This window comes from Streptomyces sp. NPDC088387 (genome assembly GCF_044753385.1).
Taxonomy (GTDB): Bacteria; Actinomycetota; Actinomycetes; order Streptomycetales; family Streptomycetaceae; genus Streptomyces.
In genome coordinates this window covers 1-57,671 of record NZ_JBIVNC010000023.1, presented here as the reverse complement: position 1 = coordinate 57,671, position 57,671 = coordinate 1, and the positions used below count along the sequence as shown (strand labels likewise).

The 57,671-nt window shown below is 72.0% G+C and carries 44 protein-coding genes and 1 pseudogene (1 of these 45 running past the window's edge); 29 read left to right on the top strand and 16 right to left on the bottom strand.

Annotation, left to right across the window (positions count from 1 at the left end; all coding sequences use genetic code 11):
- Positions 1-637 carry the 5' portion of a hypothetical protein gene (locus tag ACIQAC_RS38530; protein WP_402199959.1) on the bottom strand. The gene continues 143 nt to the left of window position 1, outside the view, so only the first 637 of its 780 coding nucleotides appear in the window; the start codon lies at positions 635-637; the stop codon falls past the left edge of the window.
- Positions 638-788: 151 nt separating this feature from the next.
- Here ACIQAC_RS38530 and ggt point away from each other — a divergent pair, with 151 nt between their 5' ends.
- Complete coding sequence (gene ggt / locus ACIQAC_RS38525) at positions 789-2,588, top strand: gamma-glutamyltransferase (protein WP_402199957.1); 1,800 nt, start codon at positions 789-791, stop codon at positions 2,586-2,588.
- 153 nt (positions 2,589-2,741) lie between these two features.
- Here the strand turns inward: ggt and ACIQAC_RS38520 are convergent, their stop codons facing one another.
- The gene (locus ACIQAC_RS38520) at positions 2,742-5,285 is read right to left on the bottom strand and encodes an ATP-dependent Clp protease ATP-binding subunit (RefSeq protein WP_402199955.1); all 2,544 of its coding nucleotides are present in this window, start codon (positions 5,283-5,285) and stop codon (positions 2,742-2,744) included.
- Positions 5,286-5,524: 239 nt separating this feature from the next.
- Positions 5,525-6,301, bottom strand: a complete 777-nt coding sequence (gene map / locus ACIQAC_RS38515; RefSeq protein ID WP_402199953.1) for a type I methionyl aminopeptidase — start codon at positions 6,299-6,301, stop codon at positions 5,525-5,527.
- Between the two features lie 32 nt (positions 6,302-6,333).
- Between map and ACIQAC_RS38510 the strand changes: the two genes are divergently transcribed.
- The 9 genes from ACIQAC_RS38510 to ACIQAC_RS38470 all read left to right on the top strand — a co-directional run bounded on the left by ACIQAC_RS38510 (position 6,334) and on the right by ACIQAC_RS38470 (position 17,138).
- Positions 6,334-6,597, top strand: coding sequence for a helix-turn-helix domain-containing protein (locus ACIQAC_RS38510; RefSeq protein ID WP_402199952.1), 264 nt, complete (start codon positions 6,334-6,336; stop codon positions 6,595-6,597).
- A gap of 120 nt (positions 6,598-6,717) precedes the next feature.
- A complete protein-coding gene (locus ACIQAC_RS38505) occupies positions 6,718-8,070 on the top strand; it encodes a hypothetical protein (RefSeq protein WP_402199950.1) in 1,353 nt (450 codons plus the stop codon).
- Between the two features lie 231 nt (positions 8,071-8,301).
- Positions 8,302-9,144: a nitrilase-related carbon-nitrogen hydrolase gene (locus ACIQAC_RS38500; RefSeq protein ID WP_402199948.1), complete on the top strand. Its 843-nt coding sequence runs from the start codon at positions 8,302-8,304 to the stop codon at positions 9,142-9,144.
- Entirely contained in the window at positions 9,141-10,427 is a 1,287-nt protein-coding gene (locus tag ACIQAC_RS38495; protein WP_402199946.1) for an aspartate aminotransferase family protein, read from the top strand. The genes ACIQAC_RS38500 and ACIQAC_RS38495 overlap by 4 nt, the downstream gene beginning before the upstream one ends.
- A 22-nt stretch (positions 10,428-10,449) precedes the next feature.
- The gene (locus ACIQAC_RS38490) at positions 10,450-12,012 is read left to right on the top strand and encodes a PucR family transcriptional regulator (RefSeq protein ID WP_402199945.1); all 1,563 of its coding nucleotides are present in this window, start codon (positions 10,450-10,452) and stop codon (positions 12,010-12,012) included.
- 155 nt (positions 12,013-12,167) lie between these two features.
- A complete protein-coding gene (locus ACIQAC_RS38485; protein WP_402199942.1) occupies positions 12,168-13,010 on the top strand; it encodes a nitrilase-related carbon-nitrogen hydrolase in 843 nt (280 codons plus the stop codon).
- 82 nt (positions 13,011-13,092) lie between these two features.
- Positions 13,093-14,496, top strand: coding sequence for a dihydropyrimidinase (gene hydA / locus ACIQAC_RS38480; RefSeq protein ID WP_402199940.1), 1,404 nt, complete (start codon positions 13,093-13,095; stop codon positions 14,494-14,496).
- Between the two features lie 11 nt (positions 14,497-14,507).
- On the top strand, positions 14,508-15,527 hold the full coding sequence (locus ACIQAC_RS38475; RefSeq protein ID WP_402199937.1) for a TIGR03842 family LLM class F420-dependent oxidoreductase: 1,020 nt from the start codon (positions 14,508-14,510) through the stop codon (positions 15,525-15,527).
- A gap of 66 nt (positions 15,528-15,593) precedes the next feature.
- Complete coding sequence (locus tag ACIQAC_RS38470; protein WP_402199935.1) at positions 15,594-17,138, top strand: NCS1 family nucleobase:cation symporter-1; 1,545 nt, start codon at positions 15,594-15,596, stop codon at positions 17,136-17,138.
- 65 nt (positions 17,139-17,203) lie between these two features.
- On the opposite strand, the gene ACIQAC_RS38465 is transcribed toward ACIQAC_RS38470, so the two are convergent.
- Positions 17,204-17,866: a hypothetical protein gene (locus tag ACIQAC_RS38465; RefSeq protein WP_402199933.1), complete on the bottom strand. Its 663-nt coding sequence runs from the start codon at positions 17,864-17,866 to the stop codon at positions 17,204-17,206.
- A gap of 181 nt (positions 17,867-18,047) precedes the next feature.
- Positions 18,048-20,717 (bottom strand): ATP-binding protein, encoded by a 2,670-nt coding sequence (locus ACIQAC_RS38460; protein WP_402199930.1) that lies wholly within the window; start codon positions 20,715-20,717, stop codon positions 18,048-18,050.
- A gap of 172 nt (positions 20,718-20,889) precedes the next feature.
- Between ACIQAC_RS38460 and ACIQAC_RS38455 the strand changes: the two genes are divergently transcribed.
- The 3 genes from ACIQAC_RS38455 to ACIQAC_RS38445 all read left to right on the top strand — a co-directional run bounded on the left by ACIQAC_RS38455 (position 20,890) and on the right by ACIQAC_RS38445 (position 24,598).
- On the top strand, positions 20,890-21,963 hold the full coding sequence (locus ACIQAC_RS38455; protein ID WP_402199929.1) for an alkene reductase: 1,074 nt from the start codon (positions 20,890-20,892) through the stop codon (positions 21,961-21,963).
- Between the two features lie 86 nt (positions 21,964-22,049).
- Positions 22,050-23,279, top strand: coding sequence for an MFS transporter (locus tag ACIQAC_RS38450; RefSeq protein WP_402199926.1), 1,230 nt, complete (start codon positions 22,050-22,052; stop codon positions 23,277-23,279).
- A 110-nt stretch (positions 23,280-23,389) separates the two neighbouring features.
- Positions 23,390-24,598, top strand: a complete 1,209-nt coding sequence (locus ACIQAC_RS38445) for a hypothetical protein (protein WP_402199924.1) — start codon at positions 23,390-23,392, stop codon at positions 24,596-24,598.
- 64 nt (positions 24,599-24,662) lie between these two features.
- Here the strand turns inward: ACIQAC_RS38445 and ACIQAC_RS38440 are convergent, their stop codons facing one another.
- The 5 genes from ACIQAC_RS38440 to ACIQAC_RS38420 are packed head-to-tail and all read right to left on the bottom strand — an operon-like array spanning position 24,663 to position 29,977.
- Positions 24,663-25,385 carry a DsbA family protein gene (locus ACIQAC_RS38440; protein WP_402199921.1) on the bottom strand — a complete coding sequence of 241 codons (723 nt, stop codon included), beginning with the start codon at positions 25,383-25,385 and terminating at the stop codon, positions 24,663-24,665.
- A gap of 3 nt (positions 25,386-25,388) precedes the next feature.
- Complete coding sequence (locus ACIQAC_RS38435) at positions 25,389-27,308, bottom strand: anthranilate synthase family protein (protein ID WP_402199920.1); 1,920 nt, start codon at positions 27,306-27,308, stop codon at positions 25,389-25,391.
- Positions 27,305-27,931, bottom strand: coding sequence for an isochorismatase family protein (locus ACIQAC_RS38430; protein WP_402199917.1), 627 nt, complete (start codon positions 27,929-27,931; stop codon positions 27,305-27,307). Before ACIQAC_RS38430 ends, ACIQAC_RS38435 begins: the two co-directional genes overlap by 4 nt.
- 47 nt (positions 27,932-27,978) lie before the next feature.
- Positions 27,979-28,749, bottom strand: coding sequence for a 2,3-dihydro-2,3-dihydroxybenzoate dehydrogenase (locus tag ACIQAC_RS38425; protein ID WP_402199915.1), 771 nt, complete (start codon positions 28,747-28,749; stop codon positions 27,979-27,981).
- 55 nt (positions 28,750-28,804) lie between these two features.
- Entirely contained in the window at positions 28,805-29,977 is a 1,173-nt protein-coding gene (locus tag ACIQAC_RS38420) for a 3-deoxy-7-phosphoheptulonate synthase (protein ID WP_402199912.1), read from the bottom strand.
- Positions 29,978-30,441: 464 nt separating this feature from the next.
- On the opposite strand from ACIQAC_RS38420, the gene ACIQAC_RS38415 reads away from it, so the two are divergent.
- The 4 genes from ACIQAC_RS38415 to ACIQAC_RS38400 all read left to right on the top strand — a co-directional run bounded on the left by ACIQAC_RS38415 (position 30,442) and on the right by ACIQAC_RS38400 (position 36,364).
- Complete coding sequence (locus ACIQAC_RS38415; RefSeq protein WP_402199910.1) at positions 30,442-32,064, top strand: carboxylesterase/lipase family protein; 1,623 nt, start codon at positions 30,442-30,444, stop codon at positions 32,062-32,064.
- 70 nt (positions 32,065-32,134) lie between these two features.
- Complete coding sequence (asnB, locus tag ACIQAC_RS38410) at positions 32,135-33,985, top strand: asparagine synthase (glutamine-hydrolyzing) (protein WP_402199908.1); 1,851 nt, start codon at positions 32,135-32,137, stop codon at positions 33,983-33,985.
- A gap of 40 nt (positions 33,986-34,025) precedes the next feature.
- On the top strand, positions 34,026-34,904 hold the full coding sequence (locus ACIQAC_RS38405; RefSeq protein WP_402199906.1) for an arylamine N-acetyltransferase: 879 nt from the start codon (positions 34,026-34,028) through the stop codon (positions 34,902-34,904).
- 305 nt (positions 34,905-35,209) lie between these two features.
- Positions 35,210-36,364, top strand: a complete 1,155-nt coding sequence (locus tag ACIQAC_RS38400; RefSeq protein ID WP_402199904.1) for an IS701 family transposase — start codon at positions 35,210-35,212, stop codon at positions 36,362-36,364.
- A 195-nt stretch (positions 36,365-36,559) separates the two neighbouring features.
- Here the strand turns inward: ACIQAC_RS38400 and ACIQAC_RS38395 are convergent, their stop codons facing one another.
- Positions 36,560-37,000 carry a GNAT family N-acetyltransferase gene (locus tag ACIQAC_RS38395; RefSeq protein WP_402199902.1) on the bottom strand — a complete coding sequence of 147 codons (441 nt, stop codon included), beginning with the start codon at positions 36,998-37,000 and terminating at the stop codon, positions 36,560-36,562.
- A 102-nt stretch (positions 37,001-37,102) separates the two neighbouring features.
- Here ACIQAC_RS38395 and ACIQAC_RS38390 point away from each other — a divergent pair, with 102 nt between their 5' ends.
- From ACIQAC_RS38390 to ACIQAC_RS38355, 8 genes are all read left to right on the top strand, one after another.
- Entirely contained in the window at positions 37,103-38,095 is a 993-nt protein-coding gene (locus ACIQAC_RS38390; protein WP_402199899.1) for an NADPH:quinone reductase, read from the top strand.
- A 64-nt stretch (positions 38,096-38,159) separates the two neighbouring features.
- Positions 38,160-38,747, top strand: coding sequence for an SRPBCC family protein (locus ACIQAC_RS38385; protein WP_402199898.1), 588 nt, complete (start codon positions 38,160-38,162; stop codon positions 38,745-38,747).
- Between the two features lie 37 nt (positions 38,748-38,784).
- The gene (locus ACIQAC_RS38380) at positions 38,785-40,383 is read left to right on the top strand and encodes a class I adenylate-forming enzyme family protein (RefSeq protein WP_402199895.1); all 1,599 of its coding nucleotides are present in this window, start codon (positions 38,785-38,787) and stop codon (positions 40,381-40,383) included.
- A gap of 85 nt (positions 40,384-40,468) precedes the next feature.
- Positions 40,469-41,830, top strand: coding sequence for an MFS transporter (locus ACIQAC_RS38375; RefSeq protein ID WP_402199894.1), 1,362 nt, complete (start codon positions 40,469-40,471; stop codon positions 41,828-41,830).
- Positions 41,831-41,846: 16 nt separating this feature from the next.
- Positions 41,847-43,958: a molybdopterin oxidoreductase family protein gene (locus ACIQAC_RS38370; RefSeq protein ID WP_402199893.1), complete on the top strand. Its 2,112-nt coding sequence runs from the start codon at positions 41,847-41,849 to the stop codon at positions 43,956-43,958.
- Positions 43,955-45,283 (top strand): FAD-dependent oxidoreductase, encoded by a 1,329-nt coding sequence (locus tag ACIQAC_RS38365; RefSeq protein WP_402199890.1) that lies wholly within the window; start codon positions 43,955-43,957, stop codon positions 45,281-45,283. The genes ACIQAC_RS38370 and ACIQAC_RS38365 overlap by 4 nt, the downstream gene beginning before the upstream one ends.
- Positions 45,280-46,533, top strand: a complete 1,254-nt coding sequence (locus ACIQAC_RS38360; RefSeq protein WP_402199888.1) for an NAD(P)/FAD-dependent oxidoreductase — start codon at positions 45,280-45,282, stop codon at positions 46,531-46,533. Before ACIQAC_RS38365 ends, ACIQAC_RS38360 begins: the two co-directional genes overlap by 4 nt.
- A gap of 219 nt (positions 46,534-46,752) precedes the next feature.
- Positions 46,753-48,648: a helix-turn-helix domain-containing protein gene (locus tag ACIQAC_RS38355; RefSeq protein WP_402199887.1), complete on the top strand. Its 1,896-nt coding sequence runs from the start codon at positions 46,753-46,755 to the stop codon at positions 48,646-48,648.
- A gap of 104 nt (positions 48,649-48,752) precedes the next feature.
- On the opposite strand, the gene ACIQAC_RS38350 is transcribed toward ACIQAC_RS38355, so the two are convergent.
- Positions 48,753-49,586 carry a helix-turn-helix transcriptional regulator gene (locus tag ACIQAC_RS38350; RefSeq protein WP_402199885.1) on the bottom strand — a complete coding sequence of 278 codons (834 nt, stop codon included), beginning with the start codon at positions 49,584-49,586 and terminating at the stop codon, positions 48,753-48,755.
- Between the two features lie 210 nt (positions 49,587-49,796).
- On the opposite strand from ACIQAC_RS38350, the gene ACIQAC_RS38345 reads away from it, so the two are divergent.
- Complete coding sequence (locus ACIQAC_RS38345; protein WP_402199884.1) at positions 49,797-51,230, top strand: aldehyde dehydrogenase family protein; 1,434 nt, start codon at positions 49,797-49,799, stop codon at positions 51,228-51,230.
- Positions 51,231-51,543: 313 nt separating this feature from the next.
- Here ACIQAC_RS38345 and ACIQAC_RS38340 read toward each other — a convergent pair whose 3' ends face one another.
- Positions 51,544-52,440, bottom strand: a complete 897-nt coding sequence (locus ACIQAC_RS38340) for an NmrA family NAD(P)-binding protein (RefSeq protein ID WP_402199881.1) — start codon at positions 52,438-52,440, stop codon at positions 51,544-51,546.
- A 99-nt stretch (positions 52,441-52,539) separates the two neighbouring features.
- Here ACIQAC_RS38340 and ACIQAC_RS38335 point away from each other — a divergent pair, with 99 nt between their 5' ends.
- Positions 52,540-53,172: a TetR/AcrR family transcriptional regulator gene (locus ACIQAC_RS38335; RefSeq protein WP_402199880.1), complete on the top strand. Its 633-nt coding sequence runs from the start codon at positions 52,540-52,542 to the stop codon at positions 53,170-53,172.
- 72 nt (positions 53,173-53,244) lie between these two features.
- Here the strand turns inward: ACIQAC_RS38335 and ACIQAC_RS38330 are convergent, their stop codons facing one another.
- The 3 genes from ACIQAC_RS38330 to ACIQAC_RS38320 all read right to left on the bottom strand — a co-directional run bounded on the left by ACIQAC_RS38330 (position 53,245) and on the right by ACIQAC_RS38320 (position 56,125).
- The gene (locus ACIQAC_RS38330; RefSeq protein ID WP_402199877.1) at positions 53,245-54,078 is read right to left on the bottom strand and encodes a helix-turn-helix transcriptional regulator; all 834 of its coding nucleotides are present in this window, start codon (positions 54,076-54,078) and stop codon (positions 53,245-53,247) included.
- A gap of 7 nt (positions 54,079-54,085) precedes the next feature.
- A complete protein-coding gene (locus ACIQAC_RS38325; protein ID WP_402199875.1) occupies positions 54,086-55,075 on the bottom strand; it encodes an aldo/keto reductase in 990 nt (329 codons plus the stop codon).
- Between the two features lie 156 nt (positions 55,076-55,231).
- Positions 55,232-56,125, bottom strand: coding sequence for an NmrA family NAD(P)-binding protein (locus ACIQAC_RS38320; protein ID WP_402199872.1), 894 nt, complete (start codon positions 56,123-56,125; stop codon positions 55,232-55,234).
- Between the two features lie 230 nt (positions 56,126-56,355).
- Between ACIQAC_RS38320 and ACIQAC_RS38315 the strand changes: the two genes are divergently transcribed.
- Complete coding sequence (locus ACIQAC_RS38315) at positions 56,356-56,793, top strand: MarR family winged helix-turn-helix transcriptional regulator (protein WP_402199870.1); 438 nt, start codon at positions 56,356-56,358, stop codon at positions 56,791-56,793.
- 541 nt (positions 56,794-57,334) lie between these two features.
- Positions 57,335-57,436: pseudogene (locus ACIQAC_RS38310) on the top strand (IS5/IS1182 family transposase); the annotation flags it as partial.
- Between the last annotated feature and the right edge of the window lie 235 nt (positions 57,437-57,671).

Below are 57,671 nucleotides of genomic sequence, written 5' to 3'. Positions count from 1 at the left end.
TCAGCAGCAGTACGAAGGAACTGCCGCTGTGCTTGCGGGTGAGCCGTTCGTGGTTGCGGGCCAGGTAGCGGGTCGCGGCCTGGTTGGTGATCGCGCGCTGACCGCAGAAGAGGAACACCGGCCGCACGTCACCGCGCTGACCCGCCGTCAGCCGCGCGAGTATCACGTACTCGCTGCGCCCCGGCTCCAGCCGGTAGCGCTCGCTGCCGATCTGGAACGCGCCCCGGTCCGGGCCCGGCTCCGCGTCCACGTTGACCCGCACCCCCGGCAGCAGGGACGCCAGATGGGCGGTCATACGGCGATTCGACGCCGGCCCGCCGACGCAGAACTCCGTGCGCTCCCCGAACCCCTGCTGCGCCGCGTCGTGCGCGACGATCTGCGCGGACGCGTTGCAGTCCTTGATCAGCGCCGAGAGTTCCAGCAGCGCGAAGACGTCGTGCCGGGTCACCGTCAGCTCGGGCCCGCCCGCGTCCCGGTTCACCACCAGCAGCGACTCGGAGTTGGCGGGCAGCCCGAAGAAGGCCTGCTTGCGGCGGAGCCTGCGCTTCCAGAGATAGCTGCGGACCAGCCAGCCGAGCGCCGCGCCCAGGGCGACCGCCAGCACGGCGAGAACGATGTTGCGCACGTCGTCAGTCATGGGCGCGCATGGTAGCGGGCCGAGGGAAATCGTGTTCGAAGCCCGTGCGTGCGTCGGGCGGGGGTCCGGAGAGGCAGGACCGGGGTGTGTGGTCCTGACGCGAGCATGTCCGTCTACTAGGCTGCGCGGACGGTCCCTGACTGGAGGTCGCATGCGTCGCCCTGTCGTGCGGAAACTGTCGGTCCTGGCGGTCTCGGCCGCCGTCGTCACGGTGGGCGCCGCCGCGCCGCCCGGCGCGCGGACCGAGCCGGCCGAGAAGGTCCCCGTCGCCGTCGGCCACGGCGGTGCCGTGTCCAGCGTCGACGCGGACGCCTCGGCCGCCGGCATCGAGGTGCTGAAGAACGGCGGCAACGCCGTGGACGCCGCCGTCGCCACGGCCGCCGCGCTCGGCGTCACCGAGCCCTACTCCGCGGGCATCGGCGGAGGCGGCTACTTCGTCTACTACGACGCCAGGTCCCGTACGGTGCACACCGTCGACGGCCGCGAGACCGCACCGCTGAGCGCCGGCTCCGACCTGTTCCTGGAGAACGGCAAACCGATCCCGTTCAACGACGCGGTCACCAGCGGCCTCTCCGTCGGGACCCCCGGTACCCCCGCCACCTGGCAGACCGCCCTCGACAAGTGGGGCACCAAGCGGCTCGGCACCGTACTGCGGCCCGCCGAGCGGATCGCCCGCGACGGCTTCACCGTCGACGAGACCTTCCGCTCCCAGACCGCCGCCAACGAGTCCCGCTTCCGCCACTTCCCCGACACCGTCGACCTGTTCCTGCCCGGCGGCGAGCTCCCCGTCGTCGGCACCACGCTCAAGAACCCCGACCTCGCCCGCACCTACGCCGAACTCGCCCGCAAGGGCGTCGGCGAGCTCTACCGCGGCGACCTCGCCGACGACATCGTCGACACCGTCAACGAGCCGCCCGTCGACCCCGCCTCCGGCTGGAACGCCCGCCCCGGCGACCTCACCGGTAAGGACCTGAAGAGCTACCGCGCCAAGCTCCAGGCGCCCACGAAGACGTCCTACCGCGGCCTCGACGTGTACGGCATGGCACCGTCCTCCTCCGGCGGCACCACCGTCGCCGAGGCCCTCAACATCCTTGAGCGGACCGACCTTTCCAAGGCGAGCGACGTCGAGTACCTGCACCGGTACATCGAGGCCGGCCGGATCGCGTTCGCGGACCGCGGGCGCTGGGTCGGCGACCCCGCCTTCGAGGACGTACCGACGAGGGAACTGCTCTCGCAGCGGTACGCCGACTCGCGTGAATGCCTGATCAAGGACGACGCGGTGCTCACCAGCCCGCTGGCGCCCGGGGATCCCCGTCGTCCCGCCGGGTGCGCGGGCGGCGGGACGGCCGCGCCGACGACGTACGAGGGCGAGGACACCACGCATCTGACGGTGGCCGACAAGTGGGGCAACGTCGTCGCCTACACGCTCACCATCGAGCAGACCGGCGGCAGCGGGATCACCGTGCCGGGGCGCGGGTTCCTCCTCAACAACGAGCTGACCGACTTCTCCTTCGCGCCGGCCAACCCGGCCGTCCACGACCCGAACCTGCCGGGGCCGGGCAAGCGGCCCCGCTCGTCGATGTCGCCGACGATCGTGCTCGACGGGCACGACAAGCCCGTGGTGGCGCTGGGGTCGCCGGGTGGCGCGACCATCATCACCACCGTGCTTCAGACGCTCACCGGGTTCCTGGACCGGGGGCTGCCGCTGGTCGACGCGATCGCCGCGCCGCGGGCGAGTCAGCGGAACGCCGCGGTGACGGAGCTTGAGCCCGGGCTGTACGACGGGTCCCTGCGGGGGGCGTTGGAGGGGATCGGGCATTCGTTCCGGGTGAATCCCGAGATCGGGGCGGCGACTGCCGTGCAGCGGCTGTCGGGGGGCAAGTGGGTTGCCGCGGCGGAGACCGTGCGGAGGGGTGGAGGGTCGGCGATGGTGGTGCGGCCGTCGCGGTGAGTCTCCGGGTGCGGGTGGGTTGAGGCAGTTCGCGCAGTTCCCCGCGCCCCTGAAGAGGTCGTCGTTCGGCCGCGGGCCGGTGGGGGCTCGTCGCGCAGTTCCCCGCGCCCCTCAAAGCCTCTTCAGCTAGCCGCGGGCAATCGTGCCCCGTTGTTACGGGTGTTCCGGGTGGAAGGTGAGGGTGGTGGGTGTTGCGTCCACCCTCACCCGGGTGCCGGGGGGCAGGCGGCCGTCCAGGAGGAGGCGGGAGAGGTGGTTGTCGACCTCGCGCTGGATCGTGCGGCGCAACGGCCGCGCCCCGTACTCCGGCTGATAGCCCTGCCGTGACAGCCAGTCCACCGCCGCCGGCGTGAACTCCACCGCGATGTCCTGCGCGTGCATCAGCCGCCGGGTGCGCTCGAGCAGCAGGTCCGTGATGCGGTGCAGCTGCTCGGGGGTCAGCTGCCGGAAGACCACGATCTCGTCGATCCGGTTGAGGAACTCCGGCCGGAAGTGCTCCCGCAGCGGCCGCATGACCTGCTCCCGCCGCGCCTCCTCGTCCGCCTCGGCCCCACCCGTACCGAACCCGATCCCCGCGCCCCGCCGCGTGATCGCCTCCGACCCGAGGTTGCTGGTCATCACGATCACCGTGTTGGTGAAGTCGACCGTCCGCCCCTGCGCGTCCGTCAGCCGCCCGTCGTCCAGCACCTGGAGCAGGATGTTGAAGACGTCCGGATGCGCCTTCTCCACCTCGTCGAGGAGCAGCAGGGAGTACGGGTACCTGCGGACCGTCTCCGTGAGCTGGCCCGCCTCCTCGTGGCCGACGTACCCGGGCGGCGCGCCCACCAGGCGGCTGACGGTGTGCCGTTCCTGGTACTCGCTCATGTCGAGCCGCACCATCCGGTCCTCGCTGCCGAACAGCGCCTCCGCGAGCGCCCGCGCCAGCTCCGTCTTGCCGACCCCGGTCGGGCCGAGGAACAGGAAGCTGCCGATCGGCCGGTCCGGACTGGCCAGCCCGGCGCGCGAACGCAGCACCGCGTCGGAGACGACCCGTACCGCCTCGTCCTGGCCCACCACCCGCTGGTGCAGATGGTCCGCGAGGCCGAGCAGCCGGTCCTTCTCCTCCTCGGTGAGGCGGCTCACCGGGACGCCGGTCAGCCGGGACACCACCTCCGCGACGGCCTCCGCGGTCACCTCCAGATGCTGTCCCTCGTCGACCTCGCCGTCGCCGCCGGCCCGCGCGATCCGCGCCTTCAGCTCGCCGAGCCGGTCGCGCAGCCGGGTGGCCTCCTCGTACCTCTCGTCCGTGACCGCCTGGTCCTTGTCCCGGGTCAGCTGCTCGGCCTCGCGCTCCATGGCCCGTACGTCCGAGCCCTTGGTGCGCGAGCGCAGCCGTACCCGCGCGCCCGCCTGGTCGATGAGGTCGATCGCCTTGTCGGGGAGCCGGCGGTCGGTGACGTAGCGGTCGGACAGTTCGACGGCGGCGTCGAGCGCCTCGTCCGTGTAGCGGACCTGGTGGTGGGCCTCGTAGCGGTCCCGCAGGCCGCGCAGGATCTCCAGCGCGTCGGCGGTGGTCGGCTCGGGCACCAGGATCGGCTGGAACCGGCGGGCCAGCGCCGCGTCCTTCTCGATCCTGCGGTACTCCTCCAGCGTGGTCGCGCCCACGATGTGCAACTCGCCGCGGGCCAGGGCCGGTTTGAGGATGTTGCCGGCGTCCATCGCGCCGCCGCCCTCGCCGCCCGAGCCCGCGCCGACGACGGTGTGCAGCTCGTCGATGAAGACGATCAACTCGTCGGAGTGCGCGGTGATCTCGCCGACGATGCTGGTGAGGCGCTCCTCGAAGTCGCCGCGGAAACGGGTGCCCGCGACCACACCCGTCAGATCGAGCGCCACGACCCGGCGCCCGGCCAGGATGTCCGGCACGTCACCGTCCGCGATCCGCTGGGCCAGCCCCTCCACGATCGCCGTCTTGCCGACACCCGCGTCCCCGATGAGCACCGGGTTGTTCTTGCCGCGCCGGGACAGCACCTCGATGGTCTGCTCGATCTCCTCGTCCCGGCCGATCACCGGGTCGATACGGCCCTGCCGGGCCAGCTCGGTGAGATCGCGGCCGTACTTGTCGAGGGTCGGCGTCGAGGTCGCCCGGGGCCGGTCCGTACGGGACGGGGCGGTCTCCGGCAGCTCGGGCGCGAAACCGTCCGGGGCGTAGCGGGCCGCGTTCAGGATGTGCCCGGCCGCGGAGTCCGGGTTGGCGGCGAGGGCGGTGAGCACGTGCTCCGGGCGGATGTTGCCGGCGCCGCTCGCCCGCGCCAGGTCGTGGGCGTCCAGCAGGGCGCGTTTCACGGCCGGCGTGAGCGAGAGCGAGGTCGGCGACGGGGCGGCGGTGCCCTGCGGGAGCTGGGCGGGGCCCGACCGCTCGTCGATCTCCGAGGCGAGGGAGTCGGGGTCGGCGCCGGAGCGGCTGAGCAGACTGCGGGTCGGCTCCGCCGAGAGGGCCGCCCTGAGGAGGTGCTCGGTGTCGAGGTCCCGGCTGCCGTGTTCGGCGGCGTACTGGGCGGCGCCGCGTACGAGGTCCCTGGCCGGTTGGCTGAGGAGGCGGCCTATGTCGATTCGGCGGGGGCCGGGGCGGGGGCCGCCGAAGAAGCGGGCCAGGAATTCTCCGAACGGGTCGCCGTCCTGGGGGAAGCCGTTGCCCTCCGGGGGGTAGCCGCTGGTCATGGCAGGTCCCTTCCACGATGGGGCGCGTGCCTTTTGTTACTTTCGCACGGTTCCTGGGGGTACGCCCGTTCGGGGGAGGGGCTTGCCGTCGGCGGTGGGTGCGGGTGCGTTGTGGCTGTTCGCGCAGTTCCCCGCGCCCCTGGAAAGGCCGTCGTTCGGGCGCGGGCCGGTGGGGGCTCGTCGCGCAGTTCCCCGCGCCCCTTCTCGGCGTTGCCCGGCCGTTTCTCAGCGGCGCACCCTCACACGGCTTGCCTTGCTGTCAGGATTCTTGGGCCCGCGTCCGTGATGGCGATGGTGTGTTCCGCGTGGGCCGCCCGGGAGGCGTCGTTGGTTTTGAGGGTCCAGCCGTCGGGGGCCGTGTGCCAGTCGTCGCGGCCGGAGGCGATCAGCATGGGCTCGATCGCCAGGGCCATCCCGCGGCGGAGTTTCATACCGCGGCCGGGGCGGCCCTCGTTCGGGACCCCCGGGTCCTCGTGCATACGGCGGCCGATGCCGTGGCCGCCGAAGCCGTCCGGGATGCCGTACCCGGCCTCGCGGCACACCGTGCCGATCGCGTGGGCGATGTCGCCGATCCGGTTGCCGACCACCGCCGCCTCGATCCCCGCCGCCAGCGCCCGCTCGGCCGTCTCGACCAGCCGCAGATCCTCCGGGCTGCCCCGGCCCACCACAAAACTGAGCGCCGAGTCGCCCACCCAGCCGTCCAGTTCCGCCCCGAAGTCCAGGGAGACCAGGTCGCCCTCGCGCAGCCGGTAGGGGGTCGGGACGCCGTGCACGATCGCGTCGTTCACCGAGGTGCACAGGACCGCCGGGAACGGGGTCGGCGCGAACGCCGGCCGGTAGCCCAGGAACGGCGAGTCCGCGCCCGCGTCGCGCAGTACCCCGCGCGCCACCTCGTCCAGCTCCAGCAGGGAAACGCCCACGTGGGCGGCCTCGCGGGCGGCCGTCAGGGCACGCCCGACGACCTGGCCGGCGGCGTACATGGCGTCGATCGATGTGTCTGTCTTCAGCTCAACCATGCCAATTACTATACCGGTATTAGTATGGGGTCATGGTGCGCACCCCCTTGACCCCAGAAGAGCGCGAACGCGGCGAGCGGCTCGGCCGGCTGCTGCGTACGGCGCGCGGCGACCGCAGCATGGCGGAGATCGCGGCGAGCGCCGGTATCTCCCCGGAGACGCTGCGCAAGATCGAGACGGGCCGGGCGCCGACGCCGGCGTTCTTCACCGTGGCGGCCCTCGCCGGCGCCCTCGGGCTGTCCATGGACGACGTGGCGGTCCGGTGCGCGATCGCCCCGGTCCCGGCGGTGGCGTAGGAGACGTCCGGGCGCCCCCGGGAGGTTTCCGCGTTCGCATCGCAAACTCCCCGTAGCCGCCCCGTAACACGGCTGGTGTTTGCTACGGCCTGAGTGCTTCGATCCTTCGGGGGTTGCGCGATGGCCGTGGAACAACTCCCGGGGCAGGTGCGGGAGTTCGGGAACCACCTCAGCGGACTGCTGGCGCGCCTCGATCAGCGCGCCGGGTGGTGCGGTGTGTTCTGGCAGCGCGACCCGGACGGCATGCGGGCCTGTCTCGACGGGCGTGAGGTGCCGCCCTGGGACGTGGTCGAGGCCGTCCTCCAGGACCTGACCGCCGCCTACGGTCCCGAGGCCGCCGCCCGTGAGCGCGACCGGGCCCGGCCGCTGCACGCCGCCGCCCTCACCGCGTACGACGCCCTGCCCGGCGCCCGCGACGCCCTCGTCCGGCGGCTGGACGCCATGCTCCGCGAGCAGCGGTACGCCGCCGAGCGCCTCGCCGAACTGGGCCGGGTCCTCGGCACCGCCACGACCCGCGACCAGGCCGACGCCCTCCGGCTCGACCTCGCCTGGGCCCGCGACGACCACGAACGCGCCACCGCCCGCACCGCGGAACTCCGCCGTCGGATCGATGAGTTGAGGCGGTCCGCGGAGGCCGAGGCAGCGGCGGAGGCGGAAGCGGCGGAGGCGGAGGCGGAAGCGGCGGACCTTGCGGCACGCGTGGCCGACGCCGTCCCCGACCCGCGCCACCGCACCCCGAAGCAGCGCAAGCGCCGCCGGGGCAGTGCCCGGTTCGCCGGGATGCCCGACGCCGACGCCGCCCCCGAAGCCGTACCGGAGAGCGTGGTGCCCACCGTCCCCGCGCCCCGGACCGGCGGGTCCGGCACCCCGCGTGGCGCGCGGTTCGCCGGGGCCGCGCAAGAGCCCGCGCCGGTGGCGGAGCCGCAGGGGGAGCAGACGGACGGCGACGCGCGGCGGGAGGTCGTGGCGACCGTGGGAGCGCTGGTGCGGCTGCGGCGCGAGGGGCGCACCGGCGAGGCGCACGCGCTGCTCGTCGAGGTGGCGTACTGGCCCGCCGCACGGTTCCCGGCGCTCGCCGGTGAGCTGGAGCGGGCCGGGCTCGGCGCGGACTGGGCGACCCTGCTGTGGGAGGCCGCCTCGCTGCCCGCCGACCGGCTGGTGGCCGCGTCCGACGCGCTGGTCGCGGCCGGGCGGACCGCCGACGGGCAGCGGATCCTGCGGGAGGGCGTCGCCCGGCCCGCCGGTGAGATAGGAGAGGCCGTACGGGCACTGGCCGCCGACGGCCGCGCACGCGAGGTCACCGCGCTGCTCGACGCGTACGTCCGCGTCCGCACCCCCGAAGAGGCCGCCCGCAGTGTCGCGGCGGACCCGCCGACACTCGTACCGTTGCTGCTGGAGGCCGCGCGAGACGTCTCCGAGGAGCGGTACTGGGACCTGGTCCACGCCCTGAGAGTGGCCGGTTTCAGCGCGTGACCGCGGCTAGGCCGCGTCCGCGAAGTCCCGCCTGCTCCGCCCTCCGGCGGACGACGGGACTTCGCGGACACGACCTCGACCGGCGTCGATCACCCACCGGAGTGCGAAACACCGCCGACACCGCGGGTTGACGACAATGGTCTTGGCAAGGCCCTCACGGGGGCATACGTTCGTGCCCCTACCGCCCGCTCTACGGGCGTAGAGGCTGACGTCCCGTCGAAGGAGCAGCTCATGGCGAACGTCGTCCGCGCAGCTCTGGTCCAGGCGACCTGGACCGGCGACACCGAGTCCATGCTGGCGAAACACGAGGAACACGCCCGTGCGGCCGCCGGGCAGGGCGCCCGGGTGATCGGGTTCCAGGAAGTCTTCAACGCGCCCTACTTCTGCCAGGTGCAGGAGCCGGAGCACTACCGGTGGGCCGAGCCGGTGCCCGACGGGCCCACCGTGCGCCGGATGCGGGAACTCGCCCGGGAGACCGGCATGGTGATCGTCGTCCCGGTCTTCGAGGTCGAGCAGTCCGGGTTCTACTACAACACCGCGGCCGTGATCGACGCCGACGGCTCCTACCTCGGCAAGTACCGCAAGCACCACATCCCGCAGGTCAGGGGCTTCTGGGAGAAGTACTACTTCAAGCCCGGCAACGCCGGCTGGCCGGTCTTCGACACCGCCGTCGGCAGGATCGGCGTCTACATCTGCTACGACCGGCACTTCCCCGAGGGCTGGCGGCAACTCGGACTCAACGGCGCCCAGTTGGTCTACAACCCGTCCGCGACCTCGCGCGGGCTCTCGTCGTACCTGTGGAAACTTGAACAGCCGGCCGCCGCCGTCGCCAACGAGTACTTCGTCGCCGCCATCAACAGGGTCGGCCAGGAGGAGTACGGCGACAACGACTTCTACGGCACAAGCTATTTCGTGGACCCGCGTGGGCAGTTCGTGGGTGAGGCCGCAAGCGACACGAAGGAGGAACTCGTCGTCCGCGACCTCGACTTCGACCTGATCGAAGAGGTGCGGCAGCAGTGGGCCTTCTACCGCGACCGCCGCCCCGACGCCTACGAAGGGCTGGTACAACCGTGACCAAGGACCTGCTCGGCCGCCACCGCGCGGTGCTTCCCGACTGGCTCACCCTCTACTACGAAGACCCGCTGGAGATCACCCATGGCGAGGGCCGCCACGTCTTCGACGCGCAGGGCAACCGCTACCTCGACTTCTTCGGCGGCATCCTCACCACCATGACCGCGCACGCGCTGCCCGAGGTCACCAAGGCGGTGAGCGAACAGGCCGGGCGGATCCTGCACTCCTCGACCCTCTACCTCAACCGGCCGATGGTCGAACTCGCCGAGCGCGTCGCCCAGTTGAGCGGCATCCCCGACGCCCGCGTCTTCTTCACCACCTCCGGCACCGAGGCCAACGACACCGCGCTGCTGCTCGCCACCACCTACCGGCGCGCGAACACGATCCTGGCCATGCGCAACAGCTACCACGGCCGCTCCTTCAGCTCCGTCTCCATCACCGGCAACCGCGGCTGGTCACCGACCTCGCTGTCCCCGCTCCAGACGCTCTACGTCCACGGCGGCGTCCGCACCCGCGGCCCCTACGCGGCGCTCAGTGACGACGAGTTCATCGCGGCCTGTGTCGACGACCTCAAGGACCTGCTCGGCCACACCCGGCCGCCCGCCGCGCTGATCGCCGAGCCGATCCAGGGCGTCGGCGGCTTCACCTCCCCGCCCGACGGCCTCTACGCCGCCTTCCGCGAGGTACTGCACGAGCGCGGCATCCTGTGGATCTCCGACGAGGTGCAGACCGGCTGGGGCCGCACCGGCGAGCACTTCTGGGGCTGGCAGGCACACGCCCGCAGCGGCCCGCCGGACATCGTCACCTTCGCCAAGGGCCTCGGCAACGGCTCGTCCGTCGGCGGGGTGATCGCCCGCGGCGAGATCATGAACTGCCTCGACGCCAACAGCATCTCCACCTTCGGCGGCACCCAGATCACCATGGCCGCGGGCCTCGCCAACCTCACCCACCTGCTGGAACACGACCTCCAGGGCAACGCCCGCCGGGTCGGCGGCCTGCTCATCGAACGGCTGCGGGCCATCACCGCCCAGCACCCGGGCGTACGGGAGGTACGTGGGCGCGGGCTGATGATCGGCATCGAACTGGTCAGGCCCGGCACCGACGAGGCCGACCCCGAGGCCGCGGTGGCCGTCCTTGAGGCGGCCCGCGCCGACGGGCTGCTGATCGGCAAGGGCGGCGGCCACAACACCAGCGCCCTGCGGATCGCGCCACCGCTGTCGCTGACGGTCGCGGAGGCCGAGGAGGGCGCCGCCATCCTCGAACGCGCTCTGCGGAGCGGCCGGTAACGCCACAGCAAGGGGACGCGCCATGACCACCGCCCTGGACTCCTGGGAGCCGCCGGAGCCGGCCCTGTCCGTCCGACAGGTCCTCGCCCTGGAACGGGTCCTCGCCGGGGAGCCCGAGGTGGTGGCGGGCGCGGCCCGCCTCGACCGGCCGGTGCGCTGGGTGCACGTCGCCGAGGCCGCCGACGTCGGAGTGATGCTCACCGGCGGCGAGATGGTCCTCACCACGGGCGTGCTGCTCGCCGGCGACGAGGACAAACAGGCCGAGTACGTACGGTCGTTGCACCGCGCGGAGGCGGCGGCCGTGGTCCTCGGCCTCGGCCGCGCCTTCCCGGCCACCCCGGACGCGATGCGCCGGGTCGCCGAGCGGTGCGGGCTGCCCATGGTCGTCCTGCACCGGCCCTTCCCCTTCGCCCAGCTCACCGAAGAGGTCCAGTCCCGGCTGGTGCGGCGGAAGTTCGCCGCCGTCAGCCTCTCCGAGTCCGTACGCACCGAACTCACCGCTCTCATCACCGCGGGCGCCCCGCTGCAACGGCTCCTCGACGAGGTGGCCCGGCACAGCGCCTGCCCCGTCGTCGTCACCAACCTCGCGCACCGCGTCCTCGCCACGGCGGGGGAGCGCCCTGCCGTCGACGACGTGCTGCGCGACTGGGAACGCATCTCCCGGCAGGCCGGCGGCAGCGAGGGCACCGGCTGGATCCGCGCCGAACTCGGCGGCCGCGGTGAGCGCTGGGGCCGGATCGTGCTCTGCGGACACCGCGGCGACACCGCCACCGGACGGCTGCTCGCCGACCGCGCCGCCGAGGCCATCGTCCTGCACCGCATGCTGGGCGGCACGGCGGGCAGTTGGGAGGAGCAGTCGGCGCAGGGCCTGCTGACGGACCTGGTGAGCGGAGTCGTCCCGGCCAGGCAGCTGCTGCCCCGGGCCCGCGCCGCCGGGCTGCCGGTCAACCGGCGCACCTTCGTCCCGCTCGTCGTCCGCGACCGGACCCCCGGCCAACTCGACCGCGTGCTGCGCCTGTTGGGGCTGCCCGGGATCGCCGCCGAACTCGTCGACGGGGCCACCGCCGTGCTGCTCAGCCTGCCCCGCGACCAGGACGCCGTGGCGCTCACCGCCCACTTCGCGTCCCGGGTGCGGGCCGGCTCGGGGACCGTCGTCGCCGCCGCGGACGCGCGCACCGACTGGGACGACGTCCCCGCGGGCCTGCGCGAGGCCCAGCACGTGGCGGACGCCGTGGCCGACTCGTCCACGGTCCTGGACCTGCCCGACGTGGTCCGGCTCAGGGACGTCCATCTGCGCGGCCTGATCCGGCTGCTTCGCGACGACCCGTACGTCCAGTCCTTCGCGGAACGGGAGTTGGACGGGCTGCTGCGCGCGAGCGACGACGACCTGCTCGCCGTACTGCGCACCTATCTCGCCACCGGCCGCAACAAGTCGCGCACCGCCCAGCTCCACCATGTCTCCCGGCCCGCCCTCTACCGCCGTCTGGAGGCGATACAGACCAGGCTCGGCGTCGACCTCGACGACTTCGAGCAGGCGGCCTCGGTGCACATCGCACTCCTCGCGCACGACGCGCAACAGGGGTGAAACATGCGACGACCTGGGAGAACGGCGGTGAAACATGGCGCGGGCGCAGGGTGACACGGTGGCACGCAGGTGCCCCTCAGGCGTGACACCGTGCCACTCAACGACGACTCCCCGGCTTCCTAGGCTCACCGGACACCGAGCTACCGGAGGTCCCGATGAGCCGAGTGATCCGTGCCGCCGTCTTCCAGACCGCGTGGACCGGCGACAAGGAATCGATGATCCAGGCCCACGAGCAGGCGGCCCGCGACGCCGCCGCGCAGGGCGCCCAAGTCCTCTGCTTCCAGGAGCTGTTCTACGGACCGTACTTCTGCCAGGTCCAGGACAAGGCCTTCTACGAGTACGCCGAACAGATCCCGGAAGGCCCGATCGTCCGCCGGTTCCAGGAACTGGCCCGGGAGTTGGGCCTCGTCCTCGTCCTGCCGATGTACGAGGAGGAGCAGCCCGGGGTCCTCTACAACACCGCCGCCGTCATCGACGCGGACGGCTCCTACCTCGGCAAGTACCGCAAGACCCACATCCCGCAGGTCCAGGGCTTCTGGGAGAAGTTCTACTTCCGCCCGGGCAACTCCGGCTGGCCGGTCTTCGACACCGCCGTCGGCAGGATCGGCGTCTACATCTGCTACGACCGCCACTTCCCCGAGGGCTGGCGCGCTCTCGGTCTCGCGGGCGCCGAACTCGTCTTCAACCCGTCGGCCACCTCGCGGGGCCTCTCCGCCTACCTCTGGCAGCTGGAACAGCCGGCCGCGGCCGTCGCCAACGAGTACTTCGTGGGCGCGATCAACCGGGTCGGGGTCGAGGAGTACGGCGACAACGACTTCTACGGGACGTCGTACTTCGTCGACCCGGAGGCCCAGTTCGTCGGCGAGGTCGCGAGCGACAAGCAGCCCGAACTGATCGTCCGCGACCTGGACCTGGCCAAACTGAGGGAAGTCCGGGACCGCTGGCAGTTCTACCGGGACCGCGAGCCGAACACCTACGGTCCGTTGACAGCGCCCTGAGGGCAACGCCGCCAGGGGCGCGGGGAACTGCGCGAGCAACTCCCACAACCCGCACGCACCCACTCTCAGGAGCGACCCAGACATGAGCACCCGCACACTCATCCGCGGCGGCCTGGTCATCACCGCCTCCGACGAACTCCACGCGGACGTCCTCATCGAGGACACAAGAATCGCCGCCCTCGCGGCAACCGGCACCCCCACCGCGGCCGCCTGGCAGGCAGACCGCACCATCGACGCCACCGGCAAGTACGTCATCCCGGGTGGCGTGGACGCCCACACCCACATGGAACTCCCCTTCGGCGGCACCTTCGCGTCGGACACCTTCGAGACCGGCACCAGGGCCGCCGCCTGGGGCGGCACCACCACGATCGTGGACTTCGCCGTCCAGTCCGTCGGGAAGAGCCTGCGCGAGGGCCTCGACACCTGGCACCAGAAGGCCGAGGGCAACTGCGCCATCGACTACGGCTTCCACATGATCGTCTCCGACGTGAACCAGGAGACGCTCAAGGAGATGGACCTGCTGGTGGAGGAGGGCGTCACCTCCTTCAAGCAGTTCATGGCCTACCCCGGTGTCTTCTACAGCGACGACGGCCAGATCCTGCGCGCGATGCAGCGCTCCGCCGAGAACGGCGGCCTGATCATGATGCACGCCGAGAACGGCATCGCGATCGACGTCCTCGTGGAACAGGCCCTGGCCCGTGGTGAGACCGACCCCCGCTACCACGGCGAGGTTCGCAAGGCGCTCCTTGAGGCGGAGGCCACCCACCGGGCGATCCGGCTCGCCCAGGTCGCCGGCGCGCCGCTGTACGTGGTGCACGTCTCGGCGATGGAGGCGGTCGCCGAACTCGCCCGCGCCCGCGACCAGGGGCTCAACGTGTTCGGCGAGACCTGCCCGCAGTACCTGTTCCTGTCCACCGACAACCTCGCCGAGCCGGACTTCGAGGGCGCGAAGTACGTGTGCTCGACGCCCCTGCGCCCGCGGGAGCACCAGGCGATGCTCTGGCAGGGCCTGCGCACCAACGACCTCCAGGTCGTCTCCACCGACCACTGCCCCTTCTGTTTCACCGGGCAGAAGGACCTGGGCCGCGGCGACTTCTCCAAGATCCCCAACGGACTGCCGGGGGTGGAGAACCGGATGGACCTGCTGCACCAGGCCGTCGTGGACGGGCGCATCTCGCGCCGCCGCTGGATCGAGATCGCCTGTGCCAGTCCGGCGCGGATGTTCGGCCTGTACCCGAAGAAGGGCACCATCGCCCCGGGCGCCGACGCCGACGTGGTGATCTACGACCCGGCGGCCGAGCAGGTGATGTCCGTCGAGACCCAGCACATGAACGTCGACTACTCGGCGTACGAGGGCAAGCGGGTCACCGGACGGGTCGAGACCGTGCTGTCGCGCGGGGTGCCCGTCGTCACCGAGCGGGAGTACACGGGCCACGCCGGGCACGGCGTCTACACCCCGCGCTCCACCTGTCAGTACCTCAACTAGGAGTGGCGTCCATGGACTTCGGACTCGTCCTTCAGACCGACCCGCCGGCCTCGCGGGTCATCAGCCTGATGAAGCGCGCCGAGCGCAACGGCTTCTCGTACGGCTGGACCTTCGACTCGGCCGTGCTCTGGCAGGAGCCGTTCGTCATCTACAGCCAGATCCTGTCGAACACCGAACGCCTCAAGGTCGGCCCCATGGTCACCAACCCGGGCACCCGCACCTGGGAGGTCACCGCCTCCACCTTCGCCACCCTCAACGACATGTTCGGCAACCGCACGGTGTGCGGCATCGGCCGCGGCGACTCCGCGATGCGCGTGGCCGGCCGCAAGCCCAACACACTGGCCCGGATCAGCGAGGCCATGAAGGTCATCCGGGCCCTCGGCAGCGGGCAGGAGGCCGACCTCGGCGGCACGGTGATCAGCTTCCCGTGGATCGGGGAGGGCGCCGAACTGCCCGTCTGGATGGCGGCGTACGGGCCCAAGGCGCTGAAGATGACCGGCGAGGAGGCGGACGGGTTCATCCTCCAGCTCGCGGACCTCTATCTCACCGAGTACATGGTGAAGGCCGTCAAGGACGCGGCCGTCGCCGCCGGACGCGACCCGTCCGAGGTGACCATCTGCGTCGCCGCCCCCGCCTACGTCACCGAGGACGACTCGCCCGAGGCGCTGGCCCACGCGCGCGAGCAGTGCCGCTGGTTCGGCGGCATGGTCGGCAACCACGTGGCTGACCTGGTCGCCAAGTACGGCGAGCACTCCGCGGCCGTCCCCGACGAACTCACCGCCTACATCAAGGCCCGTGAGGGCTACGACTACTCCCACCACGGACGCGCCGACAACCCCGACACCGCGTTCGTGCCGGACGAGATCGTCGACCGGTTCTGTCTCATCGGTCCCGTCGAGCGGCACATCGAGAAGCTGACCGCCCTGCGGGAGCTGGGCGTCGACCAGTTCGCCGTCTACGACATGCACGACGCCCAGGAGCGGGTGATCGACGCGTACGGCGAGCAGGTCATCCCAGCCCTCAACTCGTAGGTCACCTTCCACCGCACGGCCACCCCGCACGGCCATCCCGTCCCGCTCCCACCGATTGGCCTGCCCATGACCGACACCGTCCCCACGGGATCGCCCGCTGCCCAGACCACCGACGCCGACGGCCGAATAGAGCTCGCGCCCGGCACCTTCCCCGCCGACAGCCGCTTCGCCAACGAGGACCTGCGGCCCGTACCGGTCGCCGAACGCAAGTGGACGACGTACAACTTCGCCGCGCTGTGGATCTCCATGGCGCACTGCATTCCCAGCTGGACGCTGGCCTCCGGTCTGGTGGCGTTCGGCATGGACTGGAAGCAGGCGGTGTTCACCATCGCCCTGGCCAACGTCATCGTGCTGCTGCCGATGCTGGCCACCGGGCACGCGGGACCCAAGTACGGCATCCCGTTCCCGGTGCTCGCCCGTGCCTCCTTCGGGCTGCGCGGCGCCAACGTGCCCGCACTGATCCGGGCGGCCGTCGCCTGCGGCTGGTTCGGCATCCAGACCTGGATCGGCGGCAGCGGCATCTTCGCGCTCGGCTCCAAACTCACCGGTGGTGAGTGGGAGAACGCCGGGCGGATCGCCGGGAACCCGTGGCCGCTGTGGCTGTGCTTCCTGCTGTTCTGGGCGCTCCAGATCGCGATCATCTACCGGGGCATGGACTTCCTGCGGCACTTCGAGAACTGGGCGGCGCCCTTCGTGATCGTCGGCGCGTTCGCGCTGCTGGTCTGGATCGCCGTACAGGCCGACGGATTCGGCCAGTTGCTGTCCCAGGAGTCCAAGCTGGGCTGGGGCGCCGACTTCTGGCCGGTGTTCTTCCCGTCCCTGATGGGCATGATCGGCTTCTGGGCCACGCTGTCGCTGAACATCCCCGACTTCACCCGGTTCGGTGCCAGCCAACGCGCCCAGACCTGGGGGCAGTCGCTCGGTCTGCCGACCACCATGACGCTGTTCGCGATCCTCGCCGTGCTCGTCACCTCCGGGTCCGAGGTGGTCTACGGCGAGGCGATCTGGGACCCGGTGGCCCTCGCCGCCAAGGCCGACAACGCCTTCGGGCTGCTGTACGCGCTGATCACCGTGCTGGTCGCCACGGTCTCCGTGAACATCGCGGCGAACGTGGTGTCACCGGCGTACGACCTCGCCAACCTCGTGCCGAAGTTCATCAACTTCCGTACCGGCGCGCTGATCACGGGTGTGGTGGGCATCCTGATCTTCCCGTGGGAGCTGATCTCGACACCCGAGTTCTACATCTTCACCTGGCTCGGGGTGGTCGGCGGACTGCTCGGCACGGTCGCCGGGATCCTCATCGGCGACTACTGGATCGTGCGCCGTACGGTCCTGCATCTCGCGGACCTGTACACACCGGGCGGGCGCTACTGGTACCACGCCGGCTGGAACTGGCGTGCCCTGGCCGCCTTCGGGACCGGCGGGGTGCTGGCCGTCGGCGGCTCGTACTCCACGGTGAACGCGGACGGTGTGAAGTCCGGTCCGTTCCCCGAGGACGGCCTGATCCCGTTCCTCCAGCCGCTCGCGGACTACGGGTGGGCCGTGGGCCTGGGCGCCTCACTGGTGCTGTACGTGGTGCTGATGGGGGGCCGGGAACGGGAGCGGGTCTGACGGCCGCGGGTCCGTCGTGGCCGGTCGCGGTTCCCGCGCCTCTTCGGGTACGCGGTCGCGGCCGGCTACTCCGCCTCGGCCAGCAATGAGGTCACGGCTTCCTTCGCGGCCTTGATGGCGCCCTTGTTGATCTCGTCGGAACTGGGCGCCTCCTTCGTCTCGAAGTCGCTGCCGTTGTACGTGATCACCACGAGGGCGTTGGCGACCCGGGACAGCACCACACCCTCCCGGGTCTTCTGGTCGTCCTCGGTGGTGAGGTTGACGACCGAGTACCCGGCGTCGCCCAGGCCGGGGACCGCGCCGCCGCCGCTCTTCTCCTCGACGCGCTGCGCGTAGTACTTCTCCGCCGCGTCGTCGGACTCCAGCACTTCGTACGAGACGTCGAGCCAGCGGTAGTCGAACCCCTTGAGCGCGTTCCACGAGCAGGTACGTCGGATCTTCGAGTCCGTCGACGCGATCTCCTTGCCGGCCGTCTTCGCGTCCGGCACCAGGGACTTCACCGTCTTCTCGGCGACGCTGCCGCAGGGCGGGGGCGCGGCCGTGTAGGTCTTCGGCACCGCGGTCGTCGACGGGCCACCGGTGGACTGGGTGCCGGTCTTCCCGGGGGACTTGTCCTGGGCGGCCGGGGTCGTCTCGGCGCCCGACGACAGCGCCCAGCCCGCGAGGGCGAGCACAACGACCGGCGTCAGTCGCGCGGTGAGAGCCAGCGGCAGGGGGAGAGAACGCACGGCGCACACTTCTCATGGGGGACGGTGCGGAGTGGGGTCCGCACTGCGGACGGGACGCCAGTGTCACACGACTGCCCGTGGGGCGGAAGTAAGAACTCGCTGTGTGCCCGCGCGGTGACAGCGACCCGGAACTGACGCCCCGTATGCCCGGCTATGTCCTCGCGTGGCCCGGGGGTTGCGCTCAGCTCAGGTCCAGTCCGGCCAGCTCCCGGCGCGAGCCGACGCCGAGCTTCGGATACGCCTTGTACAGGTGATGCTCCACCGTGCGCGGGCTGAGGAAGAGCTGCGCGGCGATCTGCCGGCTGCTGTTGCCGCCCGCCGCGAGCCGGACCACCTGAAGCTCCTGCGGAGTGAGACGGTCCACCAGCTTCTGAGCCGTCGCCTGCGCCGCGCTGAGCGTCTCACCGGTGAGTTCCAGTTCGGCGCGCGCCCGGTGCGTCCACGGCTCGGCGTGCAGCCGGTCGAAGGTCGCCAGGGCCGAGCGCAGCGGATCCCGGGCCTCACCGCGCCGGCGCGAGCGGCGCAGCCACTCCCCGTACAGCAGCTCCGTCCTCGCCCGCTCGAAGGGGCGGCCGCCCTCGTCGTGCAGGCGCAGCGCCTTCGCGTAGTCGTCCTCGCGGTCGCTGAGCAGGGCGCGGCAGCGCGCCGCCACCGCCTGCCCCCAGGGCGCCGCGCCCGACGACGCCCACGCCTCCAGGGAGAGCACATGGCCCTCGGCCGCCTCGGGGGTGCCGAGCCGCACCGCCGCCTCGATCTGGTCGGCGGCCACCGACGTGCTCAGCCACGCCACCCGCTCCGGGCCGTGCGCCGGCGGCAGGACACGCTCCAGCGCGGCGGCGTACCGGCCGAGCCCCAGGTCGAGCAGGACCAGCGCCCGCTCTATCTCGCCCAGCGAGCGGCGCGGCGCCTCCTCGACGAGCCGGCGGCAGTACCCCTCGTCGCCCTCGACGGCCGCGAGCCGCGCCTCCACCCCGAACAGCCGCGCCAAACGGTGGAGTTGACCGGTGTCCGCGGCGATCTCCTTGGCCTCGGCGATCGCCGAACGGGCGTCCCGGTGCTGGCCGAGCACCGCCTGCACCTGGCTGAACGCCTCCAGCGCATGCGGGAGTTCACCGATCAGGCCCTCGTCGCGGCAGCGCGCCACCTCGGCCCTGGCCAGCGCCAGCGCCGCCGCGTCGTCGCCGATCGCGGACGCGCTGGTCGCCGCCAACAGCCGTACCTCGCGCGGGTGTTCGTACTCCACGGCCTCGGTGAGCGCGGCGAGATGCTCCTTCAGCGAGTCGGTGAGCATCGGCAGCGCGAAGGCCGCGTCGCCCTCGCACAGCCCCGCCAGCCCCTGCACCAGCGGCTCCGGCCGGTCCAGCGCGGCCAGCCGGGCCGACGCGGCCCGCACCAGCGAGGCGTCCGAGGCCAGCCAGCCGTGGTGGGCGGCCGCCAGCAGCAGGGCCGGGGCGTCCCCGGCGGTGGTGCGCTGCGCCTCGTCCAGCAGATGGCGGCTCGCACCGCGCAGATCGTCGTCGTCCACCAGAACCGCCGCCCGTACCCGGGCCAGCAGCGCCCGGTCGGCGGGGCCCGCCGGTAACTGCTCGGCCTGCGCGGCGAGCCGGTCCGCCAGCGGGGAGTGGCCCGCGGCCAGCGCCAGCGTCGCGGCGACCGCCAGCCGCGAGGCCCGCCGGCCGGTGGTCGGGGACACCCGCGCCGCGTGCTCGTAGAACCGGGCGGCCGATCCGTAGGCCGCGCGGGACCGCGCCCGGTCACCGGCCGCCGCGAGCTCCTCGGCGATGGCGTCGTCCGGGTCCGGGGAGAGCGCGACCAGGTGCCGGGCCCGGCAGTCCGGATCCTCGGCGGCCTCCGCCAGCGCCCGATGGACGGCGATCCGCCGGGCCAGTGGCGCGTTCTGATAGGTCGCGGAGGCGATCAGGGGGTGACGGAAGGAGAAGGAGCCGTCGATCAGCTGGATCAGCCCGGCCGCCTCCGCCTCGTCCAGGTCCGCGAGGCCGACGTCGAGCCGCTCCGCCGCGCGCACCTGATGCCGTACGTCCGCGCGGGCCTCGGCCGCCGCGATCAGCATCATCAGGCGCGTACGCTCCGGGAGTTGGGCGATCTGGGTGCGGAAGCACGTGAGTACCCGGTCGGTCACCGGCAGCGGCGCGTGATGGTGGTGCCCGTCCTGCTGGGTCGCGGCGAACTCGATCAGTGCCAGCGGATTGCCCAGGGACTCCGCGACGACCCGGGCACTGACCGCGGGGGAGTGGCCCCTGGACTGGAGCAGCCGGGCCGCGTCCTCGTGGCCGAGCCGCGACAGCCGCAGCTCGGTCAGCCCGGCGAAGGCGGGCCTGTCCTCACTGGTGTCGTCCCGGCTGGCCGGCACCATCGCGATCCGCTCGGCCCCCAGCCTGCGCGCCGCGAAGGCGAGCGCCTCGGCACTGGCCCGGTCCAGCCACTGGGCGTCGTCGACCAGACACAGCAGCGGGCCGTCCTCGGAGAGATCGGCGAGCAGGGTCAGTACCGCGAGACCGGTCAGGAAGCGGTCCGTACCCCGGGTCTCGCCCGTCCCCAGGACCGAACGCAGGGCGTGCGCCTGCGTCTGCGGCAGCGCGTCCAGCCGCCGCTGGAGCGGCCACAGCAGCTGCACCAGACCCGCGAACGGCAGATCCGCCTCGTGCTCGATGCCCCGGATCCGTACCAGCCGCATCCCCAGCCCCGTGGCTCTGCCCGCCAGCCAGTCGAGAAGCACCGTCTTGCCGATCCCGGCCTCGCCGCGCAGCAGTACGGCGCCGCTGCGGCCCGCGATCGCCTCCGTGACCAGCTCGTCCAGCCGCTGTTGTTCGCCGGCCCTGCCGTACAGCACCGCAGCCCCCTCTACCGAGCTCCTCGTCGTGCAGCACTTACCGTAACCGGCATTTTACTCGGCCTTGATCTCGGTAGACCGACCAGTAGCCCTACGGATTCGGTCAGTGGTCCTGCCTCCATAGCTTCGGATGGGAAGGACGTGCCAGGTCTGCTCATGTGGGAGGAACACCATGCAGGAACTGTTCGAGCCGCTGCGTCTGGGGAAGCTGACCCTGCCGAACCGTCTGGTCATGGCGCCCATGACCCGCAGCCGGTCGGTGGACCGCTCCGTCGGGCAGCTCACCGCCGAGTACTACTCCCAGCGTGCCGGGGCCGGACTGATCATCACCGAGGGCACCCAGCCCTGCGAGATCGGCCAGGGCTACATCGACACCCCCGGGCTGCACTCCGACGAGCAGGCCGCCGCCTGGCGGGTGGTGACCGAGGCCGTGCACGCCAAGGGCGGCCGGATCTTCGTCCAGCTGATGCACTCGGGCCGGGTCGGGCACCAGAGCCTCTACCCCGACGGAGCCCTCCCGGTGGCGCCCTCGCCGGTGGCCACCGGCGGCACGATGTACACCGCCGACGGTCCCGTGGACCACCCCACCCCGCGGGAGATGACGCTGGAGGACATCGTCCGCACCATCGAGGACTTCGTCTCCGCCGCCCGCCACGCGGTGCGGGCCGGCTTCGACGGTGTCGAACTGCACGGCGCCAACGGCTATCTCATCCACCAGTTCCTCGCCGACAACAGCAATCTGCGCACCGACGGCTACGGCGGCGCCGTGGAGAACCGGATCCGGTTCGCGGTCGAGGTGGCGCGTGCCGTCGCCGACGCGATCGGGCCGGAGCGCGTCGGCATCCGGATCTCCCCCGGCAGCAACAGCGAGGGCATCGCCGAGAGCGACCCGACCGGGCTGTACCGCACACTGATCCGCTCGCTCGCCCCGCTGGAGCTGGCGTACGTCCACATCATGGAGTTCGGCTTCCGGGACGTGACGCGGATGGTGCGGGCCGAGTGGCCCGGCAGCCTCATCCTCAACCCGCACAAGACCGGCGACGAGGCGACCGTGACGCCCGAGGCCGCCGCCGAGGTACTGCGTGAGGACCTGGCCGACGCGGTCAGCCTGGCGCAGATGTGGCTGGCCAACCCCGACCTGCCGGAGCGCATCCTGGCCGGAGGTCCGTACAACGAGATCGTGCCGGGCACCTTCTACGGCGGCGACCACCGCGGCTACACCGACTACCCCACCCTCAAGGGCTGAACGACCCGCCCGGCCCCGGTGTGGCGGTGGCCCGCGGAGGCCACCGCCGCGCCGTCCCGGCCGGACCCTCATGTCCGGGAGGACTGATGCAAGAACCCACCACCGGCTCGCGGCCCGCCGCCAACTCCGTGGCCCCCGCCGCCTCACCGCGCCCCCCGCACATACCGGCCCTGTATCTCGCCCTGATGGCGGGCCCGTTGTCCTTCGGGATAGCCGGGCCGGCCCTCGTCCTCGGCGACATCGCCCGCGGCCTCGGCAGCTCGGAGTCCGCGGCCGCCTGGTGCGTCACCGCGTTCGGCTGGGGCATCGCCGTCGGCACCCCCCTGATGGCCGGGCTCATGCGGCACCGGGGCACCCGCCCGGCCCTGATCGCCTGCGGCGCGCAGATCGCGCTCGGCGCCGCCCTCGTCCTCGGCGTCCCCGTCCTGTGGGCGGCCATCGCCGGCTGCGCACTTCAGGCGCTGGGCACCGCCGGACTCACCTCCATCGCCATGAGCCTCGCCGGCTCCCCGCTGCGCATGGGCATCGTCAGCGCCTCGCTCGCCGTCGTCGGCTCGACCGCGCCCCTGGTCGGCTCGCTGGTCACCGGGGCGCTGTCCTGGCGGACGGCCCTCGCCCTGCCGGTGATCAGCCTGCTGGGCGTCCTCGCCGTCATGCGGCGGGTCCCGGCGGGCGACCGTAAACCGGACTCCACCTTCGACGGCCTCGGCGCCGTCATGCTCACCGCGCTCGTCACCGCGCTGGTGTTCGTCCCGCAGAACCCGCTGATCGCCGGGGGGGCCGCCGCGGTGGCCGTGATCGCCCTGGTCCGGCACATGCGGCTGCGGCCCACGGGATTCGTCCCCGCGTCCGTCGTCGGCCATCCCGCCTTCCTCGCCGCCTGCGTCATCGCCTTCGCGCTCGCGGTCGTCAACTTCGGCCTGATGTACGCGGTTCCCGAGGCGCTGACCGAGCACACCGACTGGGACAGCGACCGGATCGGCCTGTCGATGGTCTGGCCGCTGCTGTTCGGCGGCGCGCTCTCCTGGTTCGTCGTCGCCGCGTCCGGCCCGCTGGGGCGCCGGCCCGTCGTCGCCGTCCTCGTGGTGCTCGGCGCCGTGGCACCCCTCCTCGCGCTCGGTACCGCCTGGACCGTACTGCTCGTCGCGCAGGCCTCGGCGTCCATCGCGGCCGCCTCCGGCCAGGGCATCCTCGCCGGACAGGCCAACGACGCCGTCCACGAGGACCAACGCCCCGCCGCCATCGGCCTGTTCAACCTCTGTTACCTGCTCGGGGCGGCCTTCGGCCCCTCCATCGCCACCCTGCTCGCCGGCTAGGCCGTGTCCCGGCGGTGGGGGACCGGCCGGGTCCCCCACCCCTCGCCGTCCGCCCCCTGTGGGTCCGCCGCACCACGACCGTCCCTCTCACCCCCACCGAACGGACTGTCATGCTTGAGCATCTGTGCGACCACATGCCCGGCGCGTCCGGTGACGTCCGCATCCCCCGGCGCGTCCTCGTCTCCTCGACCGCGCAGGCCCGGCGCTTCGTGGCCGCCGCCGTGGCCGCGGGCGACCGGGTGGCGGTCGGCGGAGCCAACCGCGAAGAACCACGGAACGGCAACGGGCTGCCACCGCGCGCGTACGTGGACCTGTCGGCCATGAACGCCGTGTACTTCGACACCGACCGCGGCGCCTTCGCGGTCGAGGCCGGCGCCCGGTCGACCGACGTACAGCGCACGCTCTACCAGCGCTGGGGGGTGATGATCCCGCCCGTCGGCCGCAGGCGGACTTGCGGCCCCGGCTGTCACCGGCCGGGCGCCGCGCACGGACTGGCCGACGAGTACCACTGCGCGGTGGAGATCGTCCTGGTGAACGCCTACGGCCAGACACGGTCCGTCGTGGCCACCAGCGACCCCGACGACCCGCACCGCGATCTGTGGCTGGCCCACACCACCGTGGGCGCCGAGCAGTTCGGCCTCGTGACCAGATACTGGTTCCGTTCCCCCGGCACCGGCGGCGACGACCCCGCCGGGCTGCTGCCGCGGGCGCCGGTGATCCTGCTCAGCGCGCTCGTCGTGATGCCCAACGGCGAACTGGGCCACGGCCAGTTGCCCGCCCTGCTCCACAACTACCGCCGCTGGCAGCAGCGTTCGCACACCAACTCCGCCGCCGTCTACCGGTCCGTGTTCGGCGGGATCGCCCTGCCCGGCGCCGAGCGCGACACCGGTGTGGGTGCCGTCCTCGCCCTGCACGTCGACTCCGCCGTACCGGACGCGGAACGGATGCTCCGGGCGGACCGGGCCGCGCTCACCGACGGACTCACCCTCACCGAGAAGTGCCAGGTACTGCCACCGCGCCGGCTGCCCTGGCTGGACCGCTGGCACTCCCTGTCACTGGCGGTGGCCGACCCCGGCGGTGTGGTGCCCGTACACGCCGACTGCGGCTGCGAGATGTGCCGGGTCACCACCAGCGCCCTGCGCGGGTCGGACGGTTCCGCATCCGGCAGCCTGATCGCCCTCGACGCGTTCTCCTACGGGGCGAACGGCACCGCGGCCGGTACCGCGCCGGACGCGCCGGGACCGGCCCATGTCTCCACCTGCCGGCTTCAGGCCCGTACGGCGAAGGCGGCCTGGGACCCGCGGGGCGTGTTCCTCTGACCGAGGCGCGGGAAAGCCACGACCCGTGTTCCGGCGGCTCGAAGTCCGCCGGAACACGGGTCGTTCACGTGCCGTCGTGCAGCCGGCGGACCAGCGCGTCCGCCCAGTCCGCGTCGTACCGCTCGAACAGCGGGAACCCGCCCCGCTCCGGCGCGTCCGTCCAGCTGCTGTGCACACCCGGGTTGTGCACGACGTACCCGTCGGCGGTGAACAGATGGGGGCTGCCCTGGATCCGCGGGGTCAGGGAGACCCGGAGCTGCGCGTACACCTGCTCACGTCCCAGTCCCCGGGCGAGGGCCGCGGACAGCGCCCGGGTGTCGAGCAGGTCGCAGGACTCGGCGACCTCCAGGATCACCGAGTGGACCGCGACCGGCCGGCTCTCCCGGTAGAACGCCCGGCGCAGCGCGGCGTCCAGCTGCCCGGCCGCCGCGAGCCCGCCCACCTCCGGGAGCTTCGCCGCCTGGACCGCCTCGATCGCGGGCAGCATCGTCGACGGGTACGTCCACTCCGGCGCCGACCACCGCCGCCAGCCGGTGCCCGGGACCCGCGCCGCGATCGCCGCGACCTCGACGTCGACGATGGTCTTCGGGGTGGGCTCACGGTTGATCAGTTCGAGCGGGAAGGCCCGGTGGTCGACGAGGACCGGGGCCGCGAGCCGCTCCATGGCCTCGTACAGGGTGTGCAGGGCCAGGGACGCCCACGGGCAGCCGATGTCCGACCAGAAGGCCACCACCGGCAGGTCTCCGGCGCCCCTGGCGCGGACCGGCCCGACCTCGGTGTCCGGCACGGCTCAGCCCTCCCCTCGGCGCAGCACCTCGGTGAGCAGTGTGCGCAGGATCCGCGGCCCGCCCCGGGTGAGCACGGACTCGGCGTGGAACTGCATCGACGCGAAGTGCGGGCCGAGCAGCGCGTGCACCTCGTCCGTCTCCGGGGACCGGGCGACCTCGACGACCCCCACACCCGGCGCCTCGAACTTGTCGTCGGCGCAGACGGCGGCGAACGTGTTGTAGAAGCCGACGGTCTCGTGCCGTCCGAAGAGGTCGACGTGGTGCTGGACACCCTGGTTGGGCGTCTCCCGCCGGGTCAGCGGCAGGCCGATCCGGCGGGCGAGCACCTGATGGCTCAGGCACACGGCGAGGAACGGCAGCCGGGTGTCCAGGAGTTGACCGGTCAGCCGTTCGAGCCGGGCGATCTTCGGGTGCCCGGAGTTCCGCGGGTCGCCGGGCCCGGGGCCCATGACCGTGATGTCGTACGCCGTCGGATCGCAGGTCTCGTCGAAGCGGCGGACGGTGACCCGCAGCCCCAGCGACGACAGCTGCTGGGCGATCATCGAGGTGAAGGTGTCCTCCGCGTCCACGACCAGCGCGCGCCGCCCGGCGAGCGCGGGATCGTGCCGGACCCGCTCGTGTGTCGCGGCGAGCCAGAAGTCGGCCATGGCGGCGTTGCGTTCGACGAGCGCGGCCCGCACGGCGGGCAGGTCGCCCAGCCGGGCGGGCGGTGTCCGCTCCTCGCCCGGCGTGTGCGGCCGCCCGGTGTCGAACGCGGCGATCAGCCCGGCCGCCTTCGCCCGGGTCTCCGCCGCCTCCGACGACGGATCGGAGTGCCGTACGAGCGTCGCCCCGACCGTGATCTCCAGGTTGCCGCGGGTGTCGATGTCGGCGGTGCGGATGACGATCGACGAGTCCAGGGCGTGGCCGCCGTCGGCGTCACGGCCCAGCAGGGCGATCACCCCGCTGTAGTAGCCGCGGCCCGTCGGCTCGTGCCGGGCGATGACCCGGCAGGCGTTCTCCAGCGGGCTGCCCGTGACGGTCGGCGCGAACATCGTCTCGCGCAGGATGTCCCGCGGATCGCGGCCGGTACGGCCCTCGATGAAGTACTCGGTGTGCGCGAGCCGGGCCATCTCCTTCAGGAACGGCCCCACGACCTGCCCGCCCTCCGGGCAGACACGGGACATCATCTTCAGTTCCTCGTCGACGACCATGTACAGCTCGTCGGTCTCCTTGGGGTCCTTCAGGAAGCCCATCAGACCGGTCAGGGTCGGCCCGGCCGGCGGATAGCGGTACGTCCCGCTGATCGGGTTCATCACGGCCCGCCCGGCGTGCACGCTGATGTGCCGCTCCGGGCTGGCCCCGACCAGGGTGCGCTCGCCGGTGTGGACGAGGAACGTCCAGTACGCGCCGGACTCGCCCTCCAGCAGCCGGCGGAACAGGGTGAGCGGGCTGTGCGGCCCGTAGTCCGTGACGCCGGCCCGGTAGGAGCGCTTGATGACGAAGTTCGCGCCCTCGCCCGTGCCGATCTCCTCGGCGACCACGGACCGCACCAGCTCGGCGTAGCGCTCGTCGTCGACGTCGAAGTGACCGCCGGTGAGGCCGAGCGGGACGTCCGGCAGCCGGTCCAGCACCTCGGAGAGTGCGTACCGGCGCTGCTCCGCGACCTCCATGGCCAGCAGGGGCGTGTCCTCCGCGGGGCCGGCGAATCCCCGCTCGGTGATCTGCCGGTACGGCACCAGGACCAGCAGGTCGTGCCGCCCGCCCCCGTGTGTGCCGTCGGCCGGCGGCTCGGGGACCGGCAGGTCGGCGAGGCGCTCGACGGCACTGAAGTCACCGGTCAGGACGTCGAGTTCACCGCGCCCGGTGGTTCCCGGGCGGTGCAGCAGCGCGAACGGCGGCGGGTCCTCGCCCAGGACGCGGGCCAGCGGATCGGCGGTCACCGGTTCACCACTTCCTTGGTGGTGAGCACAACCGCGCAGCGCGCCGCGGCGTACTCGACGGCCGTCCGGTGGTCGGCGTGGGAGAAGTCCGCCATCGCGTCGGCCACCATGAACGTCTCGATGTCCTGGCTGAACGCGTCGACGGCCGTGGCCAGCAGACCGACGTGCGCGTACACCCCGCACACGATCAGCTGGTCCCGCCCGTGCGCGCGCATCCGCTCCCGCAGGTCGGTGCGGACGAAGGCGCTGTAGCGCCACTTGGTGATCCGCCAGTCGCCCGCGCGCGGCGCGAGCCGGCCGGGCAGTTCGCGGTCGGCGGGGTCCACCCGCATGCCCGGACCCCAGAAGTCGCGCAGCAGACCCCGCTCCTCGGGGCTCATCCCGCCCGGCTGCGCGCTGTACGCGACCGGCATCCGGGTGTCCTCGGCGTACCGCAGCAGTAACTCCGTGTGGGCCACCACCTGTTCGCGCATCCCCTCGGGCAGGGGCCTGAGGAAGTAGCGCTGCATGTCGTGGACGAGCAGCACGGCCCGCCGGGGATCGACGGTCCAGGAGGCGGTGTTGGCGGGCAGGTCGCCGCGTTCGGGCAGGGGATAGGGGTCGATGTGCGGGATGCCGGGCACGGGTCGTCCTTACGTCGGTGGTGGGGGTGGACCGCGGACGGCGGGCGTCAGACTCCCAGGGAGGCGCCGCCGTCGACCGTGAGGTCGTGCAGGGTGATGTGGGAGGCCTCCTCGGACAGCAGGAACGCCACCGCGTGGGCCACGTCGGTGGGTTGGCCGATCCTCCGCAGCGGGATGCCGACGCGGTACGCCTCGGGCGAGCCGTCGAGCGTGCGGCGCGCGGCCTCCTCGTCGGCCCACATCGCGTGCAGCATGGGCGTGTTCGTGGAGCCGGGCGCGACGAGGTTGCAGCGGATGCCGTGGGCGGCGACCTCCAGGCCCAGGGACTTGGTGAACTGGGTGGCCGCGGCCTTCGACGCCGCGTAGGCCGCCATCCCGGCGCGGGGTGTGCCGGCGGCGTTGGAGCTGACGGTCACGATCGCGCCGCGCCGGCGCGGGATCATCCGGCCCACGACCGCACGGCACATGTGCAGGACGCCGGTGACGTTGACGGCGAAGGTGGCGGCCCAGTCCTCGTCGCCGAACTCCAGGACCGGGCCCATGCGCAGCACGCCGGCCGCGTTGACCAGCCGGTCCACCGGGCCGAACGTGTCCTCCACGGCGGTCACCAGACCGTCCACGGACTTGCTGTCGGTGACGTCCGCCGGGAAGCCGCGCACCGGCAGGCCCGCGGCGGTGAACCCGGCCACCGCCGCCTCCAGCCGGTCCTGGTCGTGGTCGACGGCGGCCACGGGGGTGCCGCGCGAGGCCAGCAGCCGGGTCACCTCGGCGCCGATACCGCCGGCCGCTCCGGTGACCAGTGCGATCGATGTGTGCATGGGGTTCGCCCTTCCTTCCTCGGGGTCCCGGGCGCCCGGACGGCGGGCGGCGGAGTCACTCATGCCAGGAGGCGATGACGGAGACGGCCTGGGAGGCGGTCAGCCGGGGGTCGCAGTGGCTGAGGTACTTCTGGCCGACGAGCCCGGCGTGCGTGGCGTTGCGGACGCACTCGGTGACGTGGTCCGGAGTGGTCTCCAGGTGCACCCCGCCGGTGACCCCGCCGCCCTTGCGGGTGGCCCGCAGAAAGCCGCGCACCTCCCGCTCGATGGCCTCCAGATAGCGGGTCTTGAGCCCTTCGGCGGTGGTCACGGTGTTGCCGTGCATCGGGTCGGAGAGCCAGATCACCGGATGCCCGGCGGCCCGGACCGCGGCCACCAGCGGCGGCAGCACCTCGGTCACCGCGTCGGCGCCCATCCGCGCGATCAGGGTCAGCCGGCCGGGCTCGCGCTCCGGGTCCAGCCGCTCGCACAGCGCGGTGATCCGACCGGGCGTCATCGACGGACCGACCTTGCACGCCACCGGGTTGGCGATCCGCGTGAACAGCTCCACATGGGCGCCGTCCAGGTCCCGGGTGCGTTCCCCGATCCACGGCAGATGCGTCGAGGTCAGCCACAGCTTCCCGCCGTCCCGGCGCAGCATGGGCACCTCGTAGTCGAGGAGCAGCGCCTCGTGGCTGGTCCACACGGGCTGCTCGACGGCCGCCCCGCCGGCCCCGCCGCGCAGCGTGCGCAGATGGCCGACGATGTCGGCGGCGGCGTCGTAGCACAGGCGCAGCCGGTCCGGGTCGGGGATCCGGCCGTCGGGGGAGGGCTCGGCGCTGTTCACCATGTGCCCGCGGAAGACCGGCAGTTCACTGCCGCCGACGACCTCGAAGGGGTTCGAGCGGGGCTTCGCGAACTGGCCGGCGATCCGTCCGATCCGGACGACGGGCCGGTGGGAGACCATCTTCATGGCCCCGGCGAGCAGATCCAGCACACCCGCCTTGCGCGCCACACAACTCGCGGTCGACTCCATCGGGTCCTCGGCACAGTCACCGGCCTGCACCACCCGGGCGGTGCCCCGCGCCGCCAGGGCCAGCAGCCCGCGCAGGGCGCGGATCTCGGCCGGGCCGACCAGCGCGGGGCGGCCGGCGAGATCGGCCCGCACCTCGGCCAGATGGCCGGGATCCGGCCACTGGGGCTGCTGGAGGGCGGGTTTGCTGCGCACCTCGCGCACGACAGTGTCCATTCGGTCCTCCACGACATCGGTGGCCTGCGCCGGCCGCGCACTCGTCCGGTGGGAGAGCGGTCGGCCGCCCGGCCGGAACAGGGCCTGCGGCATACGGAGAGAGGGAGCGCCGGCGTCCCGCACCGACGGGTGCCGTACGGGCGTTCCCGGGCCGTCCGTTCCCGGTCCCGCCGGGAGCCGGTGCGGCCGGTCCGCACGGGCCCAGGGCCTGTCGTCGTGCGGACCGCGTGCCGGAACGTCCCGTGGGACGAGCCGTCACTGGCTGCCGATCGTGGGGGCCGCCGGGGCGGCTGCCAACGGGAGAATCCGCAGTTCGTCAGGTGCGGGGCACTCCATCAGGTCCGCCGGCCCGGACCTGATGGACTTCGCGGCCGGACTTGGGCCGCGGCGGAACACCCCCGCACCATGGGTCCGGTCCCGGCGGCCCAAGGCCGCTGCCGTCCGACGTTCCGGGGAGCTCTGCCGTGACGCGTTCCGTCGACCTGCCCCACAACCGAGTCCCCTCCGCCGTCCCGGCCCCCCGGGGCACGGCGGGACGGGGCCGTTCCGTGGTCGTCCGCACCACGGAGGGCCGTATCGCGGGGGAGCGGCTCGACGAGGTGACCGTCTTCCGGGGCGTCCCCTACGCGGCGCCGCCCGTGGGCCCGCTGCGGTTCGCGTCCCCGGTCCCGCCGCAGCCGTGGACCGGCATCCGGGACGCCACCCGGTTCGGCGCCCCCTCCCTCCAGACCGACTACGTGCCCGGCAGCTCCGAGGACTGCCTCTACGCGAACGTGTGGACACCCGGCATCCGCGGCCGGCGCCCCGTCCTGGTCTACATCCACGGCGGCGGCTGGACCGTCGGCGCCGGCAGCGAGCCCGACTACGACGGCACCCGCCCCGCCGTCCACGGCGACCTGGTCGTCGTCACCTTCAACTACCGGCTGGGCCTGCTCGGCTGGGGACTGCACGAGACCCTCGTCGACCCGCGGACCGGCTCGTTCGGCAACTGGGGCCTCCAGGACCAGGCGGCCCTGCTGCGCTGGGTCCAGGCCAACGCCGCCGCGTTCGGCGGCGACCCGGAGAACATCACCGTGGCCGGCACCTCCGCCGGCGGCTCCAGCACCTGGCAGCTGAGCCTGCTGCCCGAACTCCGGTCGGTGATCCGGCGCGCGGTGCCGATCAGCGCCAAGCACGTCTGGAACCCGGCGAGTTCCACCACCCCGGCCGAGTCGCGGGCCGTGTACGCCGCGCTGGCCCGCCGGTTCGGCCGCACGGTGGACACCCTGCGCTCGGTCCCCGGCGTGGAACTCAAGGACGCCTGGGAGGACATCTTCTCCGGCGACCCCGAGGACCGGCCCCACACCGGCTGGCGCGAGTACCGCGGCCCGGTCCCGGACGGCCAGTGGATGCGCGGATTCGACCACGACCTGCCGACCCCGCGCGTCCCGCTCCTGGTGCTGTACTGCCGTACCGAAGGCACGTTCTTCACCACCGGCCCCGGCTACCCCTACCCCGGCCCGCTCCCCGAGGACGAGGCGGGGCTGCGGGCGGCGGTGGCCATGGTGCTGCGCAAGTGCCGGACCACCGTCACCGCCGAACTCGTCGAGAACTGCCTCGCCCACTACCGGGAGGCGGCCGTCGCGGACGGGCTGCCGCAGGACCCGGTCGCGCTGTGGACCGAGATATGGGGCGACAGCCTCTTCCGCCACCAGATCCTGCGCCAGACCGAGCGGCACGCGCGGCGCGGCCGGTCCCCGGTCCACCTCGCCGAGTTCGCGCACCCCCTGCGGCCGCCCCACCGGGGCACCCCGCACGAGGCCACGTCGAAGTTCCTGTTCGGCTCGCACACGCTGGACCACAACGCCCCCGCGTACGGCGACGGTCCGCCGGAGCACCGGATCTCCGGCCTCCTCATCGACCTCGTCGCCTCGTTCGCCCGGGGCGAGACACCCCACAGCCCCCACGCGCCCGCCTGGAAGGCGTTCACCCCCGCGCGGCGCCACACGATGATCATCGGCGGTGAGCGGCTCGCGGTGCTCGCGGAGCCCGTCAAGGAGCGGCAACTGCGGTACTGGGACCGGATCGGACACCCGCCCCGGCCGTGATCCCGAGCGCACCGGCGGGACACGAGGACAGCAGGACACCACACACACGAGACAAGGAAGCGGGACAGCCATGTGCGGACTTGCGGGATGGGTCGGTCACGACCGCGATCTGACGGAACAGGACTCCGTGGTGGCCGCCATGCGGGACACCATGGCCTGCCGCGGACCGGACGGCGAGGGCCTGTGGGCCTCACCCCACGCGGTGCTCGGCCACGTCCGGCTGTCGATCATCGACCTGGAGGGCGGCCGGCAGCCGATGCACGTCACCGGCCCGGACGACGGCCTCCCGGTCATCGTGTACACAGGCGAGGTCTACAACTTCCTCGAACTCAAGGAGGAACTCGCCGCCCTCGGCCACGAGTTCCGCACCACCAGCGACACCGAGGTCGTCCTGCACGCCTACCTGGAGTGGGGCGAGGAGTTCGCCGAACGCCTCAACGGCATGTACGCGCTCGCCCTGTGGGACCCGCGGGCCGAGAAGCTGCTGCTCGTGCGGGACCGGATGGGCGTCAAGCCGCTCTTCTACTACCCGCTGCCCGGCGGCGGAGTGCTGTTCGGCTCCGAGGCCAAGGCGATCCTCGCCCACCCCGACGTGGAGGCCGTCGTCGACCGCGAGGGCCTCGCGGAGATCTTCGCCATCATCAACACCCCCGGCCACGCGATCTTCAGGGGCATGCACGAGGTCGTCCCCGGCACCGTCGTGCGCTTCGACCGCACCGGCCACACCGTGCGCACCTACTGGCAGCTGGAGGCCCGCCCGCACGAGGACGACCTCGACACGACCATCGCGCGGGTGCGGGAACTCCTGGAGGACATCGTGCGCCGGCAGCTGATCGCCGACGTACGCGTGGGCACCCTGCTCTCCGGCGGCCTCGACTCCAGCGTCATCACCGCGTTCGCCGCGAAGGCGCTGCGCGAGCAGGGCAGGCCCGAACCCCTCGCCGCCTTCTCCGTCGACTTCAAGAACCGGCCCTTCGAGGGCAACGGCATCTGGATGGACCCCGACACCCCGTACGCCGTCGACGTCGCCGAGCACTGCGGCGCCGAGCACGTCATCGTCGAGCTCGACAACGCCGACGTCCTCGACGAGTCCATCCGCACCCGCGTCCTGCGCAGCCAGGACCTGCCCATCTCCACCGGCGACATGGAGCACTCCCTGCTCCACCTGTGCACCGCCCTCAAGGAACGCGTCACCGTCGCCCTGTCCGGCGAGACCTCCGACGAACTCTTCGGCGGCTACAACTGGTTCTTCGACGAGGAGGCTGTCAACGGCGACACGTTCCCCTGGCACGACGCCTGGCGCCGCCTCGGCGGACTCCAGACCATGAAGGACATCGGCCTGTGGGACCGGCTCGGCCTGGAGGAGTACGTCAAGGAGCGCTACGCCGAGGCCCTCGCCGAAGTGCCCCGGCTGCCCGGCGAGCCCGCCGCCGAGAGCCGGATGCGGGAACTGACGTACCTCAACATCAGCCGGTGGGAGAACTTCCTGCTGGACCGCAAGGACCGCATCAGCATGGCCGCGAGCCTGGAGGTCCGCGTCCCGTTCACCGACCACCGGCTCGTCGAGTACGTCTTCAACGTGCCGTGGGACATGAAGACCTTCGACGGCAAGGAGAAGAGCCTGCTGCGCGCGGCGGCCGCCGACTCCCTGCCCGAATCGGTCCTGGCCCGCAAGAAGAGCCCCTACCCGTCCACCCAGGACGTCGAGTACGTCTCGGCGCTGCGCGCCAAGGTGGCGGCCCTGCTTCCCGATTCGCCGGTCCTCGCGCTGGTACCGGCCGAGGGCGTCCGACAGCTCCTCGACCACCCCGTCGAGAGCTACGCGGGACTCGGCGGCCTGTGGGGCATGCGCGCGGTCATGGAGCGGCTCGTCGAGTTCGACACCTGGGTCCGTATGTACGACGTACGGGTCGAGCTGTAGGCCCGCGGCCCCCGCGGCCACCCTTTCTGAGGAGGACGTGATGGACCCTGCTGGACTGCCGGACGGCGTCGACCGTTCACCGGAGTGGGAGAGCGGCCACCTGGACCTGCCGGCCTACCTGGGCCGGACCGGGTACGCCGGCCCCCTCGAACCGACCACCGAGGCGCTACGGGCGCTGCACCGCGCCCACATGTCCACCTTCACCTTCGAGAACGTGGACATCGCGCTGGGGCGCCCGGTCTCGCTGAGCCTGCCCGACATACAGCGCAAGATGGTCGACGCGGGCCGCGGCGGCTACTGCTACGAGACCAACCTGCTGTTCGCGGCGGTCCTGGACCGGTTCGGGTTCGCCGTGACCCGGCTGCTCTCCCGGATCAGGGAGGGCAGCGGCAAACGCCGCTTCCGCTCGCACACCTCGCTGCTCGTGCGCGCCCCCGACCGGCCGCACACGGTGTGGCTCGCCGACCCCGGCTACGGCTACGCGGGACTGATCGAACCCATCGAGCTCCGTGAGAACACCGAGCTGGAGACCGCGGGCCGGCGCTGGCGGCTGACCCGGGACGACGGCCACTGGGTGCTGCAAATGGCCACCGGGGACGGCTGGTTCGACCTGTACACCTTCCGGCCCGAACCGCAGTACGCGGTCGACTTCCTGGCCGCGCACCACGTCAGCTCCACCCGCCCCGGCTCACCGTTCGTCGGCCGGCTCGTCGCCCAGCGCGGCGGCGAGTCGGCGCGCTACCGGCTGCGCGACACCGTCCTGACCACCGACCGCACCGGCGGTCGCACGGACACGGTGACCCTGTCGGCCGCCGAGACCGTGCAGGCCCTGCGCTCGGTGTTCGGGCTGCGGCTGAGCGCACAGGACGAGCACGAGCTGACCACCTTCCTGGGCGCCCGGGAGCCCGCCCACACCTGACCCGCCCAGGTCCGACGTCACACGTACGGGGTGCGACCCCGCCGGACGGTGTGCCGCGGTGCTGTGTGAATTCCCTGCGAATTCAGCGCACCCGGCACCGTCACAGGCGGGGCGCACCCCGTTTCTGTTCCCTTCCGCACCCCTGATCCGGCCCCGTGCGCATTCCCCGGCAGCGGGCATGTCTTCGGAGCCACCCCCCGGCTTGCCAAAACTGTGCTGGGTGCACCTGGGCATCGCTTGAGCCCCGCTGCATCGTGGATCGGGTAATGGCTGGGCGCTGACGAAATGAGTGCATGATGGCCAACGTGACCGTGGCGAACGCCGGGATCCTGTCGGATGTCGATGACCTCCGGGTTTCCTTTGCTTCGCCGGACGCCCTACTGGACGAGTTCGGCTCGACCCTCTTCGCCTCTCTGGCCCGAAGTGACCAACGACACAAGGGAATGACCTATCTCAGGGGTTTACTGGGAGCGCGGGGGCGCAAGTCGATCAGGAATATCGCGGCGCATGTCGGCGGGGCGACCACGGAACAGAGTCTGCATCACTTCATCTCCGACTCCACCTGGGAGTGGACACCCCTGCGGCGGGCCCTCGCCCGCCATCTGGCCAGGGTCGCGCCGCCCCAGGCGTGGGTCGTCCAGCCGCTGGTGATACCCAAGGCGGGCGAGTACTCGGTCGGGGTGGACCGGCAGTTCTTTCCCGCACTCGGACAGGTGCTCAATGCACAGCAGGCCGTGGGTGTTTGGGCCGTCGCCGAGGACTACTGCTACCCCGTGAATTGGCGGTTACATCTACCGGCGTCGTGGCTGGCGGACAAGAACCGCCGCAACCGCGCGCTGGTTCCCGAGGGAACTGTGCCGGAAACGCTCGGAGAATGCATGGTCCGGGCTTTTGCCGAGGTCGTCGCCGACTGGGGTGTACCCGCCCGGCCGGTGGTCATGGAATCACTGGACGGTGATCTCGCCTCGGTCCGGGACGCTTTCCGCACCGCGCGTGTGCCGGTATTCGTGAAGATCGGCAGCACCTTCAATCTGGTGGACCAGGCCTTCGGCCGCGGAATTCTGCCGGCCCGGCACATCATGAATCACCTTCGCCATCTGCGCCGCCCCGTCGTCCTGCCGGCTCCGACGGCGGCCGGCAGCGCGGCACTCGGCGTCGCGGCGGCGACCAAGGTACGGCTGCCCGGCCGGCTCGCCGCCCGCCACCAGGACCTGCTGCTGCTCGGCACCGGCCGCCGGGGCGGCCCGTGGCCCGGCGAACTCTGGCTGACCAACCTCGTGCACGGCGCCCCGGCCGAACTCGCCCGGCTGACCTGCCTGCGGGGCCGCGTGGACCACGCCGTCACCTCCGTCGCCGACCGGGTCGGTGTACGGGACTACACGGGCCGCTCCTACAACGGCTGGCACCGGCACATCACGATGGCCTCCGCGGCCTACGCGGTGGCCATGCTGAGCGAGTGAGCAGCGCTGCCGCGTGGACCCCACCATCCGGGCTGCCGCCCCGCACCCGGCGGGCACGCCCCCTCACCCCACCGGCAGGTCACCCTCACCCCCCGCCGGCAGGTCGCCCTCACCTCACCGGCAGGGCTCCGTCACCTCACCGGCAGGTCACCCTCACCCCGTCGGCAGGGCTCCGTCACCACCGGCAGGGCTCCGTCACGGCGTTGGTAGGTCCTTGGCGAAGTGCAGGGCCGTGATGGTCAGGCCGGTGGCGTGGTAGAAGCGGTGGGCGGTCTGGTTGGTGACTCCCGAGTCCAGCTCGACACGGACGCAGCCGGCCGCGCCGCCGCGGCGTTCCAGCTCCGCCAGCAGCGCCCGGCCGACGCCCCGGCCCCTCGCCGCCGGGGCGGTGACCAGGTCGTCCACGAACAGCACCCGGCCCCGGCTGGTCGCGAGCACCCGATGGGTGGCGACCGCCAGAGCGGCCCCGTCCGTGCCGAAGGCGGCGGTGACGACGAGCCCCTGACCGTGGGCCTCGGTCACGAACTCCCGGAACGCCGCCGCGGTCAGACCCGGGCGCAGCACCTGGACGAGCGGAGCGACGGCGGAGTCCATCCGCGGGTCCCCGGGCACGATGTCGACGAAGCTCACACGCATGGCCGCACCCTACGGCCGACCCGTACGACAGCCACCCCGGGACCTGACAGATCGCGTCGGCCGATACAGACGAACCCGGGGCCCGTTGGAAGAATCCGGGTCATGTTCGCTGCGTATATCGAAGAGTTCGGTGCCCCCGACGGGATCCGCTGCGATGAGCTCCCCGCACCCCGCCCCGGCCCGGCCGACGTCCTCGTCGACGTCGAGGTCTCTGCCGTGAACCACGTCGACACGTTCGTCCGCTCCGGCGCCTGGCGGACCCCGGTCCCGATGCCGTTCGTCATAGGCCGTGACCTGGTCGGCACGGTCGCCGAGACCTCCCCGGGGGCCGTCGGGTTCACGGTCGGCGACCGGGTGTGGTCCAACAGCATGGGACACGCCGGGCGTTCGGGAACCGCGGCGGAACAGGTCGTCGTACCGGCGGACCGCCTCTACCACCTGCCGCCCGGCGTCGACCCCACCGCCGCCGTCGCCGTGGCGCACCCCGCGGCCACCGCCCATCTCGCTCTGTTCACCCACGGACGGCTGCGCGCCGGGGAGAACGTGGTGGTGCTCGGCGGGGGCGGCAACGTCGGCGGCGCGCTGACCCTGATGGCCGCGCGGGCCGGTGCCCGGGTCGTCGTCACCGCGAGCGCCCGGGACGCCGACCGCTGCCGGGCGCTGGGCGCGGCCCACGTCGTCGACTACCGGGACCCCGACGTGCAGGGCCGGCTGCGGGCGGCGTGTCCCGAGGGCGCGGACCTGTTCCTGGACACCTCCGGCGCCAACGACCTGGAGAGCGCACTCGCCCTGCTCGCCCGGCGCGGCCGGATCGTGGTGCTCGCTGGGATGCGGAGCCGGCCCGTGCTGCCCGCCGGGGCGCTCTACCTGAAGGACTGCTCGGTCGTCGGCTTCGCCATCTCCCAGGCCACGTCCGACGAACTCGCCGAGGCCGCGGCCGGCATCAACCGGCTGCTCGCCGACGGCTCACTGCGCCCGCCGGCCACCGTCCCGATGGCGCTGAAGGAGGCCGCCGAGGCACACCGGATGCTGGAATCGGGAGAGGTGCGCGGCAAAATCGTGCTGCGGGTGGCGCCGGAAATCATTGCACCGTAGGGGACCTGACGGACCCTGACCCCATTCCTTGACCGGGCACCGTGACGGCAGCAGGATTTTGGCCATGAGTACATCAATCGTCGACAGCTCCCCGCTTTTCGAACTCGACGCGAAAATCGTCGTCGACGCCACACCGCAGCAGGTCTATGCGGTGGTGAGTGACCTGACCCGCAGCTCCGAATGGAGCCCGGAATGCCAGGGCGGTGAATGGATTTCCGGCGAACCCGCCACCGTGGGCGCCGTGTTCCGCGGCGAGAACCTGCGCAGCGAGACCGTGGTGGGCTGGGCGCCGCTGGTCCGGGGCACCTGGTACACCGAGGCCAGGGTGGTCGCGGCCGAGCCCGGCACCACCTTCCGCTGGATGATGCTCTCGCACGCCAACGAGGACCAGGAGTCGGTCTGGGGGTTCGACATCGAACCCGCGGAAGGCGGCTCGCGACTCGTTCACCATTTCCGTATGGGAAAGGCGACGGCCGGCATCCACAAGATTGTCGCCGACCTCGACGAGTCGGACCGGACGAAATTCGTCAAGGAGTGGACGGCCAAGCTGGAATCCGACCTCGATGTGACGCTCAAGCACATCAAGGATGTCATCGAAAGGGGCGTCATCGAAAAGGACGTCATTGAGAAAGACGTCATCGAAAAGGGCTGAGCCCGATGTTCGGTCAGTGGCGCGAGAAGGTGGGCACATGTTATTGCAGCGCATAGGGAACAAGGGAATCCGGCTGGGCACGCTCTTCGAGCGGGCGGCCGCCAAGAACCCCGCGAGCCTCGTGGTCGTCGACCACGATCTCGACATCGCCCCGGACTTCGGGCGCCGGGCCACCCTGTCCGAAGTGGCCGACCTGGTGGACGACTTCGCCGCCCGGCTGTGGGCGGCGCGGGTCCGGCCGGGCGAGCGGGTGGTCATCCACAAGAGCGACGGGTTCGACATCACCCTCCTCGCCTGCTCGGTGGTGCGGATCGGCGCCGTACCCGTACTGCTCTCCCCGAAGCTGGACGGCGCCACCGTCGCCGAACTGCTGCGCCGGGTCGACCAGCCCCATCTGATCACCGACCGGGCCAAGCTGGACAAGGAGCTGCCCGAGGAGGTCTTCGCGCTGTCCGCGCAGGTCCTGCTCGCCTCGGGGGACCACCCGGACGCCACCCCGCTGGCCTCCTACGCCGGAGCGCGGCGGGTCGAGCCGGTCACCATGGCACCCGACCACCCGACCCTGATCACCCACACCTCGGGCACCACCGGGACACCCAAGCTCGCCGTGCACACCGGGCACACCTTCCAGGCCCGCTACCGCCCCCAGGCCACCGTCGCCCGGGCGATCTCCCGCAGTGAACCCGTCGCCGTGCACGTGTCGTTCGTGCACTCGCGGATGTTCACCGCGATGCCCATCGCGATCCTCCAGGGCCATCCGCTGATCATCCTCAAGGAGGACGACCCCGAGGCCGTCGCCGACCTGTTCACCCAGGTCCCGCCCGGACTCATCGAGGCGCACCCCAACACCTTCCTGCGCTGGGAGGTGCTCGCCGACGACCCGCGCGGCCCGCTCGCCAACGTCAAGTGCTTCAGCTCCACCTTCGACGCCATCCACCCGCGGACCGTGCACAAGATGCTCGGCGCCTCCCGCCGCAGGTCGCCGGTGTTCTGCCAGATGTACGGACAGAGCGAGGTCGGCCCCATCGCCGGCCGGACCTACTCCGTCAAACGCGGCGCCGACGCCGACGGCCGCTGCGTCGGTTCGCCCCTGTACGGCATGACCGACGTACGCGTGGTCAGCCGGGACGGCAACCCCGTCACCAGGTCGTCGCCCGGCTACATCGAGGTGCGCAGCGACGGCCGGATCGTCACCTACCTCGGCGAGCACGGCCGCTGGGAGAAGCAGGTCAACGACGGCTGGTGGCGCATGGGCGACGTCGGCTACCGCACCCGGTGGGGCTGTCTGCACCTGCTGGACCGCGAGGTCGACGAGATCCCCGGCGTCGAGTCGACGCTGGCCATCGAGGACCGGCTGTTCGCACGGGTGGAGGACCTCGTCGAGGTCATCATCATCCCCGGCGCCGACGGCCGCCCCGTGCCCGTCGTGTGCACCCGGGACGACAAGCCGCTCGACCCCGTGGTGTGGGAGGCGGCCGTGGCCGGTCTGGCGCCCATGGCCGAACCGGTGCAGTGGAAGCTGGAGGACCTCCCCCAGACCGCCACCACCAAGATCAAGCGCCTCGAACTCGCCCGGCTGCTCACCCAGGGCGGCACGGCGACACTGAACGGCTCCGGCGGGGACCGGCCCGTATGAGCCCCCACCGCCCGCCGGCGGGCTCCCTCCCCTTCGCGGAGCGGGAGCCCGCCGGCCACTCCGACTCCGGGCGGAGGCACGGGACATGAGCCGCCGCTCGACCCACTGGATCGAGAACTGGGACCCGGAGCACACCCGGGCGTGGGAGCAGGGCAACGCCCGTGTCGCCCGCCGCAACCTCGCCCTGTCCGTCTTCTCCGAGCACATCGGGTTCTCGGTCTGGTCGCTGTGGTCCGTCCTTGTGCTGTTCCTGTCGCCCGAGACCGGCTTCTCCCTCACCGCGGGCGAGAAGTTCCTCCTGATCGCCGTGCCCACCCTGGTCGGCGCGGTCCTGCGGCTGCCCTACAGCTACGCCGTGACCCGCTTCGGCGGCCGCAACTGGACCGTGTTCGCCTCACTCGTGCTGCTCGTGCCCGCGGGCCTCGCGCTCTACGTCGTCCAACACCCGGGCTCCCCGCTGTGGTTGATGCTGCTCGCCGGCGCCGCCGCGGGCACCGGAGGCGGCAACTTCGCCTCCTCCATGACCAACATCACCACCTTCTTCCCCCAGCGGCAGCAGGGCTGGGCGCTCGGCCTCAACGCGGGCGGCGGCAACCTCGGTGTCGCCGTCGTCCAGCTCGTCGGCCTCCTCGTCATCGCCACCGCGGGCGACACCCGTCCCTCGTACGTCATCGCCGTCTACCTGCCCCTGATCGCGCTCGCCGGTGTGCTGGCCGCGTGGAGGATGGACAACGTCGACGCGGTACGCGGCGCGCCCGGCGCCCAGCGCGAGGCCCTCTCCAGCCCCGACACCTGGTGGATCTCCCTCCTCTACATCGGCACCTTCGGCTCGTTCATCGGCTACGGCTTCGCCTTCGGCCTGGTTCTCCAGCACCAGTTCGGCGCGAGCCCCCTCGAAGCCGCCTCGTTCACCTTCCTCGGGCCGCTGCTCGGCTCCTTCTCCCGGCCCGTCGGCGGCCGGCTCGCCGACCGCTACGGCGGCGCGCGCGTCACCCTGTGCACGTTCCTCGCCATGGCCGCCGGCACGGTCGCGCTGCTCGCCGCGTCCGCCGGGGGTGGCTCCTTCGGCGGTTTCGTCGCCGCGTTCACCGCGCTGTTCGTGCTCAGCGGCATCGGCAACGGATCGACGTACAAGATGATCCCGGCCGTCTTCGCACTGCGCGCCGAACGCGAGGTGACCGCCGGCCACGATGCCACGCAGGCGCTCGCCCGCGCCCGCCGGCTGTCCGGGGCGGTCATCGCCATCGCCGGGGCCGTCGGCGCCCTCGGCGGCGTCGCCATCAACCTCGTCTTCCGTGCCGCCGACGGCTCGACGGCACCCGCGTTCTGCTCGTTCCTCGGCTACTACGGCCTGTGCATGCTGATCACCTGGACCGTCTACCTCAGGCGCGCGCCACGACCCGCGGACCGGACGGCCACCCGCCCCCGGCAGGCCTCCCGTGTCTGAACACACCGCCATCCGCGTGTCTGAGCACACCGCCGTCCGCGTGTCCGAACGCACCGCCACCCACTGCCCCTACTGCGCCCTCCAGTGCGCCACCCTGCTCGGCCGGAGCCCCGACGGCACCCTCGACGTGGAACCCGCGCCCGACTTCCCCGTCAACCGGGGCGGGCTCTGCCAGAAGGGCTGGACCGCCCCCGCACTGCTGGACACCCCCCGCAGGCTGCGCACCCCGCTGGTGCGCGGCGCCGACGGACGGCAGACGCCCACCGACTGGGACACCGCCCTGGACACCGTCGCCGACCGGCTGCTCCGGATCCGCGACGAGCACGGACCGGACGCTGTCGGGGTGTTCGGCGGCGGCGGACTGACCAACGAAAAGGCCTATCTGCTGGGCAAGTTCGCCCGGCTCGCGCTCGGCACCAGCCAGATCGACTACAACGGCCGCTTCTGCATGTCCTCGGCCGCCGCCGCGGGCAACGCCGCCTTCGGCACCGACCGCGGACTGCCCTTCCCGGTGACCGACCTCGGCGAGGCCGAGGTGATCCTGCTCGCGGGCGCCAACCCCGCCGAGACCATGCCGCCCCTGATGCGCCACCTCACCCGCCCCGACCTCATCGTCGTCGACCCCCGCCGCACCAGGACCGCCGCGGCCGCGGCCCTGCACCTCCAGCCCGCCCCCGGCACCGATCTCGCCCTCGCCCTCGGCCTGTTCCACCTCGCGGTCACCGACGGCCGGCTCGACAAGACCTACGTCGACGAGCGCACCCGCGGCTTCGACGAGACCTGGCGCCGGGCCGTCACCTGGTGGCCGGAGCGCGTCGAACGGGTCACCGGCGTCCCCGTCGCCGACCAGCGCCGGGCCGTGCGGATGCTGGGCGACGCCTCCCGGACCCATGTGCTCACCGGGCGCGGCGTTGAACAGCACAGCAAGGGCACCGACACCGCCGCCGCCTTCATCAACCTCGCCCTCGCCCTCGGCCTGCCCGGCCGCGAGGGCAGCGGTTACGGCACTCTCACCGGCCAGGGCAACGGCCAGGGCGGGCGCGAACACGGCCAGAAGGCCGACCAGTTGCCCGGATACCGGCTCATCACCGACCCCGGGGCACGCGCCCGGGTCGCCGCCGTCTGGGGCGTGGACCCCGCGACCCTGCCCGGGCCCGGACGCAGCGCCTACGAACTCCTCGACGCCCTCGGCACCGACGACGGCCCCCGCGCCCTGCTCGTCCTCGGCTCCAACCCTGTGGTCTCCGCGCCGAACGCGGCCCACGTCACCCGCCGGCTCGCCGCCCTCGACCTGCTCGTCGTCGCCGACTTCGTGCCGTCCGAGACCGCCGCGATGGCCGACGTGGTGCTGCCGGTCACGCAGTGGGCGGAGGAGGAGGGCACCATGACCAACCTGGAGGGCAGGGTGCTGCGCCGGCGCCGCGCGACGCCCCCGCCGCCCGGGGTCCGCGGCGATCTGGAGCTGCTGCACGGTCTCGCGGTCCGGCTCGGCGAACCCCCCGAGCGCTACCCGACCCGCCCCCGCGAGGTCTTCGACGAACTGCGCGCCGCCTCCCGCGGCGGAATCGCCGACTACTCCGGCATCGACTACGACCGGCTGGACGCCGGCGAGGCCCTGCACTGGCCCTGCCCGCAACCCGCCGACGGGGAGCCGCCGCACCCCGGCACGCCCCGGCTCTTCCTCGACCGGTTCGCGCACCCCGACGGACGCGCCCGGTTCGCCGAGGTCGACCACCGGGACGGCGCCGACCCGCCCGACGCGGAACGGCCCCAGTACGCCACGACCGGCCGGGTGCTCGCCCAGTACCAGTCGGGCGCCCAGACCCGGCTCGTACCGGAACTCAACGAGGCCGCACCCGAGGTCTTCGTCCAGATCCACCCCGACACCGCGGCCCGCGCCCGGCTCACCGACGGCCGGCTCGCGGTGGTGCGTTCGGCGCACGGCGCCACCGTCGCCCGCGTCCGCCTCGACGGCACCCTCCGCCCCGACACGGTCTTCCTGCCCTTCCACTACGGCGGTGACGGCCGCGCCAATCTGCTCACCGGCCCGGCCCTCGACCCGCGCAGCCGGATGCCCGAGTTCAAGGTGACCGCCGTACGCGTCGAGCCCTGGACGGAACCCGGATGAGCGGCATCGTCGTCGTCGGCGACGGACCCGCCGGGCACCGCCTGGTGGAACGGCTGCGCCACCACGGCCACGACGGCCCGGTGACCGTCCTGGGCGCCGAGCCGCGGCCCGCCTACAACAGGGCCCTGCTCACCTCCGTCCTCGACGGCAGCCTCACACCGGACCTCCTCGCCCTGCCAAGGCCGCCCGGCGAGACCCGCGTCCTGACCGGCGTGGCCGCCCGCGTCCTCGACCGCCGCCGGCGGACCGTGCACACCGACGACGGCACCACCCACCCCTACGACGTCCTGGTCCTCGCCACCGGGGCCGCCCCCGCGCACCCCGGCGGACTGCGCACCCTCGCCGACGCACCCGGGCCGGACCCCGGCCCCGTGAGCGTGGTCGGCGGTGGCGTCCTCGGCGTCGAGACCGCGCTGGCGCTGCGCCGCGCCGGGCGCCGGGTCACGCTGGTCCACCGGCACCCGTACCCGCTCAACCGCCTCCTGGACGCAGTCCCGGGCGCCCTGCTCGCGGCCCACCTCGACGAGCGGGGCGTTGCGCTGCGGCTCGGCCGGCGGGTCGCCGCGCAGGAGCCGGGTGGTCTCGTCCTGGACGACGGGGAGCGGGTCGAGGCGGCCACCGTGCTGCACTGCACCGGCGTGGTGCCCCGCACCCGCCTCGCCGCCGAGGCCGGACTCGCCGTACACCGCGGAGTCGTCGTGGACGACCGGCTCGGCACCACCGACCCCCGGGTGCACGCGGTCGGCGACTGCGCCGAACACCACGGGCGTGCCGCCGCCGGGCTCGACGCCGCCTGGGAGCAGGCCGACACCCTCGCCCGGGTGCTCACCGGCGGCGACGCCCGCTACCGGCCCGCCCCCGCGCACCTACGCCTCAAGGCGCCCGGACTCGACCTCGCCGTCCTCGGGCCGCCCGACCCGCAGGGCGACGAGACGGTCCTGTTCACCGACCCGGCGCGCGGCCGGCACGCCCGCCTCACGCTGCGCGCGGGACGGATCACCGGCGCCCAACTGCTCGGTATGGAAAGGGCGGTGGCGGCGCTCGCCCCGTTCCACGACCACGGCCGGCCACTGCCCGCCGGCCGGTTCGACCTGCTCCTCGGACGCCCCGCCAACACCGGCACGGGCCCCGTCGAACTCCCCGACTCCGCGATCATCTGCACCTGCAACAGCGTCACCAAGGGCGCGCTCCTGCACGCCTGCCGCGAAGGCGCCCACGACCTCCCGGCCGTCGCAGCCGCCACCCGCGCCTCCACAGGCTGCGGAACCTGCACCCCCGAACTGCTGCGCGTCTGCGCGGACCTGCTCACCAGGAAGGCCTCATGACCCCGGCCCCCGCCCCCGGCGGCCCCGTCCCCGTCCGTACCCTTGTTCTCGTCGGGCACGGCATGGTCGGGCATCGGCTGTTGAAGACGGTGCTCGCGGGTGACACCGCCGGTGCGTGGCGGATCGTGGTGCTTGCCGAGGAGGCACGGCCCGGATACGACCGGCTCGCGCTCTCCTCGTATCTGACCGGCCGTACGGCGGAGGAACTCGCCCTGAGCCGTGGCGGGTTGCTCGACGATCCGCGGGTCGACCTCAGGTTGTCGACGCCGGTGGCCGCGATCGACCGTGCCGGGCGCGCGGTGACCACCGCCGACGGCATCCGCGTACCGTACGACGCCCTGGTCCTCGCCACCGGATCCCGCCCCTTCGTGCCGCCCGTGCCCGGCCACGACCTGCCCGGCTGCTTCACCTACCGCACGCTGGACGACCTCGACGCCGTGCGGGCGGCCGCGGTACCCGGTCGCCCCGGCGTGGTCGTCGGCGGCGGACTGCTGGGACTGGAGGCCGCCGGTGCCCTCAGGGCACTCGGCATGCGGCCGCACGTCGTCGAACTCGCCCCGCGGCTCCTGCCGTTGCAGACCGACGAGGGCGCCGGACGGCTGCTCGGCGGTCTCGTCGGCGGACTCGGCGTCGACGTGCACTGCGCCGCCGCGACCAGCGGCGTCGTCACCGGATCCGACGGGCGGGTGCGGGCGGTCCTGCTGGACGACGGCACCACACTCGAAACCGACCTGGTGATCTTCTCCGTCGGGGTGCGCCCGCGCGACGAACTCGCCGCGCCCGCCGGCCTGGCGGTCGGCCCGCGCGGCGGGATCCTCGTCGACGAACGGTGCCGCACCGCCGACCCGCGTATCTGGGCGGTCGGCGAGTGCGCGGCCGTCCGGGGCCGCTGCTACGGGCTCGTCGGCCCCGGTTACCGGATGGCCGAGGCGGTGGCCGGCCGGCTCCTGGGACGGGTCACCGAGCCCTTCCCCGCCGACCCGGACCTGTCCACCCGGCTGAAACTGCTCGGCGTCGACCTCGCCAGCTTCGGCGACGTCCACGCCACCACGGAAGGAGCCGTCTCCCTGACCCACGAGGACCACACCCGCCGCACCTACGCCCGCCTCGTCCTCGCCTCCGACACCCGCACCCTGCTCGGCGGAGTTCTCGCGGGCGATGCCTCGGCCTACCCTGTTCTGCACGGTCTGATCGGCCGTCAACTGCCCGCCTCGCCCGAGCGGTTGCTGTCCGGGACAGAGGCCCACTGACGTGACGTGACGTGACGGGTTCCGTCCCCCGCCGAACCCGTCGTCCGATCGTTAAGTTTTCGCGTAAGGTTCAAACAACAGCTTATATGTATGAGCAGTAATGAACTATGAAGGCTCCTGGCGGGTGGGACCTTTGCCCCCGCGTGCGGTGACCCTCGCGGTCACCGCGTAACAGCTGACAAAAGGGCGAGCCGGTACCACGGGGGGACGGAGCTCTTCATGGCGTCTAGAGACGACTCGGACGCGGACGCGCTGGCCGTACTGGAGCTGCTCGCGGACGCGTCACCGGAGAAGGCGGTGGAGGAGCTGGTCTCCGCCGCCCAGTCGGCGGGCGCCACCGCGGAGCGGCTGCGCAGGCTCAACGGGGCCGAGCGGCTGGCCGGCCGCGTCCACGCGCGGTTCCGCCAGGTCGAGCGGCGGGAGCTGGGCCTGAAGACCCTCGCCGAATCCGCCCGCGAACTCATGCTCGCCGACGATCTCGGCGCCCTGCTGGACGTGTTGACGGCCCGCACCCGGCAACTCCTCACCGTGGACCTGGCGTTCGTCGCCCTCTTCGACGAGAGCGGCGCCTCCGCCGCCGTCCGCAGCGTCGACGGCAACATCACCAGCGCCCTGCCCGGCCTGCGGATGCCCGACGCGGCCTGGCTGGCCACCGACGCCCTGCCCGACAGCGCGCCCTCCTGGACGTCCGACTGCCTCGCCGACTCCAAGTTCAACCCCGGCGAGACCACGGACGCCGCGCTGCGGCAGGAGGGCGTCACCACCATGCTCGCCATCCCGCTCAGCCGCAAACACACCATCGTCGGCGTCCTGTACGCGGCCCACCGCACCACCCGGCACCTCACCGTCGACGAGGTCTCCCTCGCCAACTCCCTGGGCGAGCTGGCCATGACGATGTTCGACAAGCTGCGCGAGCAGGAGCGCATCGTCGCCGACCTCGCCCTCACCGAGCAGTTCACCGCGCGCGCCGAGCGTGCCATGCGCGAACTGACCGAACTCACCAACATGCAGGACCGGGTGATGGGCCGGCTGCTCAGCGGCATGGACCTCTCCGCCTTCGCCAACGAGATCGCCCGCGAACTGCCCGGGGCGCTGCGCATCTACACCCACGACGGCCGGGTCGTCGCCTGGGCGGGTGAGATGCCCGCGGTCTACGACGACAGCGCGGCCATCGCCGAGGCATGGTCCTCCCACGAGCCCCGGATGCTGGAGGAGGGTGGCTGGGCCGTCCCCGTCTTCGCGGGCGACGAACCCCTCGGCACCCTCCTGCTCCACCCCGAGCAGCCGCTGAACGGCTACCGCAGACGGCAGTTGTCCCTGATGGCCCAGGCGGCCGGCGTCATGATGATGGTCTTCGACGCCAAGGCCACCGTCCTCACCGTCCAGCGCAACGAACTCCTCACCGACCTCATCAGCAGCGACGGCCGCGCGGCCCGCCGGCTCGGCAACCGCGCCCACAACCTCGGCATCAACCTGCGCCAGCCGCACGTGGTCGTCGTCGCCCGCGAGGTCGACCGGGACGTACAGGGCTTCTGGGCAGCCCAGTACTCGCGCCGGCTCGGCGGGCTCTCCGCCACCTTCGAGGACACCACCGTGCTGATCCTGCCCGGCGAGGACGCCAGCCAGGCCGCCAAGATGGTCCACGAGGACCTGGTGCCGATGGCCGGCGGCGAGGTCACGGTCGCCGCCGCCGGGCCGACCCGCGGCCTGGAGACCGTACGGGACATCTACCTCGAAGCCCGGCGCTGCCTGGACGCGATGGCCGTCCTCGGCGCCACCGGAAGCGCCGGATCCGCCCGCGACATGGGCTTCCTCGGACTGCTGCTCTCCGACGAACGGGACATGGAGGGGTTCGTCCGCTCCGTGCTCGGCCCCGTGATCGACTACGACTCCCAGCGGATGACCGGGCTGATCCCGACCCTGGAGGCGTACTACGCCGTCGGCGGCTCCCCGACGTACGCGGCCCGCATGCTGCACGTGCACCGCAACACGGTGGAACGCCGGCTGGAGCGCATCACCGAGATCCTCGGCCCCACCTGGCGCCAGGCCGACCGGGCCCTGGAGATCCAGCTGGCCCTGCGGATCCAGCGCACGCGGGACGCGCTGCAACAGTGACCCTCCGCGCGGGGGAGCGCGATCCACGGGGGAAGGGGGGGAGTACTGATTGCGCCAGTTGTACGGGGTGCCGAGCTGCGCGAACGCGGCTGTGGGCTTGCGGGTCAAAGGAGTTGGTCGCCCAGAACCGAGAGGAACTGGAGTCTCTCGTAGCTCTCGCTGCCGGGGGTGGCGGTGAAGACCGTGAGGATCTGGGACTGGTCGGGATCTACCAGGCTCTGTCCGTGCAGCTCCATGAGTCCGACTCGGGGATGCTCTATCAGCTTGGGTGCGCAGTACGGGCCCAGAACCGGGTGCCGGCGCCAGATGTCGGCGAACTCCTCGCTCGTTTTGAGCAAGGTCTGCACGAGGGCGGTGACGCGGGGGTCGTCGGGATTGCGGGTGTGGGTCGCGAGGAGTTGGGCGGTGACGGTACGGCCGTGCTGGGGGTGGTCGTCGGCCGGGAAGCGCTGCCGTTCGGCGGGGTCGGTGAACCAGCGGTAGGCCAGCGAGCGGGACATGCCGGTGTGCAGGGTCTGGTCGCCGACCAGGAGGGTGGAGAGGCGGTTCTGCGCGAGGGTCTCGCCCAGGTGGTTGATGATCTGGGCCGGGCTGTCGTCCATGCGCTGGAAGATGCGCTGCATTCCGGGGTTGATGTGGTCGGTGCGCGAGACGCGCTTGGGGGTGTCGTAGCCGCCCAGCCGGAAGAGGTGGTCGCGTTCGTCCAGTGACAGGCGCAGGCCCTGCGCGAGGGCGGCGAGCATCTGCTCGGACGGACGGGGGCCGCGCTGCTGCTCGATCCGGCTGTAGTAGTCGGTCGACACACTGCTGAGGGCGGCGACCTCCTCGCGGCGCAGCCCCCCGGTACGGCGGCGGCGGGTGCGCGGCAGGCCGACGTCCTCGGGCTGCAACGCCTCGCGGCGGGTGCGCAGGAAGTCGGCAAGCTCGGCGCGGTCCATACGCCTGCTCCTCTCACCTCACTCGTCGGTGACGCCCAGGTCAGAAGCGCTCCCACCACCCAGTTTCGCAGACCGGGCGGGACCGCCGAAGGGCTCAGCCAGGGTCGGTCGATCCGTGGACAAGCGGCCACCAACCGTACCGAATGTGACCTGGATCACGGGACGATCTGTCCCTGGATGCGATCTTCGGCGCTTGTGACGCTGGGTTGCATGAACACCAACAGCGAACTAGGTTTCCCCGCCCCCGCCCACTGGATCGACGGCAAGGCGGTCCCCTTCGACGGGCCCGTGATCGAGGTGGTCAACCCGGCCACCGAGACCGTGATCGCCACGGTCCCCGCCGGCACGGCCGCCGACGTGGACCGCGCCGTGGCCGCGGCCACCGCAGCGTTCCCGGCCTGGGCCGCGACCGGCCCGGCGGAGCGCGCCGCCGTTGTCCGGCGCATCGCGGCGGGGCTCCAGGCGCGCTCAGAGGAGATCGCCGCCACGATCAGCGCCGACATGGGCGCCCCGATCTCCTTCGCCCGCATGGCCCAGGCGGGCCTGCCGGTGATGGCCGCCGAGGCCACCGTCTCCGTCGTGGCGGACTTCCCCTGGACCGAGGAGATCGCGAACTCCCTCGTCGTACGGGAGCCGATCGGTGTGGTCGGCGCGATCACTCCGTGGAACTTCCCGCTGCAACAGGTCGTCACCAAGGTCGTCCCGGCCCTACTGGCGGGCAACACCGTCGTGCTCAAGCCGTCGGAGGTCGCCCCGCTGGCCGCCCGGATCCTCGCGGAGGTCACCGCCGAGGCCGGACTGCCCGCCGGGGTGTTCAACGTCGTGCACGGTACCGGTCCGGTCGTCGGCGAGGCGATCGCCGGGCACCCGGGAATCGACATGGTGTCGTTCACCGGCTCCACCCGCGCCGGCAAGCGCGTCTCGGAGGTCGCCTCGGCGACCGTCAAGAAGGTCGCGCTAGAACTCGGCGGCAAGTCCGCGAACATCATCCTGCGGGACGCCGACCTGAAGGCCGCCGTCACTCGCGGCCTGTCGAGCGCCTGGAGCAACAGCGGTCAGGTCTGCGGCGCGTACACCCGCATGCTGGTCCCGGCCGAGCTGCACAACGAGGTGGTGGACCTCCTCCGCGAGGCGGCCGGCGCGTACTCGGTGGGCGACCCGACCGAGGAGAGCACCCGTCTCGGCCCGGTCGCCTCCGAGGCCCAGCGCGCACGTGTCGCCACCTACATCGAACGCGGCGTCGCCGACGGAGCCACGGTCGTCGTCGGCGGCCCCGGCCGGCCCGAGGGCCTGGAAACCGGCGCCTATGTCCGGCCCACTGTCTTCGCCGACGTCGATCCCGACTCGGTCATCGCCCGCGAGGAGATCTTCGGCCCCGTCCTGGCGGTCATCCCCTACACCGACGACGACCAGGCCGTGCAGATCGCCAACAGCACGGACTACGGCCTCAACGGCGCCGTGTTCGGCGAGAGGGAGCACGCGCTGGCGATCGCCAAGCGGATGCGCGCCGGGCAGATCGACGTCAACGGTCCGCAGATGAACCTGCTCGCCCCGTTCGGCGGCTACAAGCAGTCCGGCAACGGCCGCGAGATGGGCCGCTTCGGCCTGGAGGAGTTCCTGGAGACCAAGGCCATCCAGCGCTGACCACTCCCACGGCGACGAGGTACGTGATGGGTGAGAACACTCCGGCGACCCGGTCGGCAGCATGGGGCGCCGCCCTGGAGCAGCTCGGCACGGGCCTGTTCGGCGGCGGGCCGGTGGGGGTCGGTCGTCACTGCCGGGGAGTTCGACGGCGGCCGTGGTGAACCCGTCCGCCGCCGAGTGCGGCGCCCGGGCCGGCTCGGTCGTGGGTGCGGGCAACCGCAGTACGGGCAACCACAGGCGCGCCACGGGCGGTTGGGCCGTGGTCTTCGACGAGCGCCGAGGCCGGCGCCTCCGACGAGCGCGGTGGGACGGGTCAGCGCGACGAGGCCAGCAGGGCGTCGCGGCGGCGCGCGGCCCATGTGGCGAAGCGGACGGGAGGCCGGCCGAGCACCTCCTCGACCGTGGTGGTGGTCACCGCCGCGTAGTCCATACGGCCGTCGAAGTTCTGCCGGAGGTATTCGACGACGCTCGCGGCGTAGGCGTCGTCCATCCCGGCCGGCGTGGACCGTCCGGCGGCGGCGATCAGTTCGTCGGGGGTGAGGATCCGGGCCGTGATGGTCCGGCCGAGCGCCTCGGTGAGTTCCCTGGCCAGTCGCGGGCCGTCCAGCAGGTCGGTGGACAGCCAGTACCCCTTGCCGCCGTGTACGTCCGGGCCTTCGGCGAGCACTGTCGCGGCCACGGCCGCAAGATCCTCGTTGGCCACGAAGCCCAGCGGCTTGTCGCCGACCGGCCAGAGCAGTGTGTCGCCCCTGAGCCGGAACGACGTCAGCAGGTTCTCCATGAAGTTGTGCGGATGCAGGTGCGTCCAGGCCAGTCCGCTGCCCTCGATGTACCGCTCGACCAGTTCGTGCCAGGCGAAGTGGGGGTCGGTCGTGCGGCCGTTTCCGAAGATGCCGAGGTGGACGACGTGCCGTACGCCCGCGTCCACGGCGGCGTCGACGACCGTCTTGGCCTGATGCGTCATGGCGCTGGTGTATCCCGCCGTCAGGAAGAGGCCGTGCGCTCCGTCAAGAGCCGCGGGGAAGGTCCGGGGGTCGTCCAGATCCAGGTGAACGGCCTGGTGCCCCTCGTCCTGCCAGCGCCGTACCACCTCGGAATGGCGAGACGCACGGACGGTCTCGGCTCCCAGGGCGTCGAGAGCTTCGGCCACTTTGGCGCCGGTGAGTCCCGTGGCTCCGAGCACGACAATCCTGCCGCTCACTGCGGTCATGTCCTTCTCCTTTTCGCATACGACAGCACTTGCTGTCGTAGCTGAACCATACAACAGCATGTGCTGTCGTATAGTGGGGGCGACGAGAAGGGGAACTCGATGCGGACGTGGCAGGACAACGACCCCAAGGCGCGGGTTATGGAACGCAAGCGGGCCGCCATCGTGGAGGCGGCCCTCCAGGCGTTCCTCGGCGAGGGCTACGCCGGCAGCTCGGTCAACCGCATCGCCGCGCAGGCCGACGTGTCCATCAAGACGCTCTACCGGCACTTCGACGACAAGGGCGACCTGTTCGTCGCGGCCATCCAGAAGGCCTGTGCTCCGCCGGCCGTCGAGGACACACCCGCGTGGTTCTCGGCGCCGCCAGCCGAGGGCCTGGTCGTGTGCGGCCGGGAACACCTGGCGCACATCCTGTCTCCCGAACAACTCGCCCTGTACCGGGTGGTCGCCCGCGAGTCCCCCGCCTTCCCCGAACTCGGCCGCCGCTACCAGCAGGACGTCGTCGGCTCCCGCATCGAGACCTTCACCGGCTACCTCGCCGTCTGGCCGGAGCCCTGGCGTTCCCGCGTCGCCGACCCCACGCGGGCCGCACACCGTTACGCCACCCTTCTGTCCGGCGAGCTGTTCGAGGCGGTCCTCCTCGGCGGGCACACGCCCACGCCGGACGACCTCGAACGGCAGGCACGTGACGCGGCGTCGGACTTCCTGCTCCTGGTGGAGGCAGGCCGGCTGTGAACCCGTACGGACGCGCGGACGAGACCGGGGCGCCCACCGGCATCCACCAGGGCCGGTGGCCGTCGTCGCGCGTCAGAACGTCTGAGTGCCCAGCGCGCCGAGGAAATCGAAGCTCTCCGCCGTGGTGGATCCGGGCTGCGGGCGGAAGATCACCATCCGGTGACCGGTGGCGTTGCTGAGCACAACGTCGCACTGCACGTCCAATGGGCCCGCGTGCGAGTGGATCAGGTGTTTCCGGGTGGAGCGCAGGGGTTCGACGGCCATGTCGTCCCAGTAGTGGGCGAACTCCGCGCTGGCTTCCAGCAGGTCGGTGACGAGTCGCGCGGCCGAGGCGTCCTCCCCCCTGCGTCCGATCCCGGCACGCAGGTCCGCGGCATAGCCGCGGCCGATCCTCTCGTGCTCCTCGGTGACGTTGAGTGCGCGGGACGAGGGGTCGGTGAACCAGCGCCAGGTGACGTTGCCGGCCCTGTCGTCGCCCGCCGCCCAGGGTCCGACCAGGGCCAGGCTGAGGCGGTTCTGCGCCACGATGGTGTTCAGGTCGTCCGTGACATGGGCGGGCACCGTGGTCAGGGAGTCCAGCAGGAACATCAGTGCAGGATCGACGTAACCGCTGCCCGCGCCGTGCACGGGCGGCGCGTAGCCGGCCAGCCGGTAGAGGTGGTCGCGTTCGTCGACCGAGAGCCGCAGCGCCCTGGCCAGGGAACCCACCATCGCCTCGGAGGGGTGCGCGTTGCGTGCCTGTTCGAGGCGCTCGTAGTAGTCGACGGAGACGTCGGCCAGCAGGGCGACCTCGGACCGCCGCAGACCAAGGGCGCGGCGCCGGCCGCCGGCGACGAGCCCGACGTCGGCCGGACGCAGTGCCTCGCGTCGTGTCCGCAGGAAGCGGCCCAACTCGCTCGGGTTCATCGTGCTGTCACTCCTGGACGGCCTGCATGGCCTGGGGGACGTATCGTTCGCCCGCCACCTCGGCGGCGGGGACGGCTTCGTCGAGCGCGGCGAGGGTGGCCTCGTCGAGGGTGATCGACGCCGCGGCGGCGTTCTCCTCCAGGTACGTGCGCTGCTTCGTACCGGGGATGGCGGTGGCGCCCTGGGCCAGTACCCAGGCCAGGGCGAGCTGTCCGGGCGTCACGCCGGCCTTTTCGGCGATGTCGCGGACGCGGTCGGCCAGGGTGAGGTTGTGGTCGAAGTGCTCCTCGCTGAAGCGGGGGGCGGTACGGCGGAAGTCGTTGGCCGGCAGGTCGTCGGTGGAACGCAGGGTCCCGGTCAGCATCCCACGGCCCAGAGGTGAGTAGCCGACGAAGCCGATGCCCAGCTTGCGTACCGCCGCGAGGACACCGTTGGTCTCCACGGTCCGGGTGAACAGCGAGTACTCGGTCTGTACGGCGGACAGCGGGGCTGCGGCGTGAGCCTCGCGGATGGTCTCGGCGGAGGCCTCGCTGATGCCCAGGTAGCCCACCTTGCCCTCGGAGACCAGTTCGCCCAGGGCTCCGAAGGTCTCCGACACGGGCACGTTCGGGTCGACGCGGTGCTGGTAGTAGAGGTCGATGCGGTCCGTGCCGAGCCTGCGCAGCGATCCCTCCACGGCATGCCGGATGTAGTCGGGCCGGCCGTTGGGTCCGCCGACGATGTTCCCGTCGTCGTCCAGGGTGACCCCGCCGAACTTCGTGGCCAGCAGGACCTGGTTCCGGTACGGGGCCAGCGCGCGTCCGACCAGTTCCTCGCCGGTGAAGGGGCCGTAGAAGTCGGATGTGTCGAACAGTGTGATGCCGAGTTCGACGGCACGGTGCAGTGTCTGTGTCGACTCGTCGTCGTCCCGCGTGCCGTACATCGCCGGCATGCCCATCGTGCCGAGTCCTTCGACCGAGGTCACCAGGCCCTGGCCGCCGATCGCGTGCTTCCTCATGCCCATGTCCTTCTCCTGCGGTGATCGGCCGTCGCCGCTCGGCGGCCGTGTGAACAGGATCTGCCGGTTCTGCCCGGGTTCGATCGTCCACATCAGCCCCGTCTTTCGAGGACGACCCTGAGCAGGGCCAGGTGTGCACGGCTCGGTGTTGTGTGGTCAGCGGCCCGCCGCGGACGCGGTGATCGCGGAGGCGAGGGCTTCGCCGAGTGAGGTGCTCCCGCGGCGGACGTCCGCTCCGGCAGGCGTGTCGACGAGTCCCGTGTTGTGGGCGGTGAAGAAGTCGGCGTTCAGCCTGGCGAAAGCCGGTGTCGCACCGGCCGCGGTCAGCGTGGACTCCCAGTCCTCCTGCGGGAGTTCACATGCGCTGATGTCACTGCCGGTGGCCGCGGCCAGTGCGGCGGCGACTTCCTGTGCGGTATAGCGACGCGGACCCTCCACATGGACGACCCGCGGTGATCCGCCGTGCGGCTGGGGGGCGAGCAGGAGGTCGGCGGTGATCGCGCCGACATCCGCGGCATGGACCATGGGCAGTGGCCTGGTCAGGGGTTGGTGTGGGCTCGCGAGCGTGCCCGTTCTCAGCGCTGCCGGCAGTTGGCGCGCCCAGTTGTGCATGTGCTCGGCCGACCGTACGAACGTCAGCGGGTTCGGCAACTCGGCGAGGCGCCCCTCGAGTTCATGGAAGAGGGCGGGGATGCCCGTACCGGAAGGGGTCTGGGCTCCGTAGTCGGAGATGACCAGGACCGGGAGGGACGGGAACGCGCGCAGGCCCCCGATCAGCGACTCGGCGAGGGTTCCCATCACCGCACCCGGGTCCGGTGACAGCGGCGAGAGCGGGGCGATCACCTGCGCACTGGCGCAGCCTTCGACGGCGGCTGCGACTGCTGGAGAGGCGAACAGATCGGCCTGGACCACCGAGGCGGCGCCCTCGATCCGGGTGTCGGTGGGCGTCCGGCGGACCACCGCCCTCACCGGCGTGCCCGCCTCGCCAAGACGACGGACAGTAGCGGCTCCGATGTGTCCTGCGGCTCCGAAAACTGCGATGGTGTTCATATGTAGACCATAAGCAGCAGTATATCGTCTGTCAAAGAGAACGTATGCAGACGTAGACGATATGGGAGGCGCCGACGTGGCGGTGACCGTCGGTCTCCGTACCGCGCGGGGAGGCACTCGCCCGGCCTGTACGGATCGACCACGGACGGATCGGGGGTACCCGGTTCAACAGTGGGCGGGTTCGTATCGTCCACGGCAGGGATCGTCGGTGACGCCGATAGACTCCCAACATGTCGGATGGAGATCGCGCGGATTTGGGAGCGTTGTTCGCCCGGGTCACCGAGCGGCTCGTGGAAGCCGAGGCGCCGCTGCTGGCCGCGAACGGACTGACGATGTGGGAGTACGTCGTCCTCGACCGGCTGTCCCGACGCCCCGCACCGAATCAGCTGACACTGGCGCGAGAGATCAAACACGACAAGACGAGACTCATCACGCTGCTCGACCGGCTCCAGAAGCGCGCGCTGATCGACCGGCAGCGCGACGCGACCGACCGCCGGTCCCAGACGGTCTCGATCACCGACCAGGGCCGCGCGCTCCATGCCACGACCCGGGCCGCGATCCGCGAGATGGAGGACGAGTTCCTCGCCGCCCTCGATCCGGACGTACGCCGGTCGCTGCTCGCGGCACTGCATCGACTCGCCCCCGAGAACGGCCACGTGCCGGGCTGATGATCCAGCACCTGTAATCCGCCGTCGCCCGCCGGAAGTTGGCGCCGACACGTGCTACCGCACGGATCACGCTCGACGTGCGGGACGGCAGTGGCGCCGGCGGGCCAACCGGCACGGTAGGGGGCGTCGCTTGCCGGTGGCGGTCCGTGGCAGGCATGGAGGCGCCGAACTGAAGGAAGCCGACGATGCATTTGTCGCACCCTTCGTTCTCGCGTGACGACCAGGCTCATGGCGTGGAGCCAAGAACTCCGCCGGGTGCATGTCCAGCTACGGGAAGCACTGTTCCCGGCCATCGCAGCCGCGCATCCGGAGCTTCGCCGCAGAATGCCGCGCAGGCTATTTACCGGCGGATCTCGGTAACCCCGAGCATGCCGCCCAGGTGGCGGGCGGCGCACTGCGTCCGACTCCTTGCCGCGCTCGGTTGTAAGGAAGAACGAGACGCGCTGCGGCGCTTCGCGCCGGGCACTCTTGCGTCAAAGCCGTTCCACGATGCCCGTCTGCCTATCTACGATGACACGCCCTCCAGTGGCTGCTCTTCGCCCATGCACACGACCTCACCGCGGCTCGCGCCCACCCGATCAGCCGGATCTGTGAGCGCCAGGGCATCCCGGTGCTCGCCGACCGTGCCTATATGGATGTCGGTGGCGGCCATATCGGGCTGGTCGTCACGGTCATTGCCCTGGTTGTCATTGCCAGTTTCTCGGCCCTCCCTGGGCTTTGATCGTCGCGGCGTGCTTTGCCGCCTGGTTCGTCCTCGCGCTGACCATCATTCGCATCAGGGGCGGACGGGGCGGAGAAGCCGTTCGACGGGCTTACGTCGCTACTTTCGGCTGGGGCGACTACGTCACGCCCTGATGGGTTGAACGGCAAGCTGACCA

Bases quoted from the DNA above. Each gene is read 5' to 3' on its own strand.
- ggt (WP_402199957.1), top strand. From the start codon at position 789: ATGCGTCGCCCTGTCGTGCGGAAACTGTCGGTCCTGGCGGTCTCGGCC.
- ACIQAC_RS38470 (WP_402199935.1), top strand. From the start codon at position 15,594: ATGACCGACACCGTCCCCACGGGATCGCCCGCTGCCCAGACCACCGAC.
- ACIQAC_RS38335 (WP_402199880.1), top strand. From the start codon at position 52,540: ATGCGGACGTGGCAGGACAACGACCCCAAGGCGCGGGTTATGGAACGC.
- ACIQAC_RS38395 (WP_402199902.1), bottom strand. From the start codon at position 37,000: ATGCGTGTGAGCTTCGTCGACATCGTGCCCGGGGACCCGCGGATGGAC.
- ACIQAC_RS38425 (WP_402199915.1), bottom strand. From the start codon at position 28,749: ATGCACACATCGATCGCACTGGTCACCGGAGCGGCCGGCGGTATCGGC.
- ACIQAC_RS38520 (WP_402199955.1), bottom strand. From the start codon at position 5,285: ATGACCAGCGGCTACCCCCCGGAGGGCAACGGCTTCCCCCAGGACGGC.
- ACIQAC_RS38405 (WP_402199906.1), top strand. From the start codon at position 34,026: ATGGACCCTGCTGGACTGCCGGACGGCGTCGACCGTTCACCGGAGTGG.
- ACIQAC_RS38320 (WP_402199872.1), bottom strand. From the start codon at position 56,125: ATGAACACCATCGCAGTTTTCGGAGCCGCAGGACACATCGGAGCCGCT.
- ACIQAC_RS38475 (WP_402199937.1), top strand. From the start codon at position 14,508: ATGGACTTCGGACTCGTCCTTCAGACCGACCCGCCGGCCTCGCGGGTC.
- ACIQAC_RS38360 (WP_402199888.1), top strand. From the start codon at position 45,280: ATGACCCCGGCCCCCGCCCCCGGCGGCCCCGTCCCCGTCCGTACCCTT.
- ACIQAC_RS38445 (WP_402199924.1), top strand. From the start codon at position 23,390: ATGCTTGAGCATCTGTGCGACCACATGCCCGGCGCGTCCGGTGACGTC.
- ACIQAC_RS38355 (WP_402199887.1), top strand. From the start codon at position 46,753: ATGGCGTCTAGAGACGACTCGGACGCGGACGCGCTGGCCGTACTGGAG.
- ACIQAC_RS38420 (WP_402199912.1), bottom strand. From the start codon at position 29,977: ATGGACACTGTCGTGCGCGAGGTGCGCAGCAAACCCGCCCTCCAGCAG.
- ACIQAC_RS38375 (WP_402199894.1), top strand. From the start codon at position 40,469: ATGAGCCGCCGCTCGACCCACTGGATCGAGAACTGGGACCCGGAGCAC.
- ACIQAC_RS38350 (WP_402199885.1), bottom strand. From the start codon at position 49,586: ATGGACCGCGCCGAGCTTGCCGACTTCCTGCGCACCCGCCGCGAGGCG.
- ACIQAC_RS38455 (WP_402199929.1), top strand. From the start codon at position 20,890: ATGCAGGAACTGTTCGAGCCGCTGCGTCTGGGGAAGCTGACCCTGCCG.
- ACIQAC_RS38505 (WP_402199950.1), top strand. From the start codon at position 6,718: ATGGCCGTGGAACAACTCCCGGGGCAGGTGCGGGAGTTCGGGAACCAC.
- ACIQAC_RS38385 (WP_402199898.1), top strand. From the start codon at position 38,160: ATGAGTACATCAATCGTCGACAGCTCCCCGCTTTTCGAACTCGACGCG.
- hydA (WP_402199940.1), top strand. From the start codon at position 13,093: ATGAGCACCCGCACACTCATCCGCGGCGGCCTGGTCATCACCGCCTCC.
- ACIQAC_RS38500 (WP_402199948.1), top strand. From the start codon at position 8,302: ATGGCGAACGTCGTCCGCGCAGCTCTGGTCCAGGCGACCTGGACCGGC.
- ACIQAC_RS38340 (WP_402199881.1), bottom strand. From the start codon at position 52,440: ATGACCGCAGTGAGCGGCAGGATTGTCGTGCTCGGAGCCACGGGACTC.
- ACIQAC_RS38390 (WP_402199899.1), top strand. From the start codon at position 37,103: ATGTTCGCTGCGTATATCGAAGAGTTCGGTGCCCCCGACGGGATCCGC.
- ACIQAC_RS38510 (WP_402199952.1), top strand. From the start codon at position 6,334: ATGGTGCGCACCCCCTTGACCCCAGAAGAGCGCGAACGCGGCGAGCGG.
- ACIQAC_RS38325 (WP_402199875.1), bottom strand. From the start codon at position 55,075: ATGAGGAAGCACGCGATCGGCGGCCAGGGCCTGGTGACCTCGGTCGAA.
- ACIQAC_RS38315 (WP_402199870.1), top strand. From the start codon at position 56,356: ATGTCGGATGGAGATCGCGCGGATTTGGGAGCGTTGTTCGCCCGGGTC.
- asnB (WP_402199908.1), top strand. From the start codon at position 32,135: ATGTGCGGACTTGCGGGATGGGTCGGTCACGACCGCGATCTGACGGAA.
- ACIQAC_RS38365 (WP_402199890.1), top strand. From the start codon at position 43,955: ATGAGCGGCATCGTCGTCGTCGGCGACGGACCCGCCGGGCACCGCCTG.
- ACIQAC_RS38485 (WP_402199942.1), top strand. From the start codon at position 12,168: ATGAGCCGAGTGATCCGTGCCGCCGTCTTCCAGACCGCGTGGACCGGC.
- ACIQAC_RS38380 (WP_402199895.1), top strand. From the start codon at position 38,785: ATGTTATTGCAGCGCATAGGGAACAAGGGAATCCGGCTGGGCACGCTC.
- ACIQAC_RS38490 (WP_402199945.1), top strand. From the start codon at position 10,450: ATGACCACCGCCCTGGACTCCTGGGAGCCGCCGGAGCCGGCCCTGTCC.
- ACIQAC_RS38330 (WP_402199877.1), bottom strand. From the start codon at position 54,078: ATGAACCCGAGCGAGTTGGGCCGCTTCCTGCGGACACGACGCGAGGCA.
- ACIQAC_RS38450 (WP_402199926.1), top strand. From the start codon at position 22,050: ATGCAAGAACCCACCACCGGCTCGCGGCCCGCCGCCAACTCCGTGGCC.
- map (WP_402199953.1), bottom strand. From the start codon at position 6,301: ATGGTTGAGCTGAAGACAGACACATCGATCGACGCCATGTACGCCGCC.
- ACIQAC_RS38345 (WP_402199884.1), top strand. From the start codon at position 49,797: ATGAACACCAACAGCGAACTAGGTTTCCCCGCCCCCGCCCACTGGATC.